General features: G+C 67.3%; 51 protein-coding genes, 1 tRNA gene and 2 riboswitches (1 of these 54 running past the window's edge). Of the genes, 23 read left to right on the plus strand and 29 right to left on the minus strand.

All coding sequences use genetic code 11. The features are described from left to right. Positions 1-8: 8 nt before the first annotated feature. The 5 genes from IFT63_RS16275 to IFT63_RS16295 all read right to left on the minus strand — a co-directional run bounded on the left by IFT63_RS16275 (position 9) and on the right by IFT63_RS16295 (position 7,139). A complete protein-coding gene (locus IFT63_RS16275) occupies positions 9-3,224 on the minus strand; it encodes an error-prone DNA polymerase (protein WP_192085127.1) in 3,216 nt (1,071 codons plus the stop codon). Further along, positions 3,221-4,639 carry a DNA polymerase Y family protein gene (locus IFT63_RS16280; RefSeq protein WP_192085128.1) on the minus strand — a complete coding sequence of 473 codons (1,419 nt, stop codon included), beginning with the start codon at positions 4,637-4,639 and terminating at the stop codon, positions 3,221-3,223. The genes IFT63_RS16275 and IFT63_RS16280 overlap by 4 nt, the downstream gene beginning before the upstream one ends. 9 nt (positions 4,640-4,648) lie before the next feature. Next, a complete protein-coding gene (imuA, locus tag IFT63_RS16285; protein ID WP_192085129.1) occupies positions 4,649-5,275 on the minus strand; it encodes a translesion DNA synthesis-associated protein ImuA in 627 nt (208 codons plus the stop codon). A gap of 1 nt (position 5,276) precedes the next feature. After that, a complete protein-coding gene (lexA, locus tag IFT63_RS16290) occupies positions 5,277-5,882 on the minus strand; it encodes a transcriptional repressor LexA (RefSeq protein ID WP_042614526.1) in 606 nt (201 codons plus the stop codon). Positions 5,883-5,948: 66 nt separating this feature from the next. Next, complete coding sequence (locus tag IFT63_RS16295) at positions 5,949-7,139, minus strand: MFS transporter (RefSeq protein ID WP_249404514.1); 1,191 nt, start codon at positions 7,137-7,139, stop codon at positions 5,949-5,951. A gap of 95 nt (positions 7,140-7,234) precedes the next feature. Here IFT63_RS16295 and IFT63_RS16300 point away from each other — a divergent pair, with 95 nt between their 5' ends. Next, entirely contained in the window at positions 7,235-8,191 is a 957-nt protein-coding gene (locus tag IFT63_RS16300) for a LysR family transcriptional regulator (protein WP_192085130.1), read from the plus strand. A gap of 29 nt (positions 8,192-8,220) precedes the next feature. On the opposite strand, the gene IFT63_RS16305 is transcribed toward IFT63_RS16300, so the two are convergent. The 5 genes from IFT63_RS16305 to IFT63_RS16325 form a co-directional block, all read right to left on the minus strand. Further along, entirely contained in the window at positions 8,221-9,168 is a 948-nt protein-coding gene (locus IFT63_RS16305; RefSeq protein ID WP_042614453.1) for a hypothetical protein, read from the minus strand. A 173-nt stretch (positions 9,169-9,341) separates the two neighbouring features. Then, positions 9,342-10,103 carry an SDR family NAD(P)-dependent oxidoreductase gene (locus tag IFT63_RS16310; RefSeq protein WP_042614454.1) on the minus strand — a complete coding sequence of 254 codons (762 nt, stop codon included), beginning with the start codon at positions 10,101-10,103 and terminating at the stop codon, positions 9,342-9,344. A 188-nt stretch (positions 10,104-10,291) separates the two neighbouring features. Beyond that, positions 10,292-11,341 carry a hypothetical protein gene (locus IFT63_RS16315; protein WP_192085131.1) on the minus strand — a complete coding sequence of 350 codons (1,050 nt, stop codon included), beginning with the start codon at positions 11,339-11,341 and terminating at the stop codon, positions 10,292-10,294. Continuing rightward, complete coding sequence (locus IFT63_RS16320) at positions 11,319-12,179, minus strand: hypothetical protein (RefSeq protein ID WP_192085132.1); 861 nt, start codon at positions 12,177-12,179, stop codon at positions 11,319-11,321. The genes IFT63_RS16315 and IFT63_RS16320 overlap by 23 nt, the downstream gene beginning before the upstream one ends. Positions 12,180-12,211: 32 nt before the next feature. Then, a complete protein-coding gene (locus tag IFT63_RS16325; protein ID WP_192085133.1) occupies positions 12,212-12,898 on the minus strand; it encodes a hypothetical protein in 687 nt (228 codons plus the stop codon). 352 nt (positions 12,899-13,250) lie between these two features. Between IFT63_RS16325 and treA the strand changes: the two genes are divergently transcribed. Continuing rightward, the gene (gene treA, locus IFT63_RS16330) at positions 13,251-14,870 is read left to right on the plus strand and encodes an alpha,alpha-trehalase TreA (protein ID WP_192085134.1); all 1,620 of its coding nucleotides are present in this window, start codon (positions 13,251-13,253) and stop codon (positions 14,868-14,870) included. A gap of 21 nt (positions 14,871-14,891) precedes the next feature. Here treA and IFT63_RS16335 read toward each other — a convergent pair whose 3' ends face one another. Next, positions 14,892-15,326, minus strand: a complete 435-nt coding sequence (locus IFT63_RS16335) for a BLUF domain-containing protein (protein ID WP_042614460.1) — start codon at positions 15,324-15,326, stop codon at positions 14,892-14,894. A gap of 55 nt (positions 15,327-15,381) precedes the next feature. Between IFT63_RS16335 and IFT63_RS16340 the strand changes: the two genes are divergently transcribed. The 3 genes from IFT63_RS16340 (at position 15,382) to IFT63_RS16350 (ending at position 17,936) form a co-directional block, all read left to right on the plus strand. Then, a complete protein-coding gene (locus tag IFT63_RS16340; RefSeq protein WP_192085135.1) occupies positions 15,382-16,158 on the plus strand; it encodes a hypothetical protein in 777 nt (258 codons plus the stop codon). Positions 16,159-16,238: 80 nt separating this feature from the next. After that, positions 16,239-17,012, plus strand: coding sequence for an EAL domain-containing protein (locus IFT63_RS16345; RefSeq protein ID WP_192085136.1), 774 nt, complete (start codon positions 16,239-16,241; stop codon positions 17,010-17,012). Between the two features lie 450 nt (positions 17,013-17,462). Further along, the gene (locus IFT63_RS16350) at positions 17,463-17,936 is read left to right on the plus strand and encodes a GNAT family N-acetyltransferase (RefSeq protein ID WP_342450507.1); all 474 of its coding nucleotides are present in this window, start codon (positions 17,463-17,465) and stop codon (positions 17,934-17,936) included. Positions 17,937-17,967: 31 nt separating this feature from the next. On the opposite strand, the gene IFT63_RS16355 is transcribed toward IFT63_RS16350, so the two are convergent. The 4 genes from IFT63_RS16355 to dtd all read right to left on the minus strand — a co-directional run bounded on the left by IFT63_RS16355 (position 17,968) and on the right by dtd (position 21,780). Then, positions 17,968-18,043: transfer RNA gene (locus IFT63_RS16355), tRNA-Ile, on the minus strand. Positions 18,044-18,155: 112 nt separating this feature from the next. Continuing rightward, entirely contained in the window at positions 18,156-19,067 is a 912-nt protein-coding gene (locus IFT63_RS16360; RefSeq protein ID WP_192085138.1) for a cyclic nucleotide-binding domain-containing protein, read from the minus strand. A 330-nt stretch (positions 19,068-19,397) separates the two neighbouring features. Further along, positions 19,398-21,248: an RNA polymerase sigma factor RpoD gene (rpoD, locus tag IFT63_RS16365; RefSeq protein WP_042614468.1), complete on the minus strand. Its 1,851-nt coding sequence runs from the start codon at positions 21,246-21,248 to the stop codon at positions 19,398-19,400. A 91-nt stretch (positions 21,249-21,339) separates the two neighbouring features. Then, entirely contained in the window at positions 21,340-21,780 is a 441-nt protein-coding gene (gene dtd / locus IFT63_RS16370; protein ID WP_192085139.1) for a D-aminoacyl-tRNA deacylase, read from the minus strand. Between the two features lie 60 nt (positions 21,781-21,840). Here dtd and IFT63_RS16375 point away from each other — a divergent pair, with 60 nt between their 5' ends. From IFT63_RS16375 to IFT63_RS16390, 4 genes are all read left to right on the plus strand, one after another. Next, a complete protein-coding gene (locus IFT63_RS16375; RefSeq protein WP_042614469.1) occupies positions 21,841-22,758 on the plus strand; it encodes a lauroyl acyltransferase in 918 nt (305 codons plus the stop codon). A gap of 61 nt (positions 22,759-22,819) precedes the next feature. Next, positions 22,820-23,935: a GTP cyclohydrolase II RibA gene (ribA, locus tag IFT63_RS16380; protein ID WP_042614470.1), complete on the plus strand. Its 1,116-nt coding sequence runs from the start codon at positions 22,820-22,822 to the stop codon at positions 23,933-23,935. A gap of 84 nt (positions 23,936-24,019) precedes the next feature. Next, a complete protein-coding gene (locus tag IFT63_RS16385) occupies positions 24,020-24,493 on the plus strand; it encodes a PH domain-containing protein (RefSeq protein ID WP_042614471.1) in 474 nt (157 codons plus the stop codon). Beyond that, the gene (locus IFT63_RS16390) at positions 24,490-26,034 is read left to right on the plus strand and encodes a PH domain-containing protein (protein WP_192085140.1); all 1,545 of its coding nucleotides are present in this window, start codon (positions 24,490-24,492) and stop codon (positions 26,032-26,034) included. Before IFT63_RS16385 ends, IFT63_RS16390 begins: the two co-directional genes overlap by 4 nt. Positions 26,035-26,053: 19 nt before the next feature. On the opposite strand, the gene IFT63_RS16395 is transcribed toward IFT63_RS16390, so the two are convergent. Further along, entirely contained in the window at positions 26,054-27,088 is a 1,035-nt protein-coding gene (locus tag IFT63_RS16395; RefSeq protein WP_101101328.1) for a CDP-glycerol glycerophosphotransferase family protein, read from the minus strand. Positions 27,089-27,188: 100 nt separating this feature from the next. On the opposite strand from IFT63_RS16395, the gene IFT63_RS16400 reads away from it, so the two are divergent. Next, positions 27,189-27,983, plus strand: coding sequence for a glycosyltransferase family 2 protein (locus tag IFT63_RS16400; RefSeq protein ID WP_192085141.1), 795 nt, complete (start codon positions 27,189-27,191; stop codon positions 27,981-27,983). Positions 27,984-27,989: 6 nt separating this feature from the next. Here IFT63_RS16400 and IFT63_RS16405 read toward each other — a convergent pair whose 3' ends face one another. From IFT63_RS16405 to def, 5 genes are all read right to left on the minus strand, one after another. Next, positions 27,990-29,300, minus strand: a complete 1,311-nt coding sequence (locus IFT63_RS16405) for an O-antigen ligase (RefSeq protein WP_342450508.1) — start codon at positions 29,298-29,300, stop codon at positions 27,990-27,992. Between the two features lie 104 nt (positions 29,301-29,404). Further along, the gene (locus IFT63_RS16410) at positions 29,405-31,126 is read right to left on the minus strand and encodes a glycosyltransferase family 39 protein (protein WP_192085142.1); all 1,722 of its coding nucleotides are present in this window, start codon (positions 31,124-31,126) and stop codon (positions 29,405-29,407) included. 25 nt (positions 31,127-31,151) lie between these two features. Further along, positions 31,152-32,483, minus strand: coding sequence for a 16S rRNA (cytosine(967)-C(5))-methyltransferase RsmB (gene rsmB, locus IFT63_RS16415; RefSeq protein ID WP_192085143.1), 1,332 nt, complete (start codon positions 32,481-32,483; stop codon positions 31,152-31,154). A gap of 4 nt (positions 32,484-32,487) precedes the next feature. Then, positions 32,488-33,411, minus strand: coding sequence for a methionyl-tRNA formyltransferase (fmt, locus tag IFT63_RS16420; RefSeq protein ID WP_192085144.1), 924 nt, complete (start codon positions 33,409-33,411; stop codon positions 32,488-32,490). Between the two features lie 119 nt (positions 33,412-33,530). Continuing rightward, positions 33,531-34,043, minus strand: coding sequence for a peptide deformylase (gene def, locus IFT63_RS16425; RefSeq protein ID WP_042614477.1), 513 nt, complete (start codon positions 34,041-34,043; stop codon positions 33,531-33,533). Positions 34,044-34,174: 131 nt separating this feature from the next. Here def and IFT63_RS16430 point away from each other — a divergent pair, with 131 nt between their 5' ends. From IFT63_RS16430 to IFT63_RS16475, 10 genes are all read left to right on the plus strand, one after another. Beyond that, positions 34,175-35,314: a LysM peptidoglycan-binding domain-containing protein gene (locus IFT63_RS16430; protein ID WP_042614478.1), complete on the plus strand. Its 1,140-nt coding sequence runs from the start codon at positions 34,175-34,177 to the stop codon at positions 35,312-35,314. 90 nt (positions 35,315-35,404) lie between these two features. After that, positions 35,405-36,556 carry a DNA-processing protein DprA gene (gene dprA / locus IFT63_RS16435; RefSeq protein ID WP_192085145.1) on the plus strand — a complete coding sequence of 384 codons (1,152 nt, stop codon included), beginning with the start codon at positions 35,405-35,407 and terminating at the stop codon, positions 36,554-36,556. A gap of 16 nt (positions 36,557-36,572) precedes the next feature. Then, complete coding sequence (locus tag IFT63_RS16440; protein WP_042614480.1) at positions 36,573-37,046, plus strand: DUF494 family protein; 474 nt, start codon at positions 36,573-36,575, stop codon at positions 37,044-37,046. A gap of 39 nt (positions 37,047-37,085) precedes the next feature. Then, positions 37,086-37,820: a GYF domain-containing protein gene (locus IFT63_RS17730; protein WP_192085146.1), complete on the plus strand. Its 735-nt coding sequence runs from the start codon at positions 37,086-37,088 to the stop codon at positions 37,818-37,820. Between the two features lie 52 nt (positions 37,821-37,872). Then, positions 37,873-38,802: an RDD family protein gene (locus IFT63_RS16450; RefSeq protein ID WP_192085147.1), complete on the plus strand. Its 930-nt coding sequence runs from the start codon at positions 37,873-37,875 to the stop codon at positions 38,800-38,802. Between the two features lie 190 nt (positions 38,803-38,992). Next, positions 38,993-41,467, plus strand: a complete 2,475-nt coding sequence (locus IFT63_RS16455) for a DNA topoisomerase I (protein WP_101101344.1) — start codon at positions 38,993-38,995, stop codon at positions 41,465-41,467. Positions 41,468-41,597: 130 nt separating this feature from the next. Beyond that, entirely contained in the window at positions 41,598-42,158 is a 561-nt protein-coding gene (locus IFT63_RS16460; protein WP_042614483.1) for a Sua5/YciO/YrdC/YwlC family protein, read from the plus strand. 87 nt (positions 42,159-42,245) lie between these two features. Further along, positions 42,246-42,902: a DUF4124 domain-containing protein gene (locus tag IFT63_RS16465; RefSeq protein ID WP_249404519.1), complete on the plus strand. Its 657-nt coding sequence runs from the start codon at positions 42,246-42,248 to the stop codon at positions 42,900-42,902. A gap of 29 nt (positions 42,903-42,931) precedes the next feature. Beyond that, positions 42,932-43,612: a hypothetical protein gene (locus tag IFT63_RS16470; RefSeq protein ID WP_192085149.1), complete on the plus strand. Its 681-nt coding sequence runs from the start codon at positions 42,932-42,934 to the stop codon at positions 43,610-43,612. Between the two features lie 230 nt (positions 43,613-43,842). After that, the gene (locus IFT63_RS16475) at positions 43,843-45,204 is read left to right on the plus strand and encodes a M60 family metallopeptidase (protein WP_192085150.1); all 1,362 of its coding nucleotides are present in this window, start codon (positions 43,843-43,845) and stop codon (positions 45,202-45,204) included. Between the two features lie 6 nt (positions 45,205-45,210). Here the strand turns inward: IFT63_RS16475 and IFT63_RS16480 are convergent, their stop codons facing one another. Next, positions 45,211-45,987 (minus strand): SDR family oxidoreductase, encoded by a 777-nt coding sequence (locus IFT63_RS16480; RefSeq protein WP_192085151.1) that lies wholly within the window; start codon positions 45,985-45,987, stop codon positions 45,211-45,213. Positions 45,988-46,061: 74 nt separating this feature from the next. On the opposite strand from IFT63_RS16480, the gene IFT63_RS16485 reads away from it, so the two are divergent. Continuing rightward, entirely contained in the window at positions 46,062-46,277 is a 216-nt protein-coding gene (locus IFT63_RS16485; protein ID WP_192085152.1) for a hypothetical protein, read from the plus strand. A gap of 50 nt (positions 46,278-46,327) precedes the next feature. On the opposite strand, the gene sppA is transcribed toward IFT63_RS16485, so the two are convergent. The 4 genes from sppA to IFT63_RS16505 all read right to left on the minus strand — a co-directional run bounded on the left by sppA (position 46,328) and on the right by IFT63_RS16505 (position 51,485). Then, on the minus strand, positions 46,328-48,250 hold the full coding sequence (sppA, locus tag IFT63_RS16490; protein WP_042614489.1) for a signal peptide peptidase SppA: 1,923 nt from the start codon (positions 48,248-48,250) through the stop codon (positions 46,328-46,330). Between the two features lie 121 nt (positions 48,251-48,371). Continuing rightward, complete coding sequence (locus IFT63_RS16495) at positions 48,372-49,736, minus strand: MATE family efflux transporter (RefSeq protein WP_192085153.1); 1,365 nt, start codon at positions 49,734-49,736, stop codon at positions 48,372-48,374. A 182-nt stretch (positions 49,737-49,918) separates the two neighbouring features. After that, a complete protein-coding gene (locus IFT63_RS16500; RefSeq protein ID WP_192085154.1) occupies positions 49,919-50,491 on the minus strand; it encodes a DUF3106 domain-containing protein in 573 nt (190 codons plus the stop codon). Continuing rightward, positions 50,484-51,485: a hypothetical protein gene (locus IFT63_RS16505; protein ID WP_042614492.1), complete on the minus strand. Its 1,002-nt coding sequence runs from the start codon at positions 51,483-51,485 to the stop codon at positions 50,484-50,486. Before IFT63_RS16505 ends, IFT63_RS16500 begins: the two co-directional genes overlap by 8 nt. 416 nt (positions 51,486-51,901) lie before the next feature. On the opposite strand from IFT63_RS16505, the gene IFT63_RS16510 reads away from it, so the two are divergent. Next, entirely contained in the window at positions 51,902-54,079 is a 2,178-nt protein-coding gene (locus IFT63_RS16510) for a primosomal protein N' (protein ID WP_042614534.1), read from the plus strand. Positions 54,080-54,273: 194 nt separating this feature from the next. Here the strand turns inward: IFT63_RS16510 and IFT63_RS16515 are convergent, their stop codons facing one another. Then, on the minus strand, positions 54,274-54,894 hold the full coding sequence (locus IFT63_RS16515) for a glutathione S-transferase (RefSeq protein ID WP_192085155.1): 621 nt from the start codon (positions 54,892-54,894) through the stop codon (positions 54,274-54,276). A gap of 60 nt (positions 54,895-54,954) precedes the next feature. Further along, on the minus strand, positions 54,955-55,782 hold the full coding sequence (locus IFT63_RS16520) for an NYN domain-containing protein (protein WP_192085156.1): 828 nt from the start codon (positions 55,780-55,782) through the stop codon (positions 54,955-54,957). Between the two features lie 103 nt (positions 55,783-55,885). Here IFT63_RS16520 and IFT63_RS16525 point away from each other — a divergent pair, with 103 nt between their 5' ends. After that, complete coding sequence (locus tag IFT63_RS16525; protein ID WP_042614495.1) at positions 55,886-57,169, plus strand: NAD(P)/FAD-dependent oxidoreductase; 1,284 nt, start codon at positions 55,886-55,888, stop codon at positions 57,167-57,169. 90 nt (positions 57,170-57,259) lie between these two features. Here IFT63_RS16525 and IFT63_RS16530 read toward each other — a convergent pair whose 3' ends face one another. Then, positions 57,260-57,523: a GIY-YIG nuclease family protein gene (locus IFT63_RS16530; protein WP_042614496.1), complete on the minus strand. Its 264-nt coding sequence runs from the start codon at positions 57,521-57,523 to the stop codon at positions 57,260-57,262. Positions 57,524-57,563: 40 nt separating this feature from the next. Then, positions 57,564-57,654: riboswitch (glycine riboswitch) on the plus strand. A gap of 12 nt (positions 57,655-57,666) precedes the next feature. Then, positions 57,667-57,671, plus strand: a riboswitch (glycine riboswitch) (it continues 89 nt past the right edge of the window).

A 57,671-nucleotide genomic window follows, 5' to 3' on the forward strand; every position in this document is an offset into this window, starting at 1 on the left:
GCCCGTCACTACCGGAAGTCGCGCGATGGTGCGTTCAGGCCGGCCAGCAGGTGGCTGTAGTCGTGCAGGTCGCCAGCGATCAGGTGGCGGACCCCGTCCACGCACTCCCAGCGCCCGCGCACTCCCAGCAGCCGCGACCCCAGCAGCGCCTTGCGCCGACGCAGCGCCAGGTGCGACCAGACCACCACGTTGACCATGCCGTGCTCGTCTTCCAGGGTGACGAACACCGTGCCGTTGGCCGTGCCGGGCTTCTGCCGCTGGGTCACCAGCCCGATGGTGTGCACGCCGCGCCCATGCGCGGTGGCGCGCAGCTGGCGCGAATCCAGCGCGCGCTCCTGCTGCAGCCGCGTGCGCAACAGCGCCAATGGATGCTCACCCAGGGTCAGCCCGCTGGCACGGTAGTCGGACAGCATTTCCTCGGCCACGTTGGGCGCCGGCAGCACGATGTCCTGCTCGTCCGGACTGCCGTCCAGCAACGGCATCGCGCGTTCGATGCCGGCCACCGCCCAACGCGCGGCATTGCGGTTGCCGGCCAGCGCGGCCAGTGCCCCACCATCAGCCAGCACCTGGCGGGCCTTTGCATCCAGCCGCGCACGGCGGCAGAGGTCGGGCACATCGGCGAAGGGAGCCTGCGCGCGGGCCGCCATCACCGCCCGTGCGGCCGCTTCGCTGCAGCCGGCCAGCTGCCGCAGCCCCAGCCGTATCGCCGGCTGGTTGCGGGTATCGCCGCCTTCCAGCGTGTTGTCCCAATCACTGATGCATACATCCACCGGCAGCACGGCCACGCCGCCCCGCTCGGCGCTGCCACGGCGCGCGTCCTGCACGATCTGGCTGGCCGAATAGAAGCCCATCGGCTGCGCATTGAGCAGCGCGCAGGCAAACGCGGCCGGCTCATGCCGCTTCAGGAAACAGCTGATGTACACCAGCTTGGCGAACGAAGCGGCATGGCTCTGCGGGAAACCATAGGCACCAAAGCCCTTGATCTGTTCGAAGATCTGATCGATGAACTCCGAGCTGTAGCTCTTTTTCTCCATCAATCCGCGGATGCGCTCGCGATGCGGGTTCATGTCCCCCCCGCTGCGCCAGGCCGCCATGGAGCGGCGTAGATGGTCGGCCTCGTGCGGCTCGTAACCGGCATGGATCACCAGCTCCATCACCTGCTCCTGGAACAACGGAATGCCCAGGGTACTTCCGAGGATGTCCTGGATGCCCTCGGACGGGTACGTCACCGCTTCATGGCCCTGGCGGCGGCGCAGGAACGGATGCACCATGCCGCCCTGGATCGGCCCGGGCCGCACGATCGCCACCTGGATCACAAGATCGTAGAACGTGGTGGGCTTCAGGCGCGGCAGCATGCTCATCTGCGCACGCGATTCAATCTGGAACACGCCGACGGTGTCGGCCGCCCGGATCATGGCGAAGGTGGGTGGATCATCGATCGGCAGGCGGGCCAGGTCGATGCGATGGCCGCGGTGCTTTTCGACCAGCGCCACCGCCTTGCGGATGCAGGTCAGCATGCCCAGCGCCAGGCAATCGACCTTGAGCATCTTCATGGTTTCCAGATCGTCCTTGTCCCACTGGATGATGGTGCGGTCGGCCATCGCGGCATTCTCCACCGGCACCAACGTGCTCAACGGTGCATCGTTGATCACGAAGCCGCCCACGTGCTGGGACAGATGCCGCGGATGGTCGCGCAACTGCTCGGTCACCGCCATCACCTGCTGCAGCAGCGGATTTTCCGCATCGAAACCGGCCTCGGCCAGTCGCTGCTGCATCGGGGTTTCGCCATTTCCCCAACCGAAGCATTCGGCCAGCAGCGCCACCTGGTCCGACGGCAGCCCGAACGCCTTGGCCACGTCGCGCACTGCACTTTTCCCCCGGTAACGGATCACCGTGGCGGCCAGCGCCGCGCGTTCGCGCCCGTATTTTCCATACACGTACTGCAGCACTTCCTCGCGCCGCTCGTGTTCGAAGTCCACGTCGATGTCCGGCGGCTCGTCGCGTTCCTTGGACAGGAAGCGCGCCATCAACAAGCGGCTTTCGGCCGGGTTGACCACGGTGATGCCCAATGCGAAGCACACCGCCGAGTTCGCCGATGACCCCCGTCCCTGGCACAGGATGTCGCGCGAACGCGCGAAGCGCACGATGTCTTCCACGGTAAGGAAGAAGGCTTCGTACTTCATGTCGGCGATCAGCGCCAGCTCACTGTCGATCTGCATGGCCACCGCGTCCGGCACGCCTTCCGGCCAGCGCTCGCGCATGCCGCGCAGGGTCAGCTCGCGCAGCCAGCTGCTGGGCGTATGTCCATCGGGCACCAGCTCGGCCGGATACTGGTAGCGCACCTCGTCAAGCCGGAACCGGCAGCGTCGGGCAAGCACCACGGCGGTGTGCAGCAGCGCATGCGGATGGATGTTGCCCAGTGCACGCCGGGTGCGCAGGTGATGTTCGCCATTGCGGAACAGGAACGCCCCGCATTCTGCCAGCGGCAGACCATGGCGGATCGCGGTCATTGTGTCCTGCAGGACGCGGCGGCGGCGCACGTCCATGTGTACATCGCCGCAGGCCAGTGCTTCGATGCCCAGCTGCGTGGCCAGCGCCAGCAGCTGCGCCAGGCGTGCGGCATCGTCGCGTTCGCGGTGCAGGTGCACGGCCAGCCAGGTCCGCTGCACGAATACCTGCTGCATCCAGACTGCCTGCCCGGCATCAGGCTGTGCACCCGGCACCCACAGCGCAAACAGGCCGAGCCCTTCACCGGACGCATCGCCCAGCACCCGTTCCACGTCCTGCCGGGCCAGCCGGTAACTGCCCTTGCCTGCCGCACGCCGCCCGGTGGTGATCAGTTCGCACAGGCGCACGTAGCCGCTTTGGTTCTCCACCAGCAGCACCAGCTTCAGCCCGCACTCCAGCACGAACTCGCTGCCGACGATCAGCGGCACGCCGGTGGCCCGCGAGGCTTCCAGCCCGCGCACGATCCCGGCCAGCGAGCACTCATCGGTGATCGCCAGGGCTTCGTAGCCGCACTGGTGCGCACGCGTGAACAGTTCTTCGGCACTGGCCGCGCCGCGCAGGAACGAGAAATCAGACAGGCAGTGCAACTCGGCATACGCCGGCAGCATGTCTTCATGCTGTACATCGTCGTTGGCCGCGGCCAGTCGCTCGCGGGTTTCCCACGCACGCGGCATGCGCTTGCACGGGGCATCGTCACGTTCTTCGATACGGCTCATGCGAACCAGCCGTGCAGCATCCAGTCGCCCTGCTGGCCCGGCAGGGCGAAGGCCCAGGCCTGCTGGCCCTGCGAAGTCTCCAGCACGTAATAGTCACGCCGCGCTTCCTGGCCATCCCACCAGCCGCTTTCCAGCCGCTCCGGACCGGACACGATGCGCGCGCGCGGATCGCGCAACGGCACCGGCGTGGGCAGCAGCCAACACGGACGCGGTGGACGCAGCGGGGCTTGGGCAATGGCCATGCCATCGCCTTCCACGCGCTGCCACGCACGTTCCGGGCGCGGGTCACCGGCCGGCCCCACGCGATAGACCGAGCCATCACCGAGCCGCGCACGCAGGCGTTCGCGCAGCTGCGGCCATGGCAGCTGCTGCTGGTTGCGGGTATCGAACAGATCGCGGCTGGCCGGCACGAAGGTCGGCAGTTCGCGTGCCAGCAGGCGCACGGCGACCACCGGCTGGTCGATGCTGGCGCGCTCCAACCGGTTTCGGGTGAGTTCGAACAGCAGCGTGGCATCGCGTTCGGCGGCCAGCAGGCCCACCTCCACGTCGGTATGGCCTTCTTCGTGTTCCAGCCGCAGCACGAAGCGCTGCACGCCGCCATCGCGGATCGACAGGCAGGTACACAGATCGCCGATCAGGCGGCGCAACGGGAACAGCAGGGCCATGTGGTTTTCCACCTCATAGCCCAGCTCCACCCGCGAATCGAAATGGTCCGGCGGCGCATACCAGGCCAACGGCTCATCGGCCTGGCCGTACAGCCGGTCCAGGTGTTCCAGCAGCGGCAATCCGAAGCGCCGGCGCAGGCCATCGCGCGGCAGCGCACGCAGCGCCTGCAGGGTGTCGATGCCCATCTGCTTCAGGCGCGTGCCGCCGTCATCGGGCAACCGCGCACGGCGCACCGGAACGCGGTCCAGCAGGGCCCGCATCGCCGCGATGTCCTGCACCGAAAAACCATCGCGAATGCCGGCCAGCACCATCGCCGCACGCGGCGTCGGCGCCAACGCGATGCGGTGCTGGAAGCCCAGTGCCTGCAGTTCCTCGCGCAGGCGCGCCTGCAGCACCGGCCACGGGCCCAGCAGCTGGAAGCTGGCGCGCACTTCCAGCACGATGCAGCCCGGCCACTGCGCGCTCACCAGCGAGCTGTGCCGGTATGCCCAGGCAGCCAGGAAGCGCTGCCAGCGCGCATCGGACTGGGCATCGTGTTCCACCATCTGGAAGTCCGGCAGCAGCGCCAGCGCAGCCGTCAGCCGCATGCCGGCCTGCAGCCCCGCCTGCGCGGCGGCGGCATTCACCGCATGCAGGGTGCGCAGCTGCACTGCCCCACCGACCAACGCCAGCGGCGCATCCGGATCAGGGTGGCGGCGAAGGACGGCATCCAGCGCCAGCTGCGGCAGCAGTACACAGGCCCAGAGCATCGGCGTACCTCACCCTGCCCTCAACGCGAATGCCTGCGACGGCGCAGGGCCGCCACGGCACTTGCGCACCTGCCACTGCGTGGCGTGGCCCTCACGCACCGCCTCCAGGCGCAGCGCCGCTGGCGATGGATTGGCCGCATGCTTGCGGTCACGCAGGGCAAAGCCGAGGCACTGGCCGGTATCTGCGGCCACCTGCAGCCGGCGCAGCGCCTGGGCATCGGCCTGTTTCGGCCAGCCCAGCACCGCTGCACAGGCACCACTGCGCAGGCATTGTTCGAACGCCCACAGCGCATCGCGCGGGGCCGCGTCGATCAACTGCAGATGCTGCAGCGACACGCCGGCTGCCTGCCATGCCGGTGCATACGGCAGGTAGGGCGGGGCGATCACCGCCACCGCCGCGCCGGCCTGGCTGAGCCGCGCCAGCGTGGGCAGCAGCAGCTGCAGTTCGCCCACGCCATCGGCGGGCAGCAGCAGTTCGGTCAGCGCGCGACGCGGCCAGCCGCCCTGCGGCAGCAGGCCATCCAGTGCCGGATGTCCGGTGGATTGGCCTTCCACGCCCTCCTTCGCACTGCCCCGCCCCGCATGCCAGAGGGTCTGGGCGGACAGCAGCTGCTGCAGTTCGGGCGCGGTATTCATCTCAGCCCTGCCGGACCAGGCCGCAGTAAACGCCTTCCACGGCGAAGTCCTGCCCGGCCTCGACCACGATCGGGGCATGCGCCGGATTGCGCGGCAGCAGGCGCACGCCATCGGCGGTCTGCTGCAGGCGCTTGATGGTGAGTTCGCCATCGATGCGCGCCACCACGGTCTGGCCGTCGCGGGCGCTGGGGGTACGGTGCACGCCGACCAGGTCACCATCGAGGATGCCGTCGTCGATCATCGAATCGCCCTGCACTTTCAGCAGGTAATCCGGGCGCGGGGAGAACATCCGCCGGTCCAGCCACAGCTGCTGGTCCAGGCCGATATCCGCACCGATCGGCTGGCCGGCCGCCACCCGGCCCAGCACCGCCAGCGGCAGCAGCTCGGTCGGGCCACCGGGCAGGGCCAGCCCGCGCTTGCGGCCCGGCGCCTGGTCCAGCAGGCCGGCTTCGACCAGCGCCTGCACGTGTTTCTGCGCGGCATTGCGCGAGGCAAAGCCGAAGGCTTCGGCGATGTCGGCCAGGCTGGGCGACTGGCCCGAAGCCAGTGACTGGCGCAGCCAGGCCAGCACGGCCGCACGTTGGGGAGGGAGGTCGATGGGATCCATGGTGTACATTTGTACACCCCCGCTTTCAGAAAAGCGACATCGGCCATGTTCAGCGAGAACGGCTTTTTACCGCCTCACCCACAGCGCCAATGCACTGGTCGCGCAGGCCAGCAGCACCACCGCATGCCAGCCCCCCTGGGCCAGCGCCATGGCGCCCAAGCCACCGCCTGCGGCCATGCCCACGAACACGCCGGTGAACAGCAGGGCATTCAGGCGGCTGCGCGCCTGCGGCTGCAGACCGTAGACCAGCGTCTGGTGTGACACCAGCGCGGCCTGGAAACCGAAGTCGAAGATCACTGCACTCACCGCCAGCAGCACCAGCTGCAGCGACACCGGGAACAGGCCATCCAGCAGCAGGCTGGCAAAGCCCAGCAGGGCGATGCCAATGGCCAGCCGGGCCACCCGCTGGGTACCGATGCGGTCGGAAAAACGGCCGGCCAGCGGCGCGGCCAGTGCACCGGCCGCGCCGGCGATTCCGAATGCCCCGGCGCCCGCACTGCCGATGCCGAAGCGGGCATGCAGCATCAACGCCAGCGTCGACCAGAACGCACTGAAGCCCATTGCCAGCAGCGCCTGCGCCAGTACCGCACGGCGCAGCGGCGGCAGCTGCATCCACAACCCGCCCATTGAACGCAGCAGCGCGCCATAGCCCAGCGTGGTGGTGGGCGCAAAGCGCGGCAGCGTGGCACGCAGCAGCAGCCCCATCAGCACCACCGACACCGCCGCGGCGATGAACACCGCGCGCCAGCCGAACTGTTCGGCCACCACGCCACTGACCACGCGTGACAGCAGGATGCCCAGCAGCAGGCCGGTCATTACCTTGCCGACCAGCGCACCGCGGTGTTCCGGCGGTGCCAAGGTGGCGGCAGCGGGCACCACGTCCTGCGCCACGGTGGCCATCAGGCCGACCAGCAGGCTGGCCAGCAGCACCCCGGGCAGCTGCCCAGCCAGGCCGGCGGCCAGCAGCGCTGCGCCCAGCAGCAATGATTTGACCAGGATGATGCGCCGGCGTTCGAAGCGGTCACCGAGCGGGGCCAGCAACGCAATGCCGGCCGCATAGCCGAGCTGGGTCAGGGTCGGCACCAGGCCGATGGACGCGTCGCTGGCACCCAGCGAAGCCCCCATCGCGCCCAGCATCGGCTGGGCGTAGTACAGCGAGGCCACGCTGAAGCCAGCGCCGGCCGCCATGACCGGAACCAACAGGCCGGGCAAGGCCGGCGGCGGTAGTGGAAGCGTTGCGTCATGCGCAGTAGACATGGGAGGAGCCTTGTTGGTGGGATGGAGCGCAGTTTCCTCCTGCCCTGACGGCCGGTGTAGTAGGCTCGGCCGCATCAGCCCCATACGTAATGCGCATGACCCATTCTTCCGCCCCCGCCAATGCCGACCGCATCGATCTGCTGCGCACCTTCGTGCGCATCGTGGATGCCGGCAGCCTGTCCGCCGCAGCCTTACAACTGGGCACCACCCAGCCGACCATCAGCCGCCGCCTGCAGGCATTGGAAAAGCATTTCGGCCTGCGCCTGCTGCAGCGCTCCACCCATGGCATGCAGCTCACCCACGATGGCGAACGCTGCCTGCAGCATGCGCGTGAGCTGCTGGACAGCTGGGAAGGCATCGAACAGGACCTGCGCGGCGCCGCCCAGCAGCCCAGTGGACGCCTGCGCGTGCTGGTGCCGCATGCGTTCGGGCAAGGCCAGCTGATGGCGCCGATGCTGGCCTTCCTGCGCCGCTACCCGCAGATCAGCCTGGAATGGCGCCTGCACGATGGCCTGTCCGACCTGGTCGCCGAAGGCATCGACTGCGCCATCCGCGTAGGCCCGCTGGAACAGCAGGACGTGGTGGCCGTGCAGGTAGCCGAGGTGCCCCGGATCGTGGTGTGCGCCGCGTCGATCGCGCCCGATCCGCTGCCCACCATGCCCGCCGCGCTGGCAACGCTGCCGTGGGTGTCCCTGACCAATTTCTATCGTGAAAGCGTGCAGCTGCAGCGCTGCCAAGGCGCCGGCACGGGCAAAACCCACGAGCGCATCGCGATCCAGCCGCGCCTGCTCACCGACAACCTGTTCGTGCTGCACCAGGCCGTGCGCGATGGCCTGGGCGTGGGCATCGGATCGGCCTGGATGATGACCGACGAGCTGCGCAGCGGTCGGCTGGTGCAACTGCTGCCCGGTTGGGAAGCCGCGCCATTGCCGGTGCACCTGGTGTTCCCGGCAGGACGCCACCGGCCCGCACGCCTGCAGTTGTTCCTGGATGCGATACGCGAAAGCATTCCCGGCATTGAAGGGATGCGCGTGCGCCAGGAAGCCCGGTGAACTGACCCCTGACTACCCGGCCGCGCGGATCAGGGCCCCGGGGGCTTGCGCTCCTCATTGCCTCCAAAATTCATGCGCAGCTGCACCTTGGGCGAGGCGCTGCGGTGCTCAAGTACTTCCAGCACCTCGTAATCGGCTTTCAATCCGTCTTTGGTCAGGCGCTGGATGCGCTTGATGCGGGCCTTGATGATGTCGTCCTTGGCAAACTGTTCCTGATTCAGGTGCACTCGGCTCAAAAATTCCTCATCAAGCACCACGGCAAAGTAGGTGTTGCCACCGCCCTCGGTGAAGCGCCATTTGTTGCCATCCTGGAAGGCCAGGGTGAGCACCTGCAACGTGGTGACGTATTCATCGGTCTGCAGGGTTTCTTCTTCCGGGTTGGGCGCTTTGAAGTACGCCGCCTGCGTGCGATCAATTGAAATCAATACCTGCTGGGCCTTCTGATCGACCACGGCAACCGTGTCGATTCCCTCCTTGCTCAGCGGGTCGGCGATGACACCTTCGAGGGCGCGACGGATACGATAATCCTGCAGCAACTGAAGGACACGCTCCTCTACGTCCAGATGCTCCTCATCAACATACAGACGCACCACGCCATCGCTGATTGGCTCGATGCGCTTTACCCCGCGGCCGCGCAACCAGACAATCGCCTGCACCATGCCGATACAGGTGGTCTTTCCGATCCCAAGCAGGCCGACGATGCTCAATATGCCCGTCACCGGATTGCTGTTGGCGAAATCCAGTGCTCGCTGCCACAGCGACTGGGCCAACTCCAGATCAATTCCGAACGAGCCAGACTTGAACGACGCATGCACGTTGACGGAAACCTTGGCATGGCTGCCGTTGAAGAGCTCGTTGGCGCGCTCGACCAGGTCCCCCATGGCCAGAAGCGCAGGAGCGAGCGCACGCACGTCCATCTGGTGCTGAACGAGAGCAGGGCCGTCATATACAAGGTGGAAGCGGGCGTGCTGGGCCATATCTGTCACGTGACTGTTGCTCCGTCGCAGCGTGGTACCTGCGGCGCGAAGTGTAGCAACCCGAGCGGGCTCTGCTGCAGGCCGCGTGGCCGACAGTCACTATCCTGGAGGCTGGTCACACCCTCAGAGAATTGCTTGCACCGATGACACTGGCCGGATGCGCGTGCGCTGGCTCACTCGAACAACGGCTGCCCGTTGGACGCGCTCACGCCACCATCCACCGGCAGGTTGACTCCGGTGATGAAACCAGCGTGCTCGCTGGCCAGCAGCAGCACCGCGTTTGCGATGTCTTCCGGCTCACCCAGACGACCCATCGGGATGCGGTTGAGGAAGTTGTTGACCAGCGCCTTGTCCTTTTCCTTTTCCGCCGTCATCGAGGTGCGGGTGAAGGTCGGGCAGACCGCGTTGACGCGCACTCCATGGCGACCGTTATCGATCGCCAGCGCACGGGTCAGGTTCGCCACCGCGCCCTTCACCGCGTTGTAGGCCGGCATGTTGCGATCGGCGGCCAAGCCGGAGACCGATGCCGTATTGACGATGCAGCCCTTGCGCTTGCGCAGCTCCGGCAATGCCGCGCGGCAGCCCAGGAACACGCCGGTCAGGTTGACCGCAACGATACGGTTCCAGTCTTCAAGGGAGGTCTCCTCCGCCGGCCCTTCAACCAGGATGCCCGCATTGTTGAAAATGACATCCAGCCCACCAAAGCGCTTCACTGTGGCATCGACCAGTGCCTGCACCTGCGCTTCGTCGCTGACATCCACGTCATGCACCAGGGTGCGATCACCGGAAAGCCCGTCGGCCAGCGCAGCCACGTCGGGATGGTCGCGGTCAGCGAGCACGACATTGGCGCCGGCCTGCGAGAAGGCGCGCGCGGTAGCGGCGCCGATACCGGAGCCTGCGCCGGTGACGATCACGGTCTTGTCGTTAAAGTTCATGGCATGTCCTCTTGCGTTGAAAGAGGCTTCCCACGATGGCAGGCCAGCAGTGACCTGACGGTGAGACGCACTTCACCCCGGCACGACACTACGAACGCCGCCACGGCCGCATCGTGCCGGGAGAATGGGCCCCGACCGCAACGGGCGGCATCTGCTCCTGGTAGCGCCGAGACATGCTCGGCGGCACCTCAGCCCTGCAGCAAACCGCGCATCTTCTTCAGTGCCTGCTCGAGCTGACGCGCCTCACCATCCTCTTCAACGCTGTGCCACAACAACGCAGGAAAATCGGCAGTCGTGCACTCCAATCCACCCAGGCAGATGTCATCCAGCATCACCGACCCCACGCCGCAGGCTACACCGCGTTCGCAGGCAATCATCTGCATCGCGTAGAAATCGAATACGTCGAAAGCCAGACCTTCATATCCCGGCAATGACTTCCCATCATTGCTCACCCGGAGAAGCAGCAGGCCGATCTTCGCAGTCGCTGCTGCATCGCCACTGACAACCACCCTGTCCAGCAGTGCCGCCGCCACCTGCGGATCACGCGGCGCGTCATACATCGCCTTGCGGATGGAAGCCGTCAGATCGCCGGCCTCCGCAGCACGGTCCCGCCACACCGCTCCGAACACACGCAGGTCGTTGCTCCAGCCGGCCAATACATCACACTGCGCCTTCAGCCGCTGTCCCGCGCTGCGGTACACCGCGGCCCTCTCAGGGGAATGGGTTGCCAGATTGGCCGATACGTTATCCAGAGTGTGCTGGATCCCCTGCCTGCTGTGCCCCATGCCGGCACAGCGTGAACTGGTGAACGCGATCTCGCGCATGGCCGCGGCGTCGCCATGATCGGCAGCCTGCTTCAACGCCCACAGGTGATGCACATCTGAAAGCCCGCCGTTCACCTGGGATGCCTCAGGACCAGATGGCGCGTCATGCGAATCGACAGGCCTGAGTGGTGCGCTAACTGCAGTAGCAACGGGCGTCGATCCCACACCCTCACCTGCGCGCGACAACCATCCTCCACCTGCCGCCAGCAACACCAGCGCAGCGAGCAACCCTGCCCTTGAACGTGATCCTGCACTGCGCTTCACCACGCTCGCGCGCCCCTTTCCATCGTCGTACGCGCGCAATGCTAGCAAAGGCAGATACCACCGCCCGATCAAAAGCCGTAACCCGCGGTAGCGCCGAGCCATGCTCGGCGGCCCCACCCCAGGCAGCTCAGCGCGCGCGATCCACTTCATCAAGCAGCGTGCGCAGCCACTGCATGCGGGCCTGCACGTCCTTCGTGGCACCTTCTGCGCCAGCCGCCCGCCACAGAAGCGAATCCAAGCCTCCTGCACAGTCGCCACTGTTCAGACATATACCGTCTGCATAGTCAGACCCCACGCCGCAGTCCAGGCCGCGCTCGCAGGCGAGCAGCACCAACGCGGTGTGGTCATGCCGGCTGGAGCCGATATCTGCCTGCACGGGTGCACGTGGCATCAGCGTGTACAGATGCGCCATTTCATACAGCGCACGCGGATCATCCGACATCAGCGCATCCTCGACCAGCGCCGCGTCATCGTCAGGCAGCGCGGCTTCACGCTGGGCATGCGAGGCGCGGCTGCGCTGCCGCAGGCGCGCCAAAAGATCCCCCTGCTTCGCTGCATCCTGCAGCAGCTGGCGGTACTCAAGCGCCAGCGCCTTGCGCTCCCCAGGAAGGTTCTCGCACTGCGCGCCACGTCGCGCGGCCGCGGCGCGCAGCAACGGCACGTGATCCGTCCTCATATGCCCAGCCAGAAAATCGACCTGCGACCACAGCCCCGCGCCGTGCGAGGTGCCGAAGCCGCAGTTCAGGATCAACTCGGCGAGATCGCGCATCGCCACTGGATCACCGGCCGCAGCATCACGACGCAGCGTCAGGACGCGCTCTGCGCCGGACTTGGCAGGCGCTGTCTGGATCCCGCGTGGCGCCGCAGGGCGTGGCCTGTCGTTACGCTGCACAGCGGCTTCGGCAGTCGGCACCGCAGGGACTACGGACGTCGCCCCAGGCCTGGGCCACAGCAGGACGGCGATGACCGCAAGCAGCACGGCGGTCAAGCCGATCAGCAACCGGTAGCGCGGTGCCCTGCTCAGCGCGCGCGATCCACTTCATCGAGCATCGTGCGCATCCATTGCAAGCGGGCCTGGACCTCCTCCGTCCTGCCCTCGGCACCAGCGGCGTTCAACACCACTGTATCGAGATCCTCCGTGCACATTGCACTGGCAATGCACAGATCATCGCCGAATTCAGAGCTCGCGCTACAGTCCAGGCCGCGCTCGCAAGCCACCAGGACCAAGGCAGCGCCATCGCTGCTGGTGGTACGCATGCCGGCCTTGGCCAGCAGTTCCGGTGACGTGTTATGCAGGCTAGCCAACTCGAACAGCGCGCGCGGATCGCTGGACATCAAGGCTTCGTCGATCAGCGCATCGGCATCATCCGGCAACCACGCCTTGGCCTGCTGGGTAAAGGCACGGGTGCGCTGGCGCAGCCGTGCCAACAGGTCGCCTTTGCCCGCTGCATCCTGCAACAGCTGCCGCTGCTGCTGCACCTGCTCGTCAAACGTGCCCGGGATGGTTTCGCACTGCGCCTGCCGCCGAGCGGCCGCGGCACGCAGCAGGTGCACCTGGTCAGCCTTCATCTGAGCCGCCATCTCGTCCACATGTTTTTCGAACAGCGGGCCGTGCAGCTTGCCGAATCCGCAGCGCTGCATCACATCGGCGAGATCGCGCATCGCCGCCGGGATCCCGGCGGCGGCGTCCCGGCGCAGCGCCAGCATGCGTGCCTGCGCGGATTGACCCACCGCAGGTGGCGTGTCGGACGGGGTGGCGGCGGCTGGCGGCGGCTCGTTCGGTGGCACCGCGTCGACGCTGGCCGCGCCAGCTGCTTCAGGTGCCTTCGGACGCTCAGGCCACAGCAGCGCGGCGATGGCCGCAAGTACCACCACAATGGCCCCGATCAGCAGTCGACGGGCGTTCCGGGGCGTTGTGCGGTCCATGGCCAACCTGCTTCCTCGAGGGGTTCCCTGTGATGGACTGTACAGACAAAGACAATCACGACCAACGGCCATCACCTGCCCGACGCGCGCCGCTGTACTAGAGTTGAGGCCACGCTCCTCCCAAGGCTCTCACATGCGCGCACGCAACTGCCTGGCCACTCTGCTGCTGGTCCCGATGGTGTGGAGTACGGCGCTACACGCCGCAGACCCCACACCACCGGACCAGCGCCTGCAGCCGCTGTTCCAGCAGGTGCAGGGTGCGCACCTGTTCCCGGACCAGAAAACCTTCGCCGATGCGGTGCCACGCCGCGCACCCGAGGCGATCGTGCAGGCCTGGCAGCGCGCGCACACCCAGTCCGGTTTTTCGCTGCACGCCTTCGTCAACGACAATTTCGATATCCCCCGCGACGCAGCGCCCTACGTGCCACCCGCAGGCGAAACCCTGCGCGCGCATATCGAAAGCCTCTGGCCGGTACTGACCCGCCAGACCGGCACGGTGGATCCGAATGGTTCCCTGCTGCCGCTGCCAAAGCCCTACGTAGTGCCCGGCGGACGCTTCCGCGAAGTGTATTACTGGGACAGTTATTTCACCCTGCTGGGGCTAGCGGCCAGCGACCAGTGGCAGCGGGTGCGCGACATGGTGGACAACTTCGCCTACCAGATCGACACCCACGGCCACATTCCCAATGGCAATCGCAGCTATTACCTGAGCCGTTCGCAGCCGCCCTTCTTCAGCCTGATGGTGGACCTGCTGGCCAGCCACGAAGGCGATGAGGCGTATCGGCGCTACCTGCCCCAGCTACGCGCGGAACATGCATTCTGGATGAGCGGTGCCGACGGGCTGGCGCCGGGACAGGCGCATGCGCGCGTAGTGAGGCTGGCCGATGGCAGTGTCATGAACCGCTACTACGATGCCCGCGCTGTGCCACGCACCGAATCCTGGACCGATGACCTGGCCACGGCGGCGCAGGCACCGCAGCGCGCGCCATCGCAGGTTTACCGCGACCTGCGTGCGGGCGCGGAGTCCGGCTGGGATTTCAGCTCGCGCTGGCTGGATGATCCGGCCGCGCTGTCCAGCATCCGCACCACCGACATCCTGCCGGTGGATCTGAACAGCCTGCTGTTCCACCTGGAACGCACGCTTGCCCACGCCAGCGGCGTGGCCAAGGACACGCGGGCACGGCGTGACTTCAAGCGGCAGGCGCAGGCACGCCAACGCGCCATCAATACCCAGCTGTGGGACCCGGCGCAGGGCTGGTACGTGGACCGCGACCTGCAGACCGGCCATACCCGCCCTGCCCTCACGGCTGCTGCGCTGTTCCCGCTGTGGCTGGACGTCGCCAGCAAGCCGCAGGCACGACGCACGGCCGCTGCCGTGGAGGCGCAGCTGGTGAAACAGGGAGGCCTGTTGACCACCACGCTGACCACCGGCCAGCAGTGGGACGCGCCCAATGGGTGGGCACCGCTGCAGTGGGTGGCGGTGGATGGCCTGCAGCGCTACGGCCAGGACCGGCTGGCACGGCAGCTGGGAACACGCTTCCTGCGCACCGTGCAATCGGTGTACGACCGCGAACAGAAGCTGGTGGAGAAGTACGTGGTGGATGGATCGGCCGGCGGTGGCGGCGGTGGCGAGTATCCGCTTCAGGATGGCTTCGGCTGGAGCAACGGGGTCACGCTGGCGCTGTTGGATCGGCTGTGTGCGCCGAAGAAGCAGAAATGCGAAAGCGCGGCGGACGTCGAGGCGGATGACTGAAGCGTCCGGGCTCGGATCGCTTCAGCCCGGAGTGCGCATTTCCTGCCGGTGCCGCGCCACGATACAGTCCAGATGGTCGACCGCCGTAGGCCGTACCGCGGTTCCCCGGCGTACGAAGCTGTTCCAGTCTGCCGCTGCCACCTTTCCCAGGTCCCGTCGCTCCGTGTCCACCCGCGTCATGGACCAGAAGGGACATAGCCGCGTCCCGACCAGCCCCCCGGCGAGCTGCAGGATGTCGACATGGCTCGATGCGGCGAGCACCCGCCCGTAGGCCGCGTGCACGCCCTGCTGCGGGCCCTCCAGATACTGCAGAAAGCGTTCACCGTCGAACAGGAGCAGCCCGGTCACTCCCGCCAACTGATTGAACCGCGCCGCATCCTGGACGAGCCCTTCGAGTCGTCCGGCCGGAAGGTCGGCAGCCATCTGGCTTGCATAAACAAGGGCATGGAGCGGCACGGCGTTCTCCGGTGGCGGAGACAGACCTTAGCCCGGAGGTGAATAAAGAATCGTGATGATCGCGTCTGCAGGCGCATGCTGCCCCGTCCCTGCTGGTGGACGCTTCACAGGATGCAGGCTGTTCAAGGGCGATGATCTGCGCCAGCGTGCTGGGATGCGTCGGCTCCACTGGATCAACTTCACCGTGCTTCAAAAGCTTCTCCATTTCGCCCCCCTGATAACCGCAGCCATGACCTGCGTGACGGCCTTGATCTGGGTCGTGTACCTCAGTTTCTTCCTGCGCAGCTACCGTCGCCAGCAGCGGCCTTCCATCCTGATCACGTCCGGCGCCGGGAAGGACCTGGATGCGCATTGCTTCGTGACCAACCTGGGGCTGGAACCGGTCTATCTGCTCGATGTGGTCATCGACCTGATCGAGCCCACCGGCAGGGTCGTTCGCGCTGTCATTCCCGAACGCACGGAGCGCTGGCGCCAGGCTGTTCCCGGTGATGACGATGACGTCCGCCGCGCGACTACCGTAGGGGCACTCAACAGCGGCGGCGAACGCGACCTGGGACGATTCCGCACGCTGATCGAGCGCGCCAGCATGGAGAACCCGGAGATCGCCACCGAGGCTGCTTTCTCCAGCCTGGAGGTTACCGTGATTCTGGTCACCGCCAGCCAGGCCGAGCTGTGTGGGGCATCGCGTTGCTACCGGGTGGAGCACCGGCCGGACGCCCAACCCCGGCTGAAAGCGATGACCATCAAGGCACGACAGCTGCAGGGTTACTTTGCCCGCCGCAACCTGACCCGCCTGCTGACCGCGCAGATCAGGTCAAGCAGCGGAGGCTGACTGAATGATGTCGGCGTCGACATGACCGTGATGGGCGTCGGCTATTCTCATTGTCTCGACCCGAGAACGGAATCAACCGCATGCCCCCCACCGATCTGCGCGTTGGATGCAGCTCATGCCGCGACGCGGATCCGTTGCAGTTCGATTTCAGTTATGCATTTCAGCCCATCGTTGATGTGCAGGCTCGCAGGGTGTTCGCGCACGAAGCGCTGGTGCGCGGTCCGGCGGGCGAGCCGGCAAGCTCGGTACTGTCACGTATCACGGCGGAAAACCGTTATTCGTTTGACCAGGCCTGTCGTGAGAAAGCCATCCGGATCGCGGCGTCGTTGAATCTGGAATCACACCTTTCAATCAACTTCCTGCCAAATGCGATCTATCGGCCAGAGGTGTGCATACGCTCTACGCTTCAGGCCGCGGCCCGGCATGGCTTTCCGGTTGAGCGGATCATCTTTGAAACCGTCGAGGGAGAGAAGGTCAGCGATGGCAAGTGGCTGGCCGAGATCCTGAGCGAGTACAAGCGCATCGGCTTCAAGACGGCGATCGATGATTTCGGGGCCGGGTTTGCGGGCCTGAACCTGCTGGCCGACTTTCAGCCGGACCTGGTCAAGTTGGACATGGCGCTGATCCGCGGGATCGACCACAGCCCTGCACGACGCGCGATCGTGGCGGGCGTGGTCTCCATGTGCGCGCAGTTGGCTATCGATGTCATCGCCGAAGGCATAGAGACCCGCGATGAAGCGCAGTGTCTGTCGGATCTCGGCATCCGCCTGATGCAGGGCTATTGGTTCGGCCGGCCGCAGTTCGAGCGCGCCGTGCGCGAGGCCGACATTGCCCTGCCACACATGGGTCGATAACCCCAACGAAGAACTGGCGACAACACCCGCCAAGAGCGCGTGTTTGCATGGCCGGAGTTGCAAAAGAACCTGGCCATCACCGTGGACCAGGCTCCCGCTAATCACCCAGTGTCGTGTCCAGGCCGACCGTGGTCGCCCGCGGGGCGCCGTTCCGAGCCATGTATCGCGCTGTTTGCGACGATCAAGATTCATATGTGCACGACGGATGCCGGAGATGCACCGTGCATCAGCCCGATTACCGGCCATTGAGAGAAACAACGGTTCTCAACGCTTGTAATCCCGGAGGATCTGAAGCTGACAGGCACGACGCTCCGGCGTTGACCGATGCCGCGAGCAGACAGCACGCCTGCTGCTCAATGCGCCTTTCGCCGCCCGAGGATTCGATCATGGCAAGTCCCTGCCCGCCCCTCACCCTGGACCTTCTGCTGCAAAGCACGAGCCATCGTCTATGTGGAAGAGCAGCAATGTCCGCTTCGCGAAGAGTTCGATGGAAACGACGTGGCCGGCTCCACCCACCTGCTGGCGACATTCGACGAGGAAGCGGCGGGCGTACTCCGCGTCCGCTGGTTCGCCGATTTCGCCAAGGTCGAACGCGTGGCGGTGCGCCAGCGATTCCTGGGCGGTACGGTCAGCCAAGCGCTGCTGCAGTCGGCATTTTCGCTTGCCGAAGACAAGGGGTATCGGCGCATGTTGCTGCACATCGAACCCGGCCTGGCGCAGTACTACCTGCGCTACGGATTCCAGCCACGCGAGGGCCGGCCACGCTTCCATTACTCGGACCGTGAGTACATGGAGGTCATCAAGGATCTCATGCCCCCCATCGACGCCATCACCGTGGACAGCCCCGCGCTGTGTGTCGTGCGGCCGGAAGGAGCGTGGCGGGAGGCGGGAATCCTGGATCTATCCAGCGCGCGGGGCTGCTGAGCGGCGCGCCGCGAAGGCAGGAGACGCCGTGTGGTGGGCCCACCAGGATTCGAACCTGGAACCAAAGGATTATGAGTCCTCTGCTCTAACCGTTGAGCTATAGGCCCGCTTGCGGCCGCCCAGTCTAATGCAAGCCCGCGGCCGTACTCCAGACACCGGTGCGTCATGGCGCACTACCCACAACGTGCCGACCTGTGATGGTCGGCACGTCACCACCCATCACGCCACCGCGAAGGGCCCCTGCCGCTCGAAGTAACGTCGCAGGCGGGTACAGGCCGGGGCGAGCACGGCCTCCAGCTCATCGCTGGGGTCCGGCTGCCACGTCACGTTGACCACGCCCGGCAGGTCTTCCACGCCGGCATGCTCACCGCGCGCTTCCAGCAGCACGGTGCGGTCGCTGCCCAGTACACCCAGCAGCACGCCGGTTTCCAGCAGCAGCGCATCACGCGTGGCAGGCCACGCATCCGGCGATGCCGGTGCGTTGTCGTCGCCGGAGATCACCACCGCAAAGTCCACGCCCGCCGCCAGTTCCTGCAGGCGCTGCACGGACAAGCCGCCATTGCGGGCCAGGCCATCCTGCCACTGGCGCACGGTGAAGCCTTCGCAGGCCAACGTTTCCTGCACCACCTGCGCCGCCGCGGCTGACTGCGGCGACGCCAGCACCAGCACCTTGGTGCGGTCGCGGGCACTGCCGATGTGGTCGTTGCGCTGGTACAGCCTGCGCGCCAGTTCCTGCGCCACGTAGCGGTGGATCTGCGGGAACTGCTCGGCAAGGTCCTCCAGGCGGGCCGCACTGACACGTGCGACGACACTGGGTTCGACGGCCACCACCGTGGCCGAGCGGATCTGCGTCGGCTGCACGGCGGCCATCTCGCCCACGTGCTCGCCGGCATGGCGTCGTGCGACGCGCTTGCCATTGACGAACACGTCGAAGGATCCGGTCACGATGAAGTAGACGTCATTGTCCACTCCACCCTGGTGAATGACGGCGGCACCGGTCTGGGCCTCCAGCAAGGTCACGCTGCTGGCGAGTGCTTCGGCGAGCGCCTTGTCGCCGCGTACCAGTTTCTGCTCGGACAGCGTGTACAGCAGATTGCGGCGACCTTCGTCACCGGTGAAGCGAGCCAACATTGAAGTCCCCCTGTGGACTGCATCCGTCATGGATGGCATGTGCAGATTAACCCCTGATCTGTGACGTAGAGCACACGTTTTTGGCAAATTCATGTGGAACAGCTGAACAACCTGAATACGGTCATACACATCAAGGATCCGCTGGAACTCAGGGGCCTGATACGGCAGTCCATGTTACGGAATATGTTACGAAAAATTCGAAATTGTTTCGGATGATTCTTTTGAAAACAGTGCCTTATCAACGTTACTGTTACGTAAAAGCTCCTTCATGACCAACAAAAAACCCCGCCGGAGCGGGGTTCTTCAAAACGCTTCACGCACCGACAGGGATCAGTCGATATCCAGGAAGCTGCGCAGCTGCTCGGAACGGCTCGGGTGACGCAGCTTGCGCAGCGCTTTCGCTTCGATCTGGCGGATGCGCTCGCGGGTGACGTCGAACTGCTTGCCGACTTCTTCCAGCGTGTGATCAGTGTTCATGTCGATGCCGAAGCGCATGCGCAGCACCTTGGCTTCCCTCGGGGTGAGGCCGGCCAGCACGTCGCGCACGGTTTCAGACAGGTTGATGTTGGTGGTGTTCTCGATCGGGGACTCCACGTTGGTGTCCTCGATGAAGTCGCCCAGATGAGAATCCTCGTCGTCGCCGATCGGGGTTTCCATCGAGATCGGCTCCTTGGCGATCTTCATCACCTTGCGGATCTTGTCTTCCGGCATGTCCATTTCCTTGGCCAGCTCCTCCGGCGTGGCCTCGCGGCCGTACTGCTGGAGCATCTGGCGGGAAATGCGGTTCAACTTGTTGATCGTTTCGATCATGTGCACCGGAATACGGATGGTGCGCGCCTGGTCGGCGATCGAACGGGTGATGGCCTGGCGGATCCACCAGGTCGCATACGTGGAGAACTTGTAGCCGCGACGGTACTCGAACTTGTCCACGGCCTTCATCAGGCCGATGTTGCCTTCCTGGATCAGGTCCAGGAACTGCAGGCCGCGGTTGGTGTACTTCTTGGCGATGGAGATGACCAGGCGCAGGTTGGCCTCGACCATTTCCTTCTTGGCCTTGCGCGCACGGGCTTCGCCGTAAGCCATCGCACGGCTGATTTCCTTCAGGTCATCCAGGCTCAGCAGGGTGCCCTTCTCGATATCGATCGTGGCCTGCTGTTCGGAGATGATCTGGTCCTTGACGTCACGCAGGGCCGAGGACCACTTCTGCTTGCGCTTCAGTGCGTCTTCCACCCACTCAAGGTTGGTCTGGTTGCCTTCCCACGAACGGATGAAGTCCTTGCGCGGCATGCGCGCGGTGACCGTCGCCAGGTTCAGCACGCGACGCTCATGCGACTTGATGCCGGCCATGGTGTCGCGCAGCTGCTTGGTCAGCACGTCGGTCAGCGGCAGCGGCAGCTTCAGGGTGACGAACACCGCCGACATCTCCTCGCGGAGCTTCAGCAGGTTCTTGCCATCGCCCTTGGCAGCCGCCTTCTTGAAGGCATTGAAGGCATCGGCCAGCGCCTGCATGCGCGCGGCGACCTCTTCCGGATCCGGGCCGGTCGGGCCGGCTTCTTCCTCGGCGTCGTCGCCGTCTTCTTCCTCGTCCTCGTCCTCATCGGCATCAGCGTCATCGCTGGTGTCTTCGACAACGGCCGGGGCCGGCACTTCTTCGGACAGGTCGTTGAAGCCGACGATCACTTCGGCCAGGCGCTTCTTGCCTTCCTTGTGCGCTTCGTAATCGGACAGCAGCGATTCGACCGATACCGGGAACAGGCCGAGGGCGGCCTGGACCTGGCCCAGGCCTTCTTCGATGCGCTTGGCGATGGCGATTTCGCCTTCGCGGGTCAGCAGCTCGACCGTACCCATTTCGCGCATGTACATGCGCACCGGGTCGGTGGTGCGGCCACCTTCGGTGTCGAGTGCGGTCAGTGCGGCAGCGGCTTCTTCAGCGGCGGTGTCATCCACCTCGCGGTTGCCGGTGTTGCCGTCATTGAGCAGCAGGGTTTCCGCATCAGGGGCCACTTCATGGACATCAATGCCCATGCCGTTGATCATGCCGATGATGTCTTCGATCTGCTCCGGATCGACCATGTCGTCGGGCAGGTGATCGTTGACTTCGGCATAGGTCAGGTAGCCCTGTTCCAGGCCCTTGCTGATCAGTTGCTTGATTTCGGATTGGGCAGGACGTTCGTTGGCCATGGATGCTCGCGCCACCGGCTGGAGTAGGAAAAGGGAACGTAGCATTATACCAGCCCCTCGCCCGGCCTGCCCGGGCGGTGGTCCCGGGGGGTCAGGGCCTGAGCAGGAAGGTCACGGGACCGTCGTTGACCAGGCTGACGACCATATGGGCGCCAAAGCGTCCCGTTTCCACCCCGAAGGCATGCTTTTCACGACATATCTCCACAAAACGGTTGAACCCTCGTTCAGCCTCGGCCGGCGGCGCCGCCGTGGTGAAGCTCGGGCGCGTGCCGGAGGCGGTGTCTGCGACCAGCGTGAACTGGCTGACCAGCAGCAATCCGCCGCCCGTGTCGCGAAGAGACCGGTTCATTTTTCCCGCCTCGTCAGCAAACACACGGTAGCCGAGCAACCGATCGGCCATCCGCTGCAGCTGGGCCTCCGAATCGCCAGGCTCCATGCCCACCAGGGCCAGCAGGCCCGGGCCGATCTGCCCCACGGCTTGATCATCGACGTGGACGGCAGCCTGGCTGACGCGCTGGATCAGGACGAGCATGGGGACCTCGAGGCAGGGGCAGCCCGCCACCTTAGCAGCGGCCACGCTAAACTTGGCCGGATGAATCCGGAACGCAAAGCCCGGCTGGCCTACCGGGCCGCCACCCTGTTCACCCGCCTGCCGTGGCCGGTCCTGCGCGGCTTCGCCCACGCCCTGGCCTGGGCGTGGATCCGCGGCAACGCACGGGAAAGCCGGGTGACCCGACGCAACCTGGAACTGGCCTACCCGGAACTGGACGGCGCACAGCGCGCGCGGATGCACCGCGACGTGTTGCGCTCCACTGCCCTGCAGGCGGTGGAGACGCTCTGGCTGTGGACCCGCCCCGCGGCGAGCAACCTGCGCGATCACCTGAAGGAACGCCACGGCGAGGCGCTGTACGACGCCGCGCTGGCTTCCGGCAAGGGCGTGATCGTGGCCGCTCCGCACTTCGGCAACTGGGAGCTGTTGAACCAGTGGCTGGCCTCGCGCGGGCAGATCGCCATCGTCTACAAGGCGCCAGAAGATCCGGCCGGCGATGCCTTCCTGCAGATCGTACGCGGCGGCCACAATGTGCAGCAGGTGCGTGCCGAAGGCCCTGCGGTGCGCCAGTTGTTCAAGGTGCTCAAGGACGGCGGCGCCACCGGAATCCTGCCCGACCAGCAGCCCAAGGCCGGCGACGGCGTGTTCGTGCCGTTCTTCGGCATGCCCGCCCTGACCATGACCCTGGTCAACCGGCTGGCCGAGCGCACCGGCGCCACCGTGCTGTACGGCTGGTGCGAACGCACCGGCCCGGACATGCAGTTCGCCCTGCACCTGGAGGCCGCCGATCCGGCGGTGGCCGACCCGGACCTGCACGTGGCCGCCGCCGCACTGAACGCCGGCATCGAGCGCATCGCACGGCGCGACCCGGCACAGTACCAGTGGACCTACAAGCGCTATACCCTGCGTCCAGACGACCAGGAGCCCAACCCGTATGCCACCGCCAGGCATCCACACTGACGGTTGATTCCGTCGTCGTGGCCCCCATTTATCGCTTGCTTACTCCCTGCCCGGTCCTGCCATGCCTGCTGCCTTCTCCTCCCTGTTCGGTGACCCGGCGGCGATCCGTTGCGAACGCGCGGTCGCCGAGCTGCGATCCGGGCGTCCGGTGGTGATCACCGGCGACGCTCAGCAGCGGCTGGCGGTGATCGCGCTGGACAGCGCCACCCGGCGCAGCTTCGATGCCTTTGCCGGCCTGGCCGCCGGCCGCCATTACCTGTTCCTGACCGAGACCCGTGCCCGCGTGTTGGGAATGGAGACGCCGCACGGCGTGCGCCTGCCACTGCAGGGGGTCGACTTCGATGCCCTGCCTTCGCTGGGCTACCTGCGCGAGCCCGGTCCGATGCCGGCAGACGCAAGCGCCGGCGATGCACTGGATGCCGGTGCGGTGGAGCTGGCAAGGCTGGGGCTGCTGCTGCCGGCAATGGTCGGCCTGCCGCTGGACCCGGCGGATTCGCGCTTTGAAGCGGCCGCCCAGGTCGCCCTGTGCGACCTCGCCGAGGGCGCCGCGCATGCGGCCCATGATTACGAACTGGTGGCACGTTCACCGGTGCCGCTGCGCGACATCGGCATGACCACCTTCGCGGTGTTCCGCGGCGGCGTGGCGCAGCGCGACCAGGTCGCGATCATCGTCGGCCAGCCCGACCTTGCCGCCGTGGTGCCGGTGCGCGTGCATTCGTCCTGCCTGACCGGCGATCTGTTCGGCTCGTTGAAGTGCGATTGCGGTGACCAGCTGCGGCGTGGACTGCACAAGCTCAAAGCGCTGGGCGGCGGCGTGCTGCTGTATCTGGACCAGGAAGGCCGCGGCACCGGCATCGCCGCCAAGATGCGCGCCTACGGCTACCAGCACGACGGACTGGACACCATCGACGCCGATGCGCAGCTGGGCTTCGGCGCCGACGAGCGCCGCTACGGCAGCGCGGTGGCGATGCTGCGGGGCTTGGGCATCGCGCGGATCGCACTGCTCAGCAACAACCCGACCAAGGCGCAGCGCCTGCGCAATGCGGGCATGGACGTGGTCGAGTGCATTCCGGTGACCGGTGACATCACCACCGAAAACGAGCACTACCTGCGCACCAAAGCCGAGCGCGCCGGCCACCTGCTGGACGTGGACGCACTGATCCAGGCCGCCCAGTAGCATGGCGCAGGCCTGGCCCTGCTAACGTTGTCGCCATTGCCTGCACCCGGAGCCTGCGTGACCTCACCTTCAACCTCCACTGACATGCCCGACGGCTGGCAGCTGTTGCCGCTGCGCGCCGCACGCCTGGCCGCGCTCGGCGGCCTGCCGGCCGGTGCGGTATTCCCCGGGCTGCCGGCCGCCGCGGCGTGGTGGCTGCTGGACCTGCCCGGCGGTATCGCAGCGGCCGTCGCTTGGCTGCTGGCCGGTGCCCTGCTGGGGGCACGGATCGGCTGGCGCAGGATGCGCCGCACCTGGTGGCGGCTGGATGGCACCGGGCTGGGCCTGCGCCGCGACCTGTGGTGGCAGCGCGACACCCGCGTGCCGACCTCCCGCGTGCAGCATCTGGACGTCCGTCGCGGCCCGCTGCAGCGCCGCGCGCGGCTGGCCACGCTGGTGGTCCACACCGCCGGCAGCCGCTTCAGTGCGGTGGTGCTGGACGGCCTGGACGAGGCCGATGCCGAGCACCTGCGCGACACGCTCGCGCGCCAGCTGGACCAGGACGCAGACGCCCTGTGAGCACCCCGCCTCCACCCCTGCCGAGCGCCGACCAGGAGCGCCGGTTGCATCCGTGGTCCTGGCTGTTCGTGCTGATCCTGCAGCTGCGCCAGTACCTGCTGCCGCTGGTCGCGCTGCTGGTGTTCGGCCAGCGCGGCGACCGCGACCCGCTATGGGCCCAGTTGGGCCCGCTGATCGTCATCGTGGTGCTGGTGCTGGCTTCGGTGCTGCAGTACCTGAGCTACCGTTACCGCATCGGCGAGGAAGGCATCAGCATCCGCAGCGGCGTGTTTTCCCGCAACCGGCGAGAGATTCCGTTCGCGCGCATCCACAACGTGGTGGTGCACCAGAACCTGCTGCACCGGCTGTTCGGGGTGGCCGAACTGCGACTGGAATCGGCCGGTGGCAACCGCCCTGAAGCCGAGATGCGCGTGCTGCGGCTGGATGAGGCGTTGGCGCTGGAGCAGCGCGTACGCCACCGCGGTCCGGCGCCGCAGCTGGACGCCGGCCGTGCCGATGACGGCACGCCGCCGCCGCTGCCGGAGGCCGACGAGCGCCACCTCCTGCTGCGCATGACCCACGGCGAAGTCGTAAAACTGGGCCTGCTGTCCAACCGCGGCTGGGTGATGGTGGCCGCAGCGCTGGCGGCATTGGTGCAGGTGGTGCCCCGGCGCAGCATGGATGCCTTCGTCGAGCAGGGAGGTCGCCAGGCCTTCGGCTACGCCAGCGGCCTGCAGCCCGGGATCAGTGGCCTGCTGCTGATCGCAGCGGGGCTGCTGATCGCCGGATGGCTGACCCTGCGCGCACTGTCGGTGCTGCTGGCCCTGTTGCGCTATTACGGCTTCGAGCTGAGCGAACAGCAGCGGCGGCTGACCGTCAGCAGTGGCTTGCTGAGCAAGGTGCGCAGCAGCGTGGCACTGCGCCGCATCCAGGCCTGGACACTCGGTGAAACGCTGCTGCAGCGGTGGGCCGGCCGGCGCCAGCTGCGCATCGACAGTGCCGCCAGCCAGGGCACTGAAGACCACCAGCAGCGCGGACTGCGCGAGCTGGCTCCACTGGCCACCCCACAGGCCTGCGATGCGCTGGTGAGCCACCTGCTGCCACAGGTGCAATGGCCGCCTGCGCAGTGGCAGCCGGTGCCGCTGCGCGGAAGCTGGCGCCTGTGCCTTACCAGCCTGTGGCTGACCCCGGTGCTGGCGGCAGGATTGACCTGGCGCTGGGGCTACCCGGGCCTGCTGGTGCTGGCCTGGGTACCGGTGGCGCTGTGGACGGCACGCCTGCAGATGGCGCGCATCGGCTGGCACCTGGACGGCCAGCATGTGGCGCTGCGGGGTGGCTGGTGGCGCCGCTGGTGGCGCTGGGCAGAACTGGACAAGCTGCAGGCGCTGCGCCTTTCACGCTCGCCGCTGGACCGTCTGCTGGGCACCAGCAGCGTCTGGCTGGATACCGCCGGTGCACGCGGAGACGTCGCGCTGTGCCTGCGTTATCTGCCGCAGGCGCAGGCCGCGGAGGTGCTGGAAACACTCGGTGCGGCGCTCGCCCGGCGCAAGCTGCGCTGGTGATCCAGCGCTGCACGCAGTGTCAGCGGGTGCGCGCTGGACCCCAGTAGCCGATGCGCCGGCGCAGTTTGATCTTGCGCCAGAAGTTCAGCGGCTTGGGCTTGCGGTTGCGCCCCCCTTTGGCGACGAAGTCATCGATCGCCTGCAGGATCCGCTCGCTGGAACGCCCGTCGCGATAGGGATGCAACGTATCGGCGAACTCGCGGATGGCTGCCATCAGCTCCGGCGGCCGGGCGAGTGCACGCCGGATCGCGCCTTCGAATTCGGCCGGGTCATCGATGTCGATGAGCTGCGGGCCGGGGCGACGGTTCTTGAAGGTAACCACCGGCTTGTAGGTCAGCAGGAACTCGTTCAATGCCGAAGACGTGTCCGAACACATCAGGTCGACCTGCGGGAACAGCTCCAGGATGTTGTCGTTGTCTGCAAACCGCAGGTACTCGTTTTCCAGCGCGCGGTAGCGCGCCACGATCTCCGGATCCATCTTCGGATGGAAGGTGACGATCCAGCGCCATTCGCCGGTGCGCGACAGCCGCGCGATCTCGTCATGCAACACACCGGCCGCGCTCCAGGACGGTGAGAACGTCGAGTGGTACAGCACCACCGGCGGTTCACGCACCGGTTCGGGCTGTGCCGGCAGCTGGCTCATGAACGGGTCGATCTTCGGGAATCCGGTCTCCACCACCGCGAAATGGCCCTGCGCCTCGGCCAACGCCGAGAACGCGGCCGTGTCACGCGGACCGGTGGTGCAGTACAGATCGAAGAAACCGCGCACGTAGATGTGCCGCGGCTTGCCCGCATCGAAGCCATGGAAGGTTTCCACCTTCACGCCGGGAAAGAAGTGCGGCACCGCATTGGACGAGGTGATCACCGCATAGGGGTCCCAGGCGCGAACCTGTTCCACCGTCAGCAGGGTTTCATCCGCGGCGAGGTCTTCCGCGCCCGGGCCGTCGAAGAACCAGGCCGTCTCGTCGCCGCGCGCCCGGATCGCCGCCTGCACGGGCCGCAGGATGGCCAGCGCGTAACGTTCCGATCCGTACAACAGGTAGTGGCGTGGCACGTCGGTCTGCTCCTCTTCGATGGCCGGCGGCTAGTATCGCATCGCCAATCGGCGGTGTCGCTGCTAGGCTCTGCGACGAACACGCCCAAGGCCCGGTTGCATGACCTCTACCCGACCCGAACCGCGCGCGCCCTTGTCGGCCTGCATCATCACCTTCAACGAGGCCGACCGGCTGGCCGACTGCCTGGCCTCGCTGTCCTTCTGCGAGGACATCGTAGTGGTGGATTCTTTTTCCACCGACGCCACCGTGGAGGTCGCCCGTGCCGCCGGCGCCCGCGTGCTGCAGCGCCCCTTCGATGGCTTCCGCAGCCAGAAGGATTTCTGCGTGCAGCAGGCCGCGCATGACTGGGTGCTGTGCCTGGACGCCGACGAGCGCGTGTCCGCACCGCTGCGCCAGAGCATCGAAGCGGCGCGCGCGGCCGGCTTTGGCAGCGTCGCCGGCTATCGCTTCGCGCGCTGCTCGGAATACTACGGACGCTTCCTCAAGCACGGCACCGCCTACCCGGACCGCGTACTGCGGCTGTTCGACCGCCGCCGTGGCGGCTGGCGCGGCGACCGCGAAATCCACGAAGCAGTGTCACTGGACGGACCGGCCGGCCTGCTGGCAGGCGACCTGTTGCACCATCCGTTCCGCAACTTCATGCAGCTGCTGGACAAGAAGCAGAAGTACGCGCGGATGATGGCCGAACATGAGTTCGCGCGTGGCCGCAGGGCGACCCTGGCCAAGCTGGTGCTGGCCCCGGCATGGCGGTTCTTCCGTGGTTACGTGCTGCGCGGTGGCATGCTGGATGGATGGCCGGGGCTGATCGAATCCTTCGTCAGCGCCAACTACGTGCGGCAGAAGACGATCATGCTGTGGCTGCTGCAGAACGGGCAGCCGGTCAGCGGAAAGTAACCCCGCTCAGGCCGCGTCGGGCGCCGCAGCGGCGGACAGCCGACGCTGGTGGCGCAGGGCTTCCAGGCGCGACAGCCCGGCCAGCGCGCCGACGATGGAAGCGTAGAAGCTGGCGGTGATCTGGTGGGCGAACATCGACTGGGTCAGCCCGCACAGAATGTAGCTGACCACGATCATCACCCCGGCGGCCGCCGGCCCGCGGAAGGTGGAACGGCCACTGCGCCGGTGCAGCCACAGGAACAGCCACAGCGGCACGCCGTACACGGCCAGCAGCAGCAGGGCGCCCGGCGCGCCCTGGGTGGCGCCCCATTCGGCGAGGTCGTTGTGCGCATGGCCGAGGTGGCAACGCGGTTCCATCGGGTTGTCGCGGCACTCCGGCAAGCGCTGCATGGCGGTGTCGAAATGGCCCACGCCCACGCCGGTCAACGGATGGTCGACGAAGGTGTCCCAGGCCACCTGGAGGCGCTCCACGCGCGCACCTGCCGATGAATCGGTATCACCGTGCTCGAGCCGCCGCACGTCGTTGTGCAGCTCGGTCAGCCGCACCTGCTGTCGCAGCTCCGGTACGGCGACAAGCGCCACGCCGGCCACGCCAAGCATCGCCGCCAGGATCAGCAGTCGTAGGCGCAAGGTACGCCAGCGCAGGCTCAGCGCCATCACCAGGAATACCGCCAGCAGCGCCAGCAACGCACCGCGGCTGCCGGTCAGCACCAGTGCCGCGCACCCCAGGGCCAGCGCCGGCAGGCCCCAGGCCCAACCGCGTACCCCGTGGGGCCGGCAGAACAATGCGAGCACCAGCAGCATCACCACGATGTCCGCCAGCACGATGGCATTGGTGAACAGCTCCGCACGCGGCGCGCCGCCCAGCACCTGTCGCAACGACAGTACGAAGACCAGCACCAGGCCCACCAGGGCACCACGCCACAGCCAGCGCAGCCGAAGATCGAGCGCACACACCCACAGCGCGATCCACGGCATGACGAAGAATCGCGAGCGATTGTCCACGTCGCGGAAGCCATGCTCGAACAGCAGCATCGACACCACCCCGCCCGCCAGTACCGCCAGCATCAGCAGCGCCAGCACCTTCACCGTCGGCCCCGCGTCGCGGCGGGAATCCCACAACAGCCCGGGCACCAGCAGGGTGCTGGCCAGCAACAGCAGCCCGAACGGCAGCAGGTTGACCGGCGTGGAAACCACCAGCGCCGGCATCAGCAGCAGCCCAAGCTGGCCCAGGCCGCGGGCAATGCGCGCACGCATGCCTTGCGGCGCCCCGGATCGGTGCAGGTCGTTGGCGTAGCCGTAGGGAGGCAGATTCACTGAAGGGTCATCAGGTCAGGCCGGCAAGGGACAGCGATTCTGGCCAGCCGATACAGAACGCGCGCTGTCCGCTGGAACGCTGCAGGCAGCTGGCTGCACGCGGCTCATTCTTCGAACTGCCGCGCCTGCAGCGCACGTTCGCGCTCGCGCGCATCCGCAGGCAGTTGGCAGGGTCCCTGGACAGCGGCGGCCGGCACCAGCCACCAACGACGGCGGTTGGATATGCCGGCCAGTTCAGCACGGCTGCGGTCGACACAGGGCAGCAGTGCATCCTGCTGCACCAGCAGCCAGCGCCTGGCTGGCGCCTGTGCCTGCCAGGCAACACCATCGCGGAGCTGTGCATCCCAGTCCTTCTGGAAGCCGAAGGTCGCCGCCGGGCGGTCGGCCATCAGCAGGTTCTGCTCCTTCCACGCCACCAGCCCCAGTTCGGCATCGGGCCCGATGCGCTGGCCAACGGCGTGCATCAGTCCACTGGCCGAACTGGCGCTGTTCAACAACGGATACCCGACCAGGCTGTACAGCAACCAGACCCCGGTCAGCGTGGATACCACGCCCAGATGCGCGCGGCGATGCCCCCAGGCCAGCAAGCTGACAATGCCCCAGCAGCCCATCGCCACGGCGGCCCAGGCCAGTGAGGCGATGGCGGCCTGGTCGATGCCGCGCGAGCCCATCAACCTCGCCTCCAGGCCCCCTTGGCCGGTCAACAGCGCGCCGCCCGCGCCAAGCGTGAACAGCGCCAACCCTGCAGTGAAGGCCGCCAGCAGCCACTGGAACGCGCGCTTGCGCAGCAGGCCGGGCAGCAGCGGCGCCAGCGCCAGGCAGAACATCGGCAGCGAAGGCAGGATGTAGACATCGCGCTTGCCGTCGGGGATGGAAAAGAACAGGACGATCAGCGCCCACCAGCCCAGCAGAACCAGATAACGCGGATCGCGCCGGCGCAGCCGCCGCCACCAGGCGGGTATTGCCCAGGGAACGGCCAGGAAAGCCGGGATCCACATCGACGGCATGGTCGCAAGGAAGTACCACCACGGCTGGTGGTGGTCCCAGGACTGCGCATAGCGGCCAGCGGTCTGGCGGAACAGGATGTCGTCCATGTAGGCGCGGTACTCGACCGACCCGGTGGACAGCGCAACGACCACCATCGGCACCAGCCAAAGCGAGATGGCCAGCAGGAACAGCAGCGGCGCCACCCAGAACCGCCAGTGGCGGACACTCAGCCCCACCCCGCGCCAGCCCCATACCGACGCCAGCGCGGCCGGGATGATCATCAGCAGCGCGACCACGCCCACGCCCTTGGTGATCACCCCCAGCCCGGCGGCGAACCAGCCGAACCACCACCAGCCCCACGCCGGCCCCAGCAGCAGGTGCCGGATCAACCCATAGTTGGCCAAGGTGATGAAGAACACGATCAGCGGATCGATCTGCGCCTTCTTCGACTGGAAGGTGAAATGCAGTGCGAACAGCAGCAGCCAGGCCGCGTACAGCCCCACCCGCCGCGTCCACAGCCGCCGCCCCAGGTCATGCACGCACCACAGCGTGCCCAGCGCGGCCAGCATCGACGGCAACAGGAAGGCGATGCGCCAGTTGCCGATGACCGAATACAGCGTGGCCTGCAGCCACATCAGCATCGGCGGCTTGTCCGAATACAGCTCCAGCCCGCGATGTGGGAACAGCCAGTCGCCGCTGATCACCATCTGCTTGGCGACCAGTGCGAAACGCGGCTCGTCCGACGGCCAGGGATCGCGCAGGCCCAGGCCCGCGCCCAGCACCAGCAGGGCCATCAGGACCAGCAACGAGGTCTCACGTGAAGCGCGTGTGGTCAGCATGGGCACCGCAGGATCGGAAAAGGTATCAGGCGCTTTTTAGCAGACGCGCATAGAAAAAGCCGTCGCCGCCATCATCACCGGGCAGGCGCTGGCGTGCCACTCCCGCGCAGTCAATGCCGAATCCGTCATCCAGCGCGGCGGCGGACGCATCCGGATGCCACTTCAGGAACGCCTGCACCTGGTCGATGTTCTCGGCACGCAGGATCGAGCAGGTGGCATACAGCAGCACGCCACCCGGACGCAGCATCGACCAGCAGGCTTCAAGCAAGCGTGCCTGCACGCCCACCAGCGCGTCGACGTCCTCGGCGCGACGGTGGAACATCACGTCGGGCTGGCGACGGATGATGCCGGTCGCCGAACACGGCGCGTCGAGCAGGATCGCGTCGAACGGCACCCCGTCCCACCACGAACCGGGATCACTGGCATCGGCGGCCTTGACCTGCGCATCGGCACCGACGCCAGTGCGGGAAAAGGTGTCCTTGACCCGCGCCAGCCGGCGTGCATCGATGTCCAGCGCCAGCAGGCGCAGCGACGGATCACGTTCCAGCAGGTGCGCGGACTTGCCGCCCGGCGCCGCGCAGGCGTCGAGCACGCGCGCACCCGGCGGCGGCGCCAGCGCATCGGCGGCGCACTGCGCGGAGAGGTCCTGCACCGACAGCGCGCCTTCGTTGAAGCCGGGCAGCTGGTTGACCGCCGCCGAGGACGCCAGGCGGATCGCATCCGCGCTCACCGGACCGGCCTCGGCGCTGATGCCAGCGGCCTCCAGCGCGGCCAGCGACGCGTCGCGGTCGCCCTGCTGGCGGTTGACGCGCAGCCACAGGGGGGCCGGCTGCAGGCTGGCGGCGAAGATCGCCTCGGCCTGGATCGGCCAGTCGCGCTCGATGCTTTCGGCCAGCCAGGCGGGGAACGCATCACGCGGCGGTTGTACCGGGAATCCTTCGCGCTGCGCCCGGCGCAGGATCGCGTTGACCAGGCCTGCCTGGCGCTCACGCCCCAACGCGCGGGCGGCGTCGACCGTGGCCGACAGCGCGGCATGGGCCGGCAGTTCCAGCACGTCCAGCTGCGCGAAGCCGACCATCAACAGCGTACGCAGGTCGGCATCGCGCGCCGACAACGGCTTCTGCATCCAGCTGGCCAGCGCCGCGTCGTAGGTACTACGCCGGCGCAGCACCGCAAAGCACAGCGCTTCCAGCAGCGCGCGGTCGCGGGTGTCGGCCAGCTTGGGCAGCGCCCAGGCCAGCTCGGCCTTCAGCGAACGCCCGCGGGTGAACACCTGCGCCAGCACGCGCGCGGCCAGCATGCGCGTGGCGGCACCCGGCGCGGCGTGGGAAATCTTGAGGTCATCCTGCTTGCTCACCGGCTCAGGCTCCCACGCGCAGGTCGCGGCGCGCGTTGAGGTAGTCGGCTGCGGTGATCGCCTTGCCACCTTCGCGCTGCAGCACGCGCAGGCGCAACGCGCCCTGCCCGCAGGCGATGTCGATGCCTTCGCGGGCAGCGCCGATCACCGTGCCCGGCGCATGGCCTCCGTTGTCGTCCAGCGCCACCGCGCCATGGATGCGCACGCGTTCGCCGGCCAGTTGTGCTTCGGCGATCGGCCACGGATTGAACGCCAGCACGGTGCGCGCCAGCGATGCAGCATCCATGCTCCAATCCAGCCTTGCTTCGGCCTTGTCCAGCTTGTGCGCATAGGTCACGCCTTCAACCGGCTGCGGCTGCACCACCGGCTTCAGCCCCGCGCGCAGCAGGCCCAGGCCATCGGCCAGCACCTGCGCGCCCAGTTCGGCCAGCTTGTCGTGCAGCTGTCCGCCGGTGTCCGTCGGCAGGATCGGCAGCGCCTGCTGCAGCAGCACCGGGCCGGTATCCAGGCCGGCTTCCATCTGCATCAGGCATACGCCGGTCTGCGCATCCCCGGCCTGGATGGCACGCTGGATCGGCGCGGCGCCACGCCAGCGCGGCAGCAGCGAGGCATGCACGTTCCAGCAGCCGTGGGTGGGGATGGCCAGCACCGCACGCGGCAGGATCAGGCCGTAGGCCACCACCACCATCAGGTCCGGCTGCAGCTCGCGCAGCTGCTGCTGGGCAGCCTCATCCTTCAGGTTTTCCGGCTGGAACACCGGAATGCCGCGGGCGACCGCTTCCAGCTTCACCGGCGACGGCGCCAGGCCGCGTCCGCGCCCGGACGGACGGTCCGGCTGGGTGTAGACGGCCACCACTTCGTGATGGCGCGCCGCCGCGCGCAGCGACGACACCGCGAACTCCGGCGTACCGGCAAAGACAATCCTCATGGTCACCCCATTGCGCAGGCCAGCGACCTGCAGGTCAGAAAACGGCACCGCGCTCCGGTGCCGCAGGGTCCGCGCAGGCGCGGACGGTCGGCACGGCAGCGGCCGTGCCCGGTGATGGATCAGGCGACGTGCTTGCGCGCCTTGGCCAGCTTCTTGCGCACCATCTCGCGCTTCAGCGGCGACAGGTAATCGATGAACAGCTTGCCGTCCAGGTGGTCCATTTCATGCTGCACGCAGACCGCCAGCAGGCCGTCGGTGGCCAGCTCCTGCGGCTGGCCCTGGCGGTCCAGGTAGCGCACGGTGATCTGGTCGGCGCGGGTGACGTCGGCAAAGATACCCGGCACCGAAAGGCAGCCTTCCTGGTACACCTGGCCACCGTCCTGCTGGACGATCTCCGGGTTGATGAAGACCATCGGCTGGTTCTTTTCTTCACTCACGTCGATGACCATGAAGCGCTTGTGCACGTCCACCTGGCTGGCCGCCAGGCCGATGCCGGGTGCGTCGTACATGGTCTCGAACATGTCGGTCAGCAAGGCCTGGAAGGCCGGCGTGGTGACCTCGGCGGCGTCGACCGACACGGCCTTGGTGCGCAGGCGCGGATCGGGAAACTCGAGAATTGGGAGCAGTGCCATGGCAGTAATCATCTGGGTGGGGGCCGGTCAACGCCGGCCTGCGTTGTAATTCTATCGCCAACGCTTGCCCTGCGCCCCGGTTTCTGGACTATAGTGCGCCAACCTGTTGGGGAACCGGGCTGACCACTCCTATGTTGCTACGAATCCGCACGGTCGTCGCCGCGGCGATGTTGACCGTTGCCGCCTATGCTACCGCCGTTGAAATGAACGGGCACCCGACCACCTATGTCGTCCAGAAGGGCGACACACTGTGGGATATCTCTGCGCGATTCCTGAAAAAGCCTTGGCTTTGGCCGGAAATCTGGCAGGCAAATCCCCAGGTGGCGAACCCGCACCTGATCTACCCGGGCGATGTGCTGAGCCTGGCCTACCTGGACCGCGTCGTGGCGCGCCAGGAGCCCGGACCGCGCCAGGAAGCGCCGATCACCGGCATTCCGCTGTCCGAAGTCGAGCCTTTCCTGAAAGAACTGAGCGTGGTCGATCGCATCGATCACCTGCCCTACGTGGCCGGGCTGGAAGACAACCGCCTGCGTGCCACGTCGGGCCAGCTGGCTTACGTGCACGGGCTGGACGGCGCCGCCGTGGGCCAGCGCTACGCGGTGGTACGGCCGACGGTGCGCTATGCACTGCCCAAGCCCACCGAGGACCTGGACGCCAGCGGCCGTACCACGCCGGGCAGCGGCAACCTGTGGAAGGACTTCACTGTCCCGAACAAGCGTCCGCACCAGCAGCTGGGCTATGAACTGGCCAAGGTCAACGTCGGCACCATCACGCGCGTGCCATCGGGCAACGTGGATGTCGCCACGCTGGCGCTGCAGGGCACCGGCGATGGCCGCGAGGTGCGCGCCGGTGACCGCCTGGTCCCGGTGGAAGCCACGCCGTACGACCTGCAGTTCTTCCCGCATGTCCCGGCGCCGGGCACCGATGGGCTGGATGTCCGGGTACTGGCGGTAGCGGACATGCTGCTGTCCGGCGGCGCACGTGATGTCATCGCCCTTTCCGCGGGCAGCGCGCAGGGCGTGGACAACGGCACCGTGTTCTCGCTGTGGCGGCAGGGCAGCCACGTCAAGCACGTGATGAAGGCGCCGAATTCGTCGCAGATGGACGATTCGCGCGTCGACGGCAACAACCGCCTGACCATGCCGGACGAATATGCCGCCCATGCCATGGTGTTCCGTACCTTCGACAACGTCAGCTATGCACTGGTGATGGAAGGCATCAAGCCGGTGCTGGTGGGCTACAACGCCCGCCACCCCGACGCGACGGAGTAAGTGGACTGACGGCCGGCGGCCCTCTCCCACTGACAGCACACCGCAACGGCGCCCTAGGGCGCCGTTGTCGTATGCGCGGCAGGCTGGGCCATGGATGAGGAAACCCAAGCCCTGTTGACCCTGGTCCTTGCCGGCGGCGGACTGCCGGCACGCCGCGCGCTGGCCTGCGCTCGCCCCAGCGTGGCCGCCGCGCTGGACGCCGGGCCGGTCGCGTGGCGGCAGGCGGGCTGCTCACCCGGCCAGCAACGCCGCTTGGCCGCGCCGGATGCCGCTGCACTGGAGGCCGCCCTGCGCTGGATGCAGCAAGCTGGTCACCACCTGCTGCCGCTCGGCGATCCGCGCTTCCCGGCCTTGCTGCGCACGATCCCGGAGCCTCCTTTGGCGCTGTTCGTGCACGGAGACCCCGCGCCGCTATGGCATCCGTCAATCGCCGTGGTGGGCAGCCGCTCCCCCACACCGAGCGGGCGCGCACTGGCTGCCGAGTTCAGTACGGCGTTCTGCGATGCCGGCCTGGCCGTCATCAGCGGACTGGCCACCGGCGTCGATGCGGCGGCCCATCGTGCCGCCCTCGCCGCCGACGGCCTTACCATTGCGGTGATCGGCAGCGGACCGGACGCGGTGTTTCCGTCGCACCACGTCGCACTACAGCGCGAGATCGCCGACCACGGCGTGGTCGTCAGCGAATATCCTCCCGGCACGACGGCCCGGGCAGCGCATTTTCCCGCCCGCAACCGGCTGGTGGCTGGGCTGGCGCTGGCAACGGTGGTGATCGAGGCAGCCAACCGCTCGGGTGCACTGATCACCGCACGATTGGCCGCCGAAGCCGGACGCGAGGTCTGCGCACTGCCCGGCTCGGTCCGCAATCCGCGGGCCGCCGGTTGCCACCGGCTGATCCGAGACGGTGCCGCATTGGTGGAAACCCCCGCCGAAGTGATGGCCCTGATTGCCCCGCAGCTGGCCACCGCCCTGCCCGACTTGCAATGTCGCCTCCAGGCCCCCACTGAACAGGGACGGCGAGCCCATCTTCCTGCACACATGGCGTCCGACCCGGACTACCAGACCTTGTGGAAAGCGCTCGACCACGACCCAATCCCTATGGATTCATTGATCACGCACTGTGGATTGACGGCCGCCCGGCTGTCCTCCATGCTGCTGGCCATGGAACTGGCGGGTATCGTGGTGTGCGAACACGGCCGCTACTGTCGAAACCCTGGTTTCCCAACCTCCACAGCGTCCAGATGACGCAGGCCGAGGGGCAATGAAAGAGAGCATTCTCGATGTGCTGCTGTACCTGTTTGAACACTATTTCAGCGAAGACGCTGATCTCATCCGCGACCGCGACTCCCTCCAGAATGGCCTGATCCAAGCGGGCTTCAGCCCGGCCGAGACCGCAAAAGCGTTCGATTGGCTGGATGCACTGGCCGCCCAGCGTCCCAGCGTGTCGCAGGCCCGGGTCGACGGCCCGGTGCGGGTCTACCACGGTCCGGAGCTGGACAAGCTGGACGTGGAATGCCGAGGTTTCATCCTGTACCTGGAGCAGCACGGCATCCTGGATGCCGACCAGCGCGAGCTGGTGCTGGACCGTGCCATGGCCCTGGACCAGGACGAACTGGATCTGGACGACCTCAAGTGGGTGGTCCTCATGGTGCTGTTCAACCAGCCCGGCTCGGAAGCCGCGTATGCCTGGATGGAAACACAGATGTTCATGGACGAGCCAGAACCCCTTCACTGACCGTACACTGCATCCCTTGCGCATACAGGGGGCGTTCACGTGAGCGAGTGGTTCCACGCCGAGGGCAGCCGCCAGGTTGGCCCGGTTTCGGCTGATGACATGGGGGAGCTGTTCCGGGGCAACCGGATCGGGCTGGACACGCTGGTGTGGCGCCAGGGCCTGCCGGCATGGCAGCCGCTGCGCACCGTGGTGGACGAACTGGGGCTGACCGCGGTCCCGGCCGCCGCCGCTGCGACCCACGTCCCGCCGTTGCCGCCGGGCAGTCCGCCTGCCCCTCCGTCGCCCGCGGCGCCCTATGCCGGTGCGCGCGCGCTGCCGATGCAGGCCCAGAAGAAGCCGCTGTCCGGCTGTGCGATGACCGCCGTCATCGGCGGTGCGGCGCTGCTGGTGCTGGTGCCGGTGTGCGCCATCCTGGCGGCCATCGCACTGCCGGCCTACAAGGACTACACCATCCGCGCCAAGGTGGCGCACTCGGTGGGGGCGCTGCAGCCCCTGCAGGTGCAGGTAGCGGAATTCGTCAATCGCGAAGGCCGTTGCCCGACCCGCGCCGACCCCGATTTCCCGGCGCATGACCACCTCACCGCGCAGGGTCTGTCGAGCGTGCAGTTCGGCCAGTTCGAGAATGAGCACTGCGGCATCGAAGCCACGTTGGCGGTCGGCGAGTCGCGGGTCGATGGCGACCTGCTCTGGCAGGAGTACGATCCCCAGGCGTCACGCTGGGAATGCAGCGGTGACGGCGCCGACAAATACCTGCCCGTGCACTGCCGCGACTGAGCCGGCAGGCGGGCATGGACCGATTTCCAAGGAAGACCCACAGGGGATGATGATGAGTGAGTGGTATTACGCCGAAGGCCAGCAACGCCAGGGCCCGGTAGCCGAGCAGGAAATCCGCCAGCTGTTCCAGCGCAGCCAGATCACGCTGGATACGCTGGTATGGCGCGAGGGAATGGCGCAATGGGCCGCACTGCGCACGGTGGTCGATGAACTGCAGCTGCAGACCCTGGCGTCGGTTGCCGCCGAGCCGAGCACCGGTTTCGACCTGCGCGGCGACTACGCGGCGATCGACAACGGCACCGCGCCGCTGCCGGGCAGTGGCCCGCTAAGCGCTTCGCCGTATGGCGCATCGGCCGCATCGGTGGGCTACGGCAATGCCGTGCCGGTACACGGTGCCGAGGTGCTGTATGCCGGCTTCTGGAAGCGGTTCGCCGCCTACATGATCGACTACGTCATCCTGACCGCGAGCTCGATGATCATCGGCGCCATCGTCGGACTGGGTATCGGTGGCGCGGCCAGCCTGGCCGGTGGGGGTTCGACCACCGCAGGCGTGCTCAGCCAGCTGCTCGGCGCGCTGATCGGCTTCGGCATCAGCCTGGCCTACTACGGCTGGTTCCACGCCTCAGTCGGCGGGGCGACCCCGGGCAAGATGGCGCTGGGCATCAAGGTGGTGCGCAGCGATGGCGACCGGATCTCCGGCGCGCGCTCTATCGGCCGCTACTTCGCCACCCTGCTGAGCAGCCTGACCCTGCTGGTCGGCTACATCATGGCCGCCTTCACCGAGCGCAAGCAGGCCCTGCACGACATGATCTGCGACACCGTCGTGGTCGATAAATGGGCCTTCACCGACCAGCCGCACCTGCAGCGTCCGCAGCTCGGCGCGGTCGGCGTGGTGGTGCTGGTACTGAGCGGTATCCTGTTCGTCGGCCTGATCATCGCGATGGTCGTGGCGGTCGGCGCGATCGCCAGGATGGCCGGCTGAATACCGTCGGATGCGGCTGGAGCGCTTGACAGCGCGCTCACGACGTGATTCCTCTAATAAGGTAAAAGCTGAACGCCCGGCTCATCCCCGGGCGTTCAGTTTATGGAAATCGACCCGGTCGCTTCACTAATGCGGCCATTTGCTCCACCCTAGCGGCCCTTCCCGGCCGTGCGCACACAAAAGCGACCCCATGCCCAAGCACCTGCTCATCGTCGAATCGCCCGCCAAGGCCAAGACGATCAACAAATACCTCGGCAAGGACTACACCGTCCTGGCCTCGTATGGGCATGTGCGCGACCTGATACCCAAGGAAGGCGCGGTCGACCCGGACAACAACTTCGCGATGCGTTACGACGTCATCGACAAGAACGAAAAGCACGTCGATGCCATTGCCAAAGCCGCAAAGGGCGCCGACGACATCTTCCTGGCGACCGATCCGGATCGCGAGGGTGAAGCGATCAGCTGGCATATCGCCGAGATCCTGAAGGAACGTGGCCTGGTCGGCGACAAGCCGATGCAGCGGGTGGTGTTCACCGAAATCACCCCGCGGGCCATCAAGGAGGCGATGAACCAGCCGCGCGCCATTGCCGCCGACCTGGTCGATGCGCAGCAGGCCCGCCGCGCGCTGGACTATCTGGTCGGCTTCAACCTGTCCCCGGTGCTGTGGCGCAAGGTGCAGCGCGGCCTGTCCGCCGGCCGCGTGCAGAGCCCGGCGCTGCGCATGATCGTGGAGCGCGAGGAAGAGATCGAAGCCTTCATCGCCCGCGAGTACTGGTCCATCGCCGCGGCCTGCGCGCATCCTTCGCAGCCGTTCAACGCCAAGCTGATCAAGCTGGACGGGCAGAAGTTCGAACAGTTCACCGTCACCGACGGTGATACCGCAGAAGCCGCACGCCTGCGCATCCAGCAGGCCGCCCAAGGCAGCCTGCATGTCACCGACGTGGCCAGCAAGGAGCGCAAGCGCCGCCCGGCACCGCCGTTCACCACCTCCACCCTGCAGCAGGAAGCATCGCGCAAGCTGGGCTTCACCACGCGCAAGACCATGCAGGTCGCGCAGAAGCTGTACGAAGGCGTGGCGATCGGCGAGGAAGGCACGGTCGGCCTGATTTCGTACATGCGTACCGACTCGGTCAACCTGTCGCAGGACGCGCTGGCCGAGATCCGCGACGTGATCGCCCGTGATTACGGCATCGCCTCGCTGCCGGACCAGCCCAACACCTACCAGACCAAGTCCAAGAACGCGCAGGAAGCCCACGAAGCGGTGCGTCCGACCTCCGCGCTGCGGACACCGGCGCAGGTATCGCGCTTCCTGACCGACGACGAGCGCAAACTGTACGAGCTGATCTGGAAGCGTTCGGTGGCCTGCCAGATGATCCCGGCCACGCTAAATACGGTCAGCGTGGACCTGTCGGCCGGCAGCGAGCATGTGTTCCGCGCCAGTGGCACCACCGTGGTGGTCGCCGGTTTCCTGGCTGTGTACGAAGAAGGCAAGGACACCAAGAGCGCCGATGACGAAGACGAAGGCCGCAAGCTGCCGCTGATGAAACCCGGCGACCGCGTGCCGCTGGACCGCATCGTCGCCGACCAGCACTTCACCCAGCCGCCGCCGCGCTTCACCGAAGCGGCGCTGGTGAAGGCGCTGGAAGAGTATGGCATCGGCCGTCCGTCGACCTACGCCTCGATCATCCAGACCCTGCAGTTCCGCAAGTACGTGGAAATGGAAGGGCGCAGCTTCCGCCCGTCCGACGTGGGTCGCGCGGTCTCCAAGTTCCTGTCCAGCCATTTCACCCAGTACGTGGATTACGACTTCACCGCCAAGCTCGAAGATGAGCTGGATGCGGTGTCGCGTGGCGAAGAGGACTGGATTCCGTTGATGGCCCGCTTCTGGGAGCCGTTCAACAAGCTGGTGGTGGAGAAGAACGAATCGGTCGACCGCGCCGAAGCCAGTGGCGCGCGCGAGCTCGGCACCGATCCCAAGACCGGCAAACCGGTCAGCGTGCGGCTGGGCCGCTTTGGGCCGTATGCGGCGATCGGCAGCACCGCCGAAGATGCCGAAGACAAGCCGAAGTTCGCCTCGCTGCGCCCCGGCCAGAGCATGCACACCATCAGCCTGGAAGATGCGCTGGAGCTGTTCCTGATGCCGCGCGCGCTGGGCCAGGACAAGGGCGAGGATGTCAGCGTCGGCATCGGTCGCTTTGGTCCGTTCGCCAAGCGTGGCAGCACCTATGCCTCGCTGAAGAAGGAAGATGACCCGTACACGATCGACCTGGACCGTGCGGTCTTCCTGATCGAGGAAAAGGAAGAGATCGCGCGCAACCGGATCATCAAGGAATTCGACGGCAGCGAGATCCAGGTACTGAACGGTCGTTTCGGCCCGTACCTGAGCGACGGCAAGATGAACGGCAAGATCCCCAAGGATCGCGAGCCGGCCTCGCTGACCCTGGCCGAAGCGCAGCAGTTCATGGAAGAAACCGGCAAGCCGGTGCGCAAGGGCTTCGGCAAGAAGGCCGCCAAGAAGACCGTGAAGAAGGAGGCCGCGCCGAAGAAGGTCGCCGCCAAGAAGATCGCGGTGAAGAAGGCCACCAAGAAGGCGACCAAGAAGACCGCCAGGAAAGCGGTGAAGAAGGTCGCCAAGAAGGCCGTGGCGAAGAAGACCGCCGGCTGAGCTGGTGGGTTCTGGTAGCGCCGGGCCATGCTCGGCGGAGAACCGGAAGCGTGACGACCAACGGTCGTCACCCACCAGGATCACGGGCTCGGCGCTACCGGTTTGCGCGCGGCAGGCGGATACTGGCGGCATGAAAGAACTCAACCTGATCAGTGCGGTTGCCAGCCTGCGCGCCGGTGGTGTCATTGCCTATCCCACCGAAGCGGTGTGGGGTCTGGGTTGCGACCCCGGCCACCAGATGGCGGTGCATGCCCTGCTCAAGCTCAAGCAGCGGCCGGTGGAGAAAGGCATGATCCTGGTCGCCGCCGAGCTGCAGCAGCTGCAGGGCTGGGCTGTGCTGGACGCCTTGCCGGACGAACGACAGCGCGAAGTACTGGCCAGCTGGCCTGGCGCCAACACCTGGATCCTGCCCGCCGGCCCCCGCGCCCCGAAGTGGGTCACCGGGGAGCACAGCGGGTTGGCCGTGCGCATCAGCGCGCACCCGTTGGTGGCAGCGCTGTGCCGGGCATGGGGCGGGCCGCTGGTGTCCACCAGCGCCAACCTGGCCGGCGAGCCGCCTGCACGCACCCGTGCCGAATTGGACCCGCGCCTGCTGTCGCTGCTCGACGGCCTGCTGGATGGCGATACCGGCGGCCTGGCCCAGCCCACGCCGATCCGCGATGGCCTGAGCGGCAACGTGCTGCGCTTCTGATCCGCTGGCGCCGCCGCGCCCGATACCGCACGATGGGGCATGCGCGCATCCCCTGCCCTGCTGATCGTCCTGCTGCCGGTGCTGGCCATGGCGGCCCCGGCGCCCCCTGCCGCTGACAGCGTGCGGATCTACCGTTGCGTGGGCAGCGACGGTGCGGTCACCCTGCAGGACAGCCCCTGCAGCAGCGGGCGACAGGAGGTGCGACAGATGCAGCGGCCGCAGGATCCGCCGCCGCGCCGCGCCAGCACCGACGACGTCGCCACGCCTGCCTCCAGCAGCGCGCGGGTGCAGCGCGAAATCCGCCATGTCTACGTGCGGCCGCCGCAGCCGATGTACGAATGCGTGACCGAAGAAGGCCGGCGGTACCTGAGCGACAGCAACGAGGGCAATCCGCGGTGGGTGCCGCTGTGGACCAGCGCGTGGGTCGGTGGCGGGCACCGTCCGTGGCACGGCCCGGGCCAACCCCAACTGCCGCCGATCCGTGCCGAAGGACGCGGCAACGCAGGGCCCGGACAGCGGCCGCCGCATGGCATCGGCCATGGCATCAGTTTCCCGGCGGGCAACATCCTGGTGCGCGATACGTGCAACGCATTGCCCCCACAAGAGGTCTGTGCGCGCCTGCGTGACCAGCGCTGGGAGCTGGACCGTCGCTACAACAGCGCCCTGCAGGGCGAGCGCCAGGCGATCACCCGCGAGCAGCGCGGCATCGACGCGCGCCTGGACCAGGACTGCGGCGGCCGCTGATCGCGCGCCCGCGCCGCTACAATCAGCAGATGAAGACCTGGATCTGCCTGGCCGCGCTGGCGCTGCTGACCGCCCTGCCGGTGTCCGCCAACGAGGACATCGTGTTCCGCTGCACCGATGCCAACGCAAAGGTGACCGTGCAGGATGCGCCGTGTCCGTCCGGCACGGCGCAGATCATCCAGCGGCGTGGCGCGTCGGCGGCATCTACCGCCTCCACCGCGCTGGGTGATCCGCCCGCGCCGGCCGCGGCGGCGGCCGTGCTCGACAGCGACCTGCTCAGCGCCCCGGTGGCCGGTGCAGAGGCCGGCAGCGGCGAGGCGATCCTGGACAGCGACGTGCTGCGCGCGCGTGCCATCGCCGAAGCCAGCGCCGTTCCGGACAGGCCACCGCCGCCTGTGATTTTCCGCTGCACCTCCAGCGGCGGCGGCCAGTACTTCCACGAATACGAGGCCGCGCCGTCGCACTGCACGGTGTTGCCGATCGCTGGCCTGGGCGGCGGCATCGCCCCCCACAACGCGGCCAGCTGCGAAGTCGTGCGCGATGCCTGCAGCGAAGTGGAGCTGGCGCAGCGCTGCGGCGCCTGGCAGCAACGACTGCGCGATGCACGCGGTCGCGAGAGCTTTGCAACCGCCGACACCCAGCCGCAGGCACGCGACGAGCGCCTGCGCGTGCAGGCCGTGCTGGAAGCCAGCAGCTGCGCGGTGCCCTGAGCCGTCGGCATCGGTGGCCTGGCGCGGCCTAGCTGACGCGCCGCCCCCGCCCTGTCGCTGCGCCTGCCCTGCAGCCGCGCCATGCCTCGTCGTGCGCAGGACAGCGGCCGCGCCAGACAGTGCCAAGGATCACAGCACGGCAGCACGGCGCTTCCACGTTCCGGCGTGCGCATCCAGTGTAGCCTCGCCGCGCCCCTGCGGCGAAGCCACACTGCACGAGGAACCGCACCGTGGATCAACTTGAACCGTCCCCCATCGCCCGGGCCATCCGCCCGCTTCTTTTCGCCCCGGCGTTGATCCTGTTCACATCCGCCGCACAGGCAGAACCGCCCTCTCTGGACGTAACGGATGATCACTCAGTGGTTGTCGCGGTGCCATGGGGCGTTCCACGCGCCGAAGCTGATCGCGAGAACCGATGGTTCGCACACAGCAACCTGCAGCCGACCGGACGTTTCGTCCGCCGTGGACAGCGCCTGAGCGTGACCGTCGCAGGGCCCCACGCCGCCGTCATCGCGATCGGATTGTTCGGCGTCTACAAGGATCTCAATGGCGGCGTGGCGCAGTCTTCGTTCAACCACCAGACCGTGCCGCCCGGCGTCCCCACGTGGGTAACCGCACCGCTTGATGGACTGGTCTACGTGAAGAACGAGGGCAGCCAGCCGCTCCAGGTCACCCTCGAAGGCGGTGAGCCGATACCAACCTTCGTGGGCGGGATAACGACGAAAGCCAGCTTCGACGCACAGATGACGCGCTGGCCGCGGGCTCCGTTCGCGACCTTCATCGGCGACCAGGTTTTCGCCGACATCCAGTACCACTGGGTGCGCGACAACCTTGCGTCGGTCACCGCAGGCCGCATCGCGGGCTGGGATCAGGCAGCCAGACTCACCAACGAAGTGTACGGACTGTCCGCCATGGCCAGCGGCCTGGACCGCAAGTCCAGCAACCGCATCCACATCACCAATCCGGACACCGGACCCGGCGCCGCCAGCGCCACCAACTATCGCCTGACCTTCCACAGCACCGGCGGCGCGGTGCTGCTGCAGCGTGAAGCAGATGCCCTGTGGGGGCTCTGGCACGAGATCGGGCACACTTACCAGACCCCGCAATACCGCTGGGCCGGATTGACGGACGTAACCGTCAACCTGTCTTCCATTGCGATCGCCGAACGCCTGACCGGCCGCAACCGGCTGGACACCACCGGCTATCGGGCAAAGCGCACGGCATACTTCGGGCGTGCGCCGGCAAAGCGCGACTTCGACAAGCAGACAGACGTCTGGTTCAAGCTGCTGATGTTCGATCAACTGCGTCGTTCGTTTGGCGAAGGGTTCTACCCGCGCCTGTCCGCCCGCTATCGCCAGCTGCGACGCGACGGGATCAATCCGCGTACCGACGAGCAAAAGCGGCAGCTGTTCGCCCTCACCGTCGGCCAGGTCGCTGAGCGCAACATGACCCCCTTCTTCGAACAGTGGGGCATCGCGCTGGACAGCAGCACGCGGGCAGGGCTGGCACGACTGCCTGCCCTGCGCCACCCGATCTGGAACAACCACGACCGCGCCACCGATGTGGTGGAAAATGCGTTGCCGCCGCTGTGACCCGCGTCAGAACCCGTAGCGCAGGAAGCCGCCGTCCACCGCGATGCACTCACCGGTGACATAGCTGGCGGCAGGCAGGCACAGGAAACCCACTGCGGAGGCGACCTCTTCCGGCTCACCGATACGGCGCATCGGCGTGCGGTCGATCACCTGCTCATAGTAATCCGGGTCGGCCAGCGGCCCGGACGTGCGTCGGGTACGGATGTACCACGGCGCAACGGCATTCACCCGGATCCCGTCTTCGGCCCATTCGACGGCCAGGTTGCGGGTCATCTGGTGCATGGCGGCCTTGGTCATGCCGTAGACCGCCCCGCTGCGCACGTGGGTCAGGCCGGACACGCTGCCGATGTTGACGATCGCCGAAGCGGCATGCCGTGCCAGCAGCGGATGCGCGTAGCGCGACAGCTCGAAGGCCGAGAACAGGTTGGTCTCGAAGATGTTGCGCCATTCGTCTTCGGTGTAATCGATGGCCGGCCGGGTGATGTTGCCCCCGGCATTGTTGACCAGGATATGCAGCCCGTCGGCATGGTCTTCGACCCAGTCCAGGATCTCACGCCGGTCTTCGTCATCGGACACGTCGGCGGCCAGGGCGTGGATCGCCTGTGCGGGGAACTCGTCGGCGAGGTCGTCGCGGGCGCTCTCCAGCATGTCGATATCGCGGCCCACGATCATCACGTCGGCACCGAAGCCGAGCAGTTCACGTGCGATGGCCAGGCCGATGCCGGCACTGGCTCCGGTGATGAGGGCGGTCTGTCCATCCAGCCGCCAGCGCTGCGCAGTCACGATCTTGAACTCCCATCCGGGCGCTGCCCGTGTAACGATGCGGCAAGCATAGCGCCGTCGCCGGGAGATCTTCGATGCACCAGCTGAAAACCTTCGCCCTGATCATGACACTGGCCCCGCTGGCCGCCTGCCAGCGCCCCGCGGTCCCGCCGCAGGACAAGCCACCGGAGCCCAAGGCGCTGGCGCGCAACGTACAGGCGCCACTGGAAAAAGCGCGCGGCGTGCAACAGACGCTGGAGGGTGCCGAACAAAAACGGCGCGCCCAGGAAGAGCGCGCCGAGAAGGAATGATCATGGCCAGGTAGAGCCGACCGAAGTCGGCTGCTATCGCCGGACGGCGGTCAGAAACCGCAGAAGCAATATGCCAGCGCCTTGACCGGGGTGCCCTTGCCCTGCTCGCGCGCGGCGTTCTGCACGAAGCGCAGCTGGGTGTCCACTTCCGGCATCGTCCGCGCCAGCACCATCCGGCCCACGCCCGATTCGGCCAGCATCCAGGCACCGGCGTGGCTGCCGGCGAAACCGCCCAGGAACTGCGCGAACGGGGTAGCGGGCTTTTCGATGTAACGCACGCGGTACTTGTCATCGGCACCGAGCTTGGCCCGGCCCGCAGCGTCGGCCACGGCGTCCTTCAGGCCGCCGAAGGCATCGACCAGGCCGCGCTCCTTGGCCTGGGCACCGGACCAGACGCGGCCACGGGCCACTTCGTCCACGGCCTCGACCGGCTTCTTGCGCGCATCGGCCACGCGACCGGTGAAGTCCGCGTAACCCTTGTCGATCACCGACTGGATCACCTGGCCCACGGCCGGGTCCAGCGGCTTGGTCATGTCGAACGCCCCGGCGAAACGGGTGGTGCCCACGCCGTCGGTATGCACGCCGATCTTGTCCAGCGCGCGCGCCACGTTCGGCACCATGCCGAAGATGCCGATCGAACCGGTGATGGTCGACGCGTCGGCATAGATGCGGTCGGCATTCATGCTGATCCAATAGCCACCGGAGGCGGCCAGGTCGCCCATCGACACCACCACCGGCTTGCCGGCGGCCTGCAGGGCCACCACTTCGCGGCGGATCTGCTCGGAGGCGAACACTTCGCCACCCGGCGAATCCACGCGCAGTACGACGGCCTTCACGTCATCGTCGTCGCGGGCTTCGCGCAGCAGTGCGGAGGTCGACTCGCCGCCGATACGGCCGGCCGGCAGGTCACCGCCGCTGATCTCGCCCGATGCCACCACCACGGCCACCTGCGGACGCGAATCCACCGGGCTGCGACGTGCGTCGACCTGGCCCAGGTAGGCGCCCAGGTTGATGCTGCGGAAACCACCTTCGGCATCGCCGTCGGCCACGCCGCGTTCAACCATCAGGTCTTCGAACTCTTCGCGGGTCTTCAGCGCGGTGACCAGCTTCTGCTGCAGGGCGAACTTGGCCAGGTCACCGCCGGCGGCGGCTACGCCTTCCGGCAGCGTATCGATGCCGGCAGCCAGCTGCGCCGGATCCAGGCGACGTGCCTTGGCGATGTCACCGAGGTAGCGCTGCCAGACATCGTTCATCCAGTACAGGTCCGCTTCCTTGGCCTGCGGTGATGCGGCGTCCAGCACGTACGGTTCGGCGGCGGACTTGTACTCGCCCACCTTGAACAGGTGCACGTCCACGCCCAGTTTGTCCTGCAGGCCGGTGCGGAAGTACTGGCGATAGCGGCCAAGGCCTTCCAGCAGCACCGCGCCCATCGGGTCCAGGTAGACCTCGTCGGCCTGTGCGGCGAGCAAATACTGCGATTGGCCCATGCTTTCGCTGTAGGCCACCAGCTGCTTGCCGGACGCACGCAGCTGCTGCAGGGAAGCGGCGACTTCGCGCAACGAGGCGAAGCCGGACGGCTGCAGCTTGTCCAGTTCCAGCACCACCCGCTCGATCTTCTTGTCCTCGCGCGCCGCGTCGATCGCCCGGATCAGATCGCGCAGCTGGATCTCTTCGGCACTGGTATCGCCCATCGCCTTGGCAAACGCGCGGCTGACCGGATCAGCGCTGAACTGCTCCACCAGGCGGCCTTCCGGGGCGATCACCAGGGTGGTGCGGTCCTGCAGCGACTTGCTTGCGCCCGCACCCATGCCGGCCGCCACGACCAGCGCGACCAGGATGAAGAACAACAGGCCGAAGAACAGCACGTTGAGGATCAGCCGCCGCGTGAAGTTCATCACGTCCCACAGCCCGATGAAGAATGCCGCGATGGGATTGCGTCGCGCGGGGGGCAGCGGTGGCACGGTTTGGTTCATGGATTGCTCCGGTTGGCGTCTTGCCGTGGAAATTGCGGGATCAGCATAACGGGTGTGGTTGCCGGCAGCATCGGACACAAGTAAGGGTGCCGCCGTGAAGCGGCGCGGACAGTACCAGCATTCAGGACAGCGCGGACTGGCCCACGCGCGCGCCGCTGCGATGCAGGCGCCAGCCCATCAGGATGGCGGCAGCGGTGAGCCCGACGATCAGGCCGATCCACATGCCCTGCGGCCCCATGCCCAGCCCCAGGCCGAGCCCGGCGCCCAGCGGCATGCCCAGGCCCCAGTACGCGAACATGGCGATGAACATCGGCACGCGGGTGTCTTTCAGCCCGCGCAGCGCCCCGGCAGACAGCACCTGGATGCCATCAGGGAACTGGAAGGCAGCCGCGTACAACAGCAGCGTGGAGGCCAACCCGGCGACCGCCAGGTCGTTGGTGTACACCCCGACGATGGCGTCGTGGCCCAACAAGAGCGCCAGCGCGGACACGGTCTGTGTGCCCATGATGATCGCGTAGCCGGCCCATGCCGCGCGGCGCACGCCATGACCATCGCCGCGCCCGACTGAATGGCCCACGCGCACGGTGGTGGCCTCGGCCACGCCCATCGGGATCATGAAGCACAGCTGGGCGACGTTGATGGCGATCTGGTGCGCGGCGGCCTCGTTGGCACCCAGCCGGCCGATCAGCAATGCGGTGACGATGAACAGTCCGCCTTCCATCAGCACGGTGATGCCGATCGGCAGGCCCGTGCGCAGCAGGTCCCAGATGGCACGCCAGCGCGGCCCTTCAAAATGGCTGAACAACTGCAGGTGTTCGAAGCGCTTGGTCCTCCACAGGTAGGCGGCGAAGCACAGCGCCTGCAGCCACATCATGATCGCCGAGGCGATGCCGAGGCCTTCGGCGCCCAGCTCCGGGAAGCCCAGTCTGCCATTGGCCAGTACGTAGCCCATCGGCGCCAGCACCAGCAGCCCACCGAAGCCGATCAGCATGGTCGGCAGGGTCCAGTGCATGCCCTCGCTGAGATAACGCATGCAGAAGTACAGGGTCAGCGCCGGGCCGCCCCAGCGCACCGCATGCAGGAACGCGGTGGCGCCCGGCACGATATCCGGCGCGATGCCGAAGGCCGGCAACAGCGGCGGCACCACGCTGAGGAAGGTGAACATGATCAGGCCCAAGCCCAGCGCCAGCCACAGGGCCTGGCGGAACAACGGCCCGATTTCGCGCTCGCGGCCGGCGCCGTGCAGCTGCGAGACCGACGCGGTGAGCGAGATCAGCGTGCCGATCGGGATCAGCATCGGCAGCCACAGCAGCGCGGTGCCGATGGTCACCGCCGCCAGCGTGTGGGTGCCGTGGTGGCCGGCAATCACGTTGTCGACGAAGGAGATCAGGCCGGTGGAGACATGGCCCAGGACGAGCGGCAGGGCAAGGATGCCGGTGGCGCGCACTTCGCGGCTGAAGCGCGGGGCAGGGGATGTGATGGACATGGTGCTGCAGAGGGTCGGCGACTACGGCTGCGCACGAAGGGCACAGACACCGGGTTGCGGGGCGTCATCTTACCCGTTCCGGGGAGATCGCAACCGTTGCCCTGATGGGTGAAAAGCGTTGCCCTGGTGGGTGACGACCGTTGGTCGTCACGCTTCTCCCGCCGGAGCCGGTCAGCCTGCCGCTAGCGGCCGACCTGCCTGGCCAGCCAGGCATCACGCTGGGCCGGCGCCACGGACAGGAACTCCGTTCGCACCGCATCGCGCTGTTGCGGCGGCGTGCGCTGAGCCACCAGCGTCAATTGCGACACCTGCGCCGGAGTCAACTGCCGCAGCATCGCCAACGTAGCATCGCGCTGGTCTTCGGGCACGTAGCCGAACATCCCCTGCAGCCGGCTGAAGTGCTCGCCCAGCAGCGGCCCCAGGCGCCAGCCATCACGGAATGCCTGGTCCTGTGCAGTGAACTGATCACGCAGCTCCTGCTGCCTGGCGGGCGGCAGGGCAGCAAAACGCCCCGCGGCTTCGCGCACGCGCGCCCGCTCGGACTCGCTCATGGCCCGCCACGCCGCGTACTGGCTGCGGCGCTCGCGCTTCTGTTCCGCGCTGAGCTGCTGCCACGGCATGGCCACCGGGGCGGCGGGACTGCCGATGGCGCCGGGGCCTCCAGGCCCCGACAGCGGCAGCGCGGTGCGGTCAGGGGCGGCGTGTGCCAGCCCGGCGACGCCCAGCAACACCAGCGCGCACAGACGCTTACTCATCGGCTGCCGCCGTTTCCAGCGCGGCCGCCACCGGCTCCGGCCGGGTCGGCCTGGCCTGGGACTCATCGACGGGCAGCGGGCCACCCGCGGCCGACCAGGCATGCAGGTCGGCATCGGCGAGCAGCGGGAAATCCCGGTCGGCCAGCATGGCCGCATCTTCTGTCGCCATCGGATCGGCGGCGGCAGCGGCGACCTTCGGCGCATCCCCTTCCAGGGCTTCCACGGTGACCGGACCGGCCTCGCCTACCGCGCCTTCCGGGACGACGGCAGGTGCATCGGGCACCCGCCCCTGCCAGGCGCGCCATCCCAGCCCGGCCAGCAGCAGCACCAGCACGGTGCCCAGCAGGATCGCCGGCCCACGCCAACGGCGTTGCTGCGAGGACCGACGGCGTGGCGGTGCCGAGGGCGTGCGCGGTTCGGCTGCGGGGGCGCGCCAAGTCTTGGGCGCATCGTCCTTCCTGCCCGCCGCCACTGGTTGCTGCAGTTCCTTCAGTCGCTGCGCGGGCAGTTCCCGGATCTGCTGCTGGACCTGCTCGGCCAGCCCCCGCCAGGCCTGCGCGTCGGGGTTGCCTTGCCGATCGCGCGGGCAGGCAGCGGCCAATGCCTCCTGGTAACCGTCCACATCGGTATCCAGCAGGCGTGCGGCGGTGTCTTCATCCAGGCCGGCACCGATCCGCAGCAGCAGCGCCAGGCGGATCAGCGGCTCCAGGTTACCCAGATGGGCCAATGGCCCCTGCCAGCGCCCGGTGGGGGTGTCGCGCAGTGCCTGGCGGGCTGCCAGCAGCGCCCAGAAGCGGGGTGGCCACTGGGCCATCGGCAGATCACTGGCCACTGCGGCGAACGCGCGCATGACCGCCACCAACGCCTGTTCGGCACGCGCCCCGTCACCGGTCTGCAGCTCGGCGACCACCAGGGCACGGCGCTCGACGCCACGTAGAAATGCCGACAACGCACCGGCCGCAGTAGGGGATAAAGAGGCGGACGCTGCCGTCATCGGGGACTCCAGGAATTCACGCGGAATGATAGCCGCTCCCAACCAGAGACGCCGAGGGCTTGCTACTCACAGGCGTTCGTGCTGCACGTTGTGCACAGCGTCAAGAAATCCTGCCGACACTCATGCCCAATCCCCTCCCACCTCATGTTTCAGCAGCATTTCACACTTAACTGATTGATTTTAATGACCAATATCATGTGGCTATTTTTTGACCATGCAAACATGAAGGCTGTCGGCATCGGCACTTGCCGTGTTCCACCCTCGCTAACACACAGACTTATCCACAAAAGATGTGGATAACCCTGAATCTCCAATGCAGTCCGATATTTACCTCTTGTTTAGACTGTCTTCACTGAGGATCGATGCCCCTGAATGCGGGGTGCGGTGGCCCCAAACGGGTCGGTACACTGCCCACCATGGATGCTCCCCTGCCCACCCTGCGCATCGCCCTGCCGGTCCCGTTGCCGCAGTTGTTCGACTATCTGCCACCGGACGGTGCTGCACCGGAAACGGTCGTTGGCTGCCGGATCCGGGTGCCGTTCGGCCCGCGCGAGCTGGTCGGGCTGGTGGTGGAACAGGGCAGCGCGGAGCCGGCGTCCAGCCTGCGCCAAGCGCTTGCCTGGCTCGATCCCGCACCGCTGCTGCAGGGCGAACTGTGGCAAAGCCTGCAATGGCTGGCACGCTATACCCACGCGCCGCTGGGCGAAGTACTGTCGACCGCCCTGCCCGGCCCGCTGCGGCACGGTGAGACGCTGCCGGATACCCACCACTGGGGCTGGCAGCTCACCGCCGCCGGGCACGAACAGCGGAGCAGCCTGCGCGCCGGCAGCCGGCCGCGCCACTTGGCCGAACTGCTGGGCGAGGCGGTGGTCGACGAAGACGTGATCGCGGCGCGGATGCACGACTGGCGCACGCCTGCGCGCAGCCTGGCCAAGCGCGGTCTTGCCGAGCGCGTGGCGCTGGCGGTGGCGCCGCTGCTGGCCAGCCCACTGGGCGGCCCCACCCTGAACCCGGAGCAGGCCACCGCGGTGCAGGCGATCACCGCCGCGCAGGGTTTCGCCCCGTTCCTGCTGGACGGCGTCACCGGCAGTGGCAAGACCGAGGTCTATCTGCAGGCCATCATCCAGTGCCTGGCCCAGGGTCGGCAGGCACTGGTGCTGGTGCCGGAAATCGGCCTCACTCCGCAGACCCTGGCGCGCTTCCGCGGCCGCCTGGGGATTGCCGTGCACGCCTTCCACTCCGGCCTCAACGACAACGAGCGCGCCCGGGTCTGGGCGTCGGCGTCGCGCGGCGAAGCGCGGGTGATCGTCGGCACCCGCTCGGCGATCTTCATGCCGCTGCCTGAAGCTGGCCTGCTGATCGTCGATGAGGAACACGACAACAGCTACAAACAACAGGACGGCATCCGCTACCACGCCCGCGATTTCGCCCTGGTGCGGGCCAAGGCGCTGGGCATTCCGGTGGTGCTGGGCAGCGCTACCCCGGCCATGGAGACCCTGCACAATGCGCATGCCGGCCGCTTCACCCACCTGCGGTTGAAGGTGCGTGCCGGCGATGCCATGCCGCCGCGCGTGCGCATCCTGGATGTACGCAAGCGTCCGCTTCGCGATGGTCTGTCACCGCAGGTGCTGGAAGGCATCGCCGAACACCTGCGCAACGGCCAGCAGGTGCTGGTCTTCAAGAACCGCCGTGGCTATGCACCGGTGCTGCTGTGCCACGACTGCGGCTGGACCGCGCCCTGCCAGCGCTGCGATGCGCCGATGACCGTGCATGGCGCGGGCCGGCGCCTGCAGTGCCACCACTGCGGTGCGCGCCAGGCCGCCCCGCTGGCCTGCCCGGCCTGCGCCAGCCTGGCGCTGCAGCCGCAGGGGATTGGTACGGAGCGGCTGGAAGAACACCTGGTGCAGGCGTTCCCGGACGTGCCGGTGCTGCGCATCGACCGCAGCACCACTTCGCGCCGCGACGCGCTGGAACAACAACTGGCGCGGCTCGGCGACCAGCCTGGCATCCTGGTCGGCACGCAGATCCTGGCCAAGGGCCACGACCTGCCCAAGCTGACCCTGGTGGTGGTGGTGGGCATCGACGAAGGCCTGTTCTCTTCCGATTTCCGCGCCACCGAGAAGCTGGCCCAGCAGTTGATCCAGGTGGCTGGACGCGCGGGGCGTGCGCGTGACCCGGGGGAGGTCTGGCTGCAGACCCATCATCCCGGGCATCCGCTGCTGGAAACCCTGGTGAACGGCGGCTACCACCCCTTCGCCGCGGCCGAACTCAACCAGCGCCAGGCTGCCGGCTTTCCGCCGTTTGCCCACCTGGCGCTGCTGCGCGCCGAAGCGCAGCAGGTCGAGCATGCCAATGCATTCCTGCTCGCCGTGCGGGCGCTGGTGGGCGAACAGCCGCACCTGGAAGCGTTCGGGCCGATGCCCGCGCCGATGCCGCGACGGGCCGGTTACCAGCGCGCGCAGCTGCTGCTGTCCAGCGCACAGCGCCCCGCGCTGCACGCTGTGCTGGATCATGTGGCGCCCCTTCTGCAGGGCCTGCCGGAGGCCCGCAAAGTGCGCTGGTCGCTGGATGTGGACCCGGTGGATCTGTACTGACCGGCCATCGTTGGTGACGGCCCGCCTTGGGGGGTGACGACCGGCTCTGGTGGTGACGACCGTCTCTGGTGGGTGACGACCGTTGGTCGTAACGCCGCTGCGCTCGCCGAGCATGGCTCGGCGCTACCCCGCCATTGGCCGTCACGGCGCTTTTGGTAGTGACGGCCGCGGGCCGTCAATCCCGCGGGCGTACCTCAGCTCATCCCGGTCATCACGCCGCGCTGGTACGCCGGGCGTTCGCGCAGGCGTGCATACCAGTCCGCCAGGTGTGGAAGGTCCGGACGCTGGATCGGCATCTCGAACCAGGCGTACACCAGCGCACCCAGCGGAATATCCCCCATCGCGAAGCGGTCACCGGACAACCACGGCTGCTTCGACAGCTCGGTATCGGCCATCGCCAGCAGATCGCCGGCCTTGACCAGCGCGGCATTGATGCGGACCTCATCGCGATCAGCCGGTGCGGTACGCATCACCCCCCAGATCAGCTCGCTGTACAGCGGCGCCATCCGCGAGGTGGTCCAGTCCATCCACTTTTCACCGCGCGCACGCTCGACCGCATCTTCCGGGTACAGCGTGCCCAGCGCATAACGCGCCGACAGATAGCGCACGATCGCATTGGATTCCCACAGCGGCAGGCCGTTGTCTTCGATCGCCGGCACCAGCCCGTTGGGATTCATCGCCTGATAGTCGGCGGCCTGGGTGCCGCCGAAACTGCCGCCGACTTCGATCGACTCATATGCCAGTCTGATTTCTTCGGCACACCAAAGCACCTTGCGCACGTTGCTGGAATTGCGGCGGCCCCAGATCTTCAGCATGTGGTTTTCCTTGCAGGCAAACGTGCGCCGGCGTGGCGCGGGACCGCTACGATACGCCGGTCAGCCTACCGTGGTGTTGCCGGTCTTGGCGGCCCTTTTGGTCGCCTGCTTGACCACCGGCTTCTTCGCCAATGCACGCACGTACGAAGACTTGCCGTCCTTCTTCATCTCGAACAGGCCGATCGCCGCCAGCAGGTCACTGAGCTTGCCGTAACCATAATTGCGCGGATCAAACGAAGCCTGGTTGCCGATCTGGCTGCCCACCGGCCCCAGGTGCGACCAGCCGTCCTCGCCTTCGGCCGAGGCCACCGCGCGGCGCAGCAGGTTGACCAGCTTGGTATCGCTGCGCATTTCCGCACCGGTCTTGCGCGGCCGTGCTTCGCTGCCCGCCTCGCCGGCCTCGCCCGTGGTCGCGCCTTCCGGATGGGCATCCGGCGGGCTGGTATGGGCCTGCCCCAGCGCTTCCAGGTAGGTGAATTTCGAGCACGCGTTGACGAACGGATCTGGTGTCTTCTTCTCGCCGAAGCCATACACCTTGACCCCATCGGTGAGCAGGCGCATCACCAGCGGAGTGAAGTCCGCATCGCTGGACACGATGGCGAATCCATCCAGGTTGCGGGCATACAGCAGGTCCATCGCATCGATCACCATCGCCATGTCAGACGCGTTCTTGCCGCGACTGTAGGCGAACTGCTGGATCGGACGGATCGCATACTCGTGCAGCACCGCTTCCCAGCCCTTCAGGCTGGGACTTTTCCAGTTGCCGTAGGCGCGACGGACGTTGGCCACGCCGTGCCGCGCCACTTCGGCCAGCACCTCTTCGATCTTCGACGCGGGTGCGTTGTCGGCGTCGATCAACAGGGCAATGCGCTTTTCCGGCTCGGACATACCTGCTCCAGGCTGACGATGGTGTGCGGACAGTATGGTCCACACCGGCAGCAGCCCGTGTGACATGCGATCATCCCAACGCCCCCCTACTGGAGCCACGCGAATGACGCGCGAGCGCACACCCCACCTGGTCATCGTCGGCGGTGGTTTCGCCGGCCTCTGGGCCGCCCGCGCCCTGGCCAGCGAGCGCATCCGTATCACCCTGGTCGATCGCCGCAACCACCACCTGTTCCAGCCGCTGCTGTACCAGGTCGCCACCGCCGGCCTGTCGGCACCGGACATCGCCGCGCCGCTGCGGCATATCCTCGGCCACCAGCGCAACGTGGAAGTGCGCCTGGGCGAAGTGACCCGCATCGACAAGCAGGCACGCAGCGTACATCTGGTGGATGGCACATCGCTGGAGTACGACACCCTGCTGCTGGCCAGCGGTGCCACCCACGCCTACTTCGGCCATGACGAATGGGCCAAGGATGCGCCCGGCCTGAAAACCCTGGACGACGCCATTGCCTTGCGCCGCAAACTGTTGCTGGCTTTCGAGCGCGCCGAGGCCGAGCCGGACCCGGAGAAGAAGGCCGCCTGGCTGAGCTTCGCGGTGGTCGGCGGCGGCCCCACCGGCGTGGAACTGGCCGGCACCCTGGCCGAAATCGCCCGCCACACCCTGCGCAACGAGTTCCGCCACATCGACCCGGCGTCGGCCAAGGTGCGGCTGGTGGAAGCCGGGCCGCGCGTGCTGTCCACCTTCCCGGACGTGCTTTCGTTGAAGGCCCGCCGGCAGCTGGAAAAGCTGGGCGTGGAGGTACTGACCGGCACACCGGTGACCTCCATCGACAGCCTGGGCTTCCAGCTGGGCGAGCAGTTCGTCCCCGCGCGTACCGTGGTCTGGGCCGCTGGCGTGGCCGCAAGCCCGCTCGGCGCCACGCTGGACACACCGCTGGACCGCGCTGGACGCGTGCTGGTGGAGCCCGACCTGACCCTGCCCGGCCACCCGGAACTGTTCGTGGCCGGTGACCTGGCCGCCCTGAGCCAGGCCGATGGCCGGCCGGTGCCCGGCGTGGCGCCCGCCGCCAAGCAGATGGGCAAGCACGTGGCCGACACCGTCCGTGCGCGCCTGCACGGCAAGCCGGCGCCGGGTCCGTTCAAATACGCCGACTACGGCAACCTGGCCACCATCGGGCGCATGGCCGCGATCGTGCACCTGGGCAAACTGCAGCTGTCCGGCGTGCTCGCCTGGTGGTTCTGGCTGGCCGCCCACGTGTTCTTCCTGATCGGCTTCCGCAACCGGATGGTGGTGCTGTTGAACTGGGCGGTGGCGTACTGGAGCTACCAGCGCAGCGCGCGGATCATTTTCGGCGATGTGAAGCCCCCGAAAGACCCGCCGCGCGGGTGACCGGCACACCCGCTACGCTCGCCGACCGTGGTCGGCGCTCCGGGGTTGCCGTGGTAGCGCCGAGCCATGCTCGGCGGACGAAAGGCGGTGTTACAGCGCTTCGCTCAGCCACGCCAGCTTGCGCGCACGCGGCTGCTTTTTCAGCTGCCACTCCGCACGCGAGGCTTCGGCGCGGTCCGGGTACTGGCGCACCGCAAGGACCTGCACGGGTGGGCGCGAACGGGTATAGCGCGCGCCCTTGCCTGCCTGGTGGGCGGCAAAGCGCGCCTGCACATCGGTGCTGATGCCCGCGTAATAGCTGCCGTCCCGGCATTCGAGCAGGTACAGGAACCAGGGCGTGTCGGGGCGGGCCATGCCGCGATTATCGCCCAACCGCCGCCAGCGGCTACACTACGTGCCGGATGCAGGAGAGTGGTGCCACGCTGGCACCCGCCGAAGGCGCAGGCTCCCATGATCGCTCAGGCCGGTGGAATGGCATTCCACCAACCATGTATCTCAATCG

It is taken from the genome of Stenotrophomonas sp. CFBP 13724 (assembly GCF_014841975.1).
GTDB classification, from domain to species: Bacteria; Pseudomonadota; Gammaproteobacteria; order Xanthomonadales; family Xanthomonadaceae; genus Stenotrophomonas; species Stenotrophomonas lacuserhaii.

Bases quoted from the DNA above. Each gene is read 5' to 3' on its own strand.
- IFT63_RS16275 (WP_192085127.1), bottom strand. From the start codon at position 3,224: ATGAGCCGTATCGAAGAACGTGACGATGCCCCGTGCAAGCGCATGCCG.
- IFT63_RS16280 (WP_192085128.1), bottom strand. From the start codon at position 4,639: ATGCTCTGGGCCTGTGTACTGCTGCCGCAGCTGGCGCTGGATGCCGTC.
- imuA (WP_192085129.1), bottom strand. From the start codon at position 5,275: ATGAATACCGCGCCCGAACTGCAGCAGCTGCTGTCCGCCCAGACCCTC.
- lexA (WP_042614526.1), bottom strand. From the start codon at position 5,882: ATGGATCCCATCGACCTCCCTCCCCAACGTGCGGCCGTGCTGGCCTGG.
- IFT63_RS16295 (WP_249404514.1), bottom strand. From the start codon at position 7,139: ATGTCTACTGCGCATGACGCAACGCTTCCACTACCGCCGCCGGCCTTG.
- IFT63_RS16300 (WP_192085130.1), top strand. From the start codon at position 7,235: ATGACCCATTCTTCCGCCCCCGCCAATGCCGACCGCATCGATCTGCTG.
- IFT63_RS16305 (WP_042614453.1), bottom strand. From the start codon at position 9,168: ATGGCCCAGCACGCCCGCTTCCACCTTGTATATGACGGCCCTGCTCTC.
- IFT63_RS16310 (WP_042614454.1), bottom strand. From the start codon at position 10,103: ATGAACTTTAACGACAAGACCGTGATCGTCACCGGCGCAGGCTCCGGT.
- IFT63_RS16315 (WP_192085131.1), bottom strand. From the start codon at position 11,341: ATGAAGTGGATCGCGCGCGCTGAGCTGCCTGGGGTGGGGCCGCCGAGC.
- IFT63_RS16325 (WP_192085133.1), bottom strand. From the start codon at position 12,898: ATGCTGGCGCTGCGCCGGGACGCCGCCGCCGGGATCCCGGCGGCGATG.
- treA (WP_192085134.1), top strand. From the start codon at position 13,251: ATGCGCGCACGCAACTGCCTGGCCACTCTGCTGCTGGTCCCGATGGTG.
- IFT63_RS16340 (WP_192085135.1), top strand. From the start codon at position 15,382: ATGATCGCGTCTGCAGGCGCATGCTGCCCCGTCCCTGCTGGTGGACGC.
- IFT63_RS16345 (WP_192085136.1), top strand. From the start codon at position 16,239: ATGCCCCCCACCGATCTGCGCGTTGGATGCAGCTCATGCCGCGACGCG.
- IFT63_RS16360 (WP_192085138.1), bottom strand. From the start codon at position 19,067: ATGTTGGCTCGCTTCACCGGTGACGAAGGTCGCCGCAATCTGCTGTAC.
- rpoD (WP_042614468.1), bottom strand. From the start codon at position 21,248: ATGGCCAACGAACGTCCTGCCCAATCCGAAATCAAGCAACTGATCAGC.
- dtd (WP_192085139.1), bottom strand. From the start codon at position 21,780: ATGCTCGTCCTGATCCAGCGCGTCAGCCAGGCTGCCGTCCACGTCGAT.
- IFT63_RS16375 (WP_042614469.1), top strand. From the start codon at position 21,841: ATGAATCCGGAACGCAAAGCCCGGCTGGCCTACCGGGCCGCCACCCTG.
- ribA (WP_042614470.1), top strand. From the start codon at position 22,820: ATGCCTGCTGCCTTCTCCTCCCTGTTCGGTGACCCGGCGGCGATCCGT.
- IFT63_RS16385 (WP_042614471.1), top strand. From the start codon at position 24,020: ATGCCCGACGGCTGGCAGCTGTTGCCGCTGCGCGCCGCACGCCTGGCC.
- IFT63_RS16400 (WP_192085141.1), top strand. From the start codon at position 27,189: ATGACCTCTACCCGACCCGAACCGCGCGCGCCCTTGTCGGCCTGCATC.
- IFT63_RS16410 (WP_192085142.1), bottom strand. From the start codon at position 31,126: ATGCTGACCACACGCGCTTCACGTGAGACCTCGTTGCTGGTCCTGATG.
- fmt (WP_192085144.1), bottom strand. From the start codon at position 33,411: ATGAGGATTGTCTTTGCCGGTACGCCGGAGTTCGCGGTGTCGTCGCTG.
- def (WP_042614477.1), bottom strand. From the start codon at position 34,043: ATGGCACTGCTCCCAATTCTCGAGTTTCCCGATCCGCGCCTGCGCACC.
- IFT63_RS16430 (WP_042614478.1), top strand. From the start codon at position 34,175: ATGTTGCTACGAATCCGCACGGTCGTCGCCGCGGCGATGTTGACCGTT.
- dprA (WP_192085145.1), top strand. From the start codon at position 35,405: ATGGATGAGGAAACCCAAGCCCTGTTGACCCTGGTCCTTGCCGGCGGC.
- IFT63_RS16440 (WP_042614480.1), top strand. From the start codon at position 36,573: ATGAAAGAGAGCATTCTCGATGTGCTGCTGTACCTGTTTGAACACTAT.
- IFT63_RS16450 (WP_192085147.1), top strand. From the start codon at position 37,873: ATGAGTGAGTGGTATTACGCCGAAGGCCAGCAACGCCAGGGCCCGGTA.
- IFT63_RS16455 (WP_101101344.1), top strand. From the start codon at position 38,993: ATGCCCAAGCACCTGCTCATCGTCGAATCGCCCGCCAAGGCCAAGACG.
- IFT63_RS16460 (WP_042614483.1), top strand. From the start codon at position 41,598: ATGAAAGAACTCAACCTGATCAGTGCGGTTGCCAGCCTGCGCGCCGGT.
- IFT63_RS16465 (WP_249404519.1), top strand. From the start codon at position 42,246: ATGGCGGCCCCGGCGCCCCCTGCCGCTGACAGCGTGCGGATCTACCGT.
- IFT63_RS16470 (WP_192085149.1), top strand. From the start codon at position 42,932: ATGAAGACCTGGATCTGCCTGGCCGCGCTGGCGCTGCTGACCGCCCTG.
- IFT63_RS16485 (WP_192085152.1), top strand. From the start codon at position 46,062: ATGCACCAGCTGAAAACCTTCGCCCTGATCATGACACTGGCCCCGCTG.
- sppA (WP_042614489.1), bottom strand. From the start codon at position 48,250: ATGAACCAAACCGTGCCACCGCTGCCCCCCGCGCGACGCAATCCCATC.
- IFT63_RS16495 (WP_192085153.1), bottom strand. From the start codon at position 49,736: ATGTCCATCACATCCCCTGCCCCGCGCTTCAGCCGCGAAGTGCGCGCC.
- IFT63_RS16500 (WP_192085154.1), bottom strand. From the start codon at position 50,491: ATGAGTAAGCGTCTGTGCGCGCTGGTGTTGCTGGGCGTCGCCGGGCTG.
- IFT63_RS16505 (WP_042614492.1), bottom strand. From the start codon at position 51,485: ATGACGGCAGCGTCCGCCTCTTTATCCCCTACTGCGGCCGGTGCGTTG.
- IFT63_RS16510 (WP_042614534.1), top strand. From the start codon at position 51,902: ATGGATGCTCCCCTGCCCACCCTGCGCATCGCCCTGCCGGTCCCGTTG.
- IFT63_RS16515 (WP_192085155.1), bottom strand. From the start codon at position 54,894: ATGCTGAAGATCTGGGGCCGCCGCAATTCCAGCAACGTGCGCAAGGTG.
- IFT63_RS16520 (WP_192085156.1), bottom strand. From the start codon at position 55,782: ATGTCCGAGCCGGAAAAGCGCATTGCCCTGTTGATCGACGCCGACAAC.
- IFT63_RS16525 (WP_042614495.1), top strand. From the start codon at position 55,886: ATGACGCGCGAGCGCACACCCCACCTGGTCATCGTCGGCGGTGGTTTC.
- IFT63_RS16530 (WP_042614496.1), bottom strand. From the start codon at position 57,523: ATGGCCCGCCCCGACACGCCCTGGTTCCTGTACCTGCTCGAATGCCGG.